Here is a 56959-nt window from a genome sequence, read left to right on the forward strand (position 1 = left end):
TTTTCCCGGTGACGCATAATCGAGTCACTGGTCGGAATTTCGGCATGCCGAAATTCGTCCCGTTCGGGAGTCGTGCAGTAGTGGTGGTGCCGCCGTCCGGCGTGAGGGGCTGCCGTAGGGGCCTGTCGGCTCCGTGGCAACTCGGAGAACACTACACGAGGGGTTGGGGCGCTTCAAACCCGTGCCAGGAGGCCGATCCGGGCGTACCGTGGTCCCCATGACGACGCGTGCACTCGTACAGCAGTGGTGGCCCGCCTGACGGCGGCCGCCCCCCCAGTGCATGCAGACAACGGCCGCCGGACCCGGCGGCCGTTTCGCGTATCTCCTCGCAGCCGGCCGGTGGGCTCGGCGGTCCCGGGACAGTAACCAGTGGTTCGGGAGACGAGAGAGATGACGCGGACACGGATCTTCAGTGGTGTGAAGCCGACGGGGCACCTGACCCTGGGGAATTACCTCGGCGCGCTGCGCGGCTGGGCGGACGAGGACCAGCACCGTGCGGACGCGCTGTTCTGCGTCGTGGACCTGCACGCGCTGACCGTGGAACACGACCCGGCGCGGGTGCGAAGGCTCAGTCGGCAGGCCGCCACGCTGCTGTTGGCGGTGGGGCTCGACCCGCGGCTCTGCACGGTGTTCGTGCAGAGCCATGTCGACGAGCACACGCGGCTGGCGTACCTGATGGAGTGCACGGCGTCCGACGGCGAGATGCGGCGCATGATCCAGTACAAGGAGAAGGCCGAGCGGGAGCGGGCCCGGGGCGGCAGCGTACGACTGTCGCTGCTGACGTATCCGGCCCTGATGGCCGCCGACATCCTCGCGTACGGGACCGGTGAGGTGCCGGTGGGTGAGGATCAGGCGCAGCACGTGGAGCTGACGCGGGACCTGGCGGTGCGGTTCAACCAGCGGTACGGGCAGACGTTCGTGGTGCCGAAGGCGACGGTGCCGAAGGTGGCCGCGCGGGTGATGGACCTCCAGGAGCCGACGTCGAAGATGGGGAAGTCGCACGCCCGTACCTCCGGGATCGTCTATCTGCTCGACGAGCCGGACGTGGTGCGCAAGAAAGTGATGCGGGCCGTCACGGACACCGGGACGGACGTCGTGTACGACCGGGCCGAGCGGCCCGGGGTGGCCAACCTGCTGGATGTCCTGGCCGCGTGCGGTGCGGGGGATCCCGCGGAGCTGGCGGACGAGTACGACTCGTACGGCGCGCTCAAGAAGGACACGGCGGAGGCGGTGGTGGAACTGCTGCGGCCGGTGCGGGAACGGCACGCGGAGCTGGTGAAGGACCCGGAGTACGTGGACTCCGTCCTGCGGGACGGGGCCGAGCGGGCCCGGGCGATCGCGCGGCCGCGGGTGGATGCGGCGTATCGGGCGGTGGGGATGATGCCGGCGGTGTGAGAAGGGGGTGGGGTGGCCGCCGTTGCGGGTGTTGTGTGCGGCGGTGGCCACGGCCCCCGGGTTTCCGGACCCGGGGGCGGAGGCGGCGGGGCTGCCGGGGCTGGTGGGTCAGCCGTTGCCCGAGGCGAGTTCGCGGCTGCGGTCGCGGGCCGCTTCGAGGGCGGCGATCAAGGCCGCGCGCACACCGTGGTTCTCCAGCTCGCGGATGGCGTTGATGGTGGTGCCGGCGGGTGAGGTCACGTTCTCGCGGAGGGTGACCGGGTGCTCGCCGCTGTCCCTGAGCATGGTCGCCGCGCCGATCGCCGCCTGCACGATCAGGTCGTGTGCCTTGTCGCGCGGCAGGCCGAGCAGAATGCCGGCGTCGGTCATCGCCTCGACGAGAAAGTAGAAATACGCCGGGCCGGAGCCGGAAAGGGCGGTCGCGGCGTCCTGCTGGGACTCCGGGACACGCAGCGTCTTGCCGACCGTGGCGAAGATTTCCTCGGCGCGGGTGAGGTGGGCGGCGGTGGCGTGGGTGCCGGCCGAGATGACGGACATCGCCTCGTCCACCAGGGCGGGAGTGTTCGTCATGACCCGTACGACGGGGGTGGCGTCGGGCAGCCGCTCTTCGAAGAAGGCGGTGGGCACACCGGCGGCGCCGCTGATCACCAGGCGGTCGGCGGGGGTGTGCGGGGCCAGCTCCGTGAGGAGGGTGCCCATGTCCTGCGGCTTGACGGTGAGGATCAGCGTGTCCGCGGACCGGGCGGCCTCCGCGTTGGAGACGGGGGTGACGCCGTAGCGGGTGCGGAGCTGGTCGGCGCGTTCGGGGCGGCGGGCGGTGACCATGAGGTCGGCGGGGGCCCAGCCGCCTCGGATCATGCCGCTGAGGAGGGCTTCGCCGATTTTTCCGGTGCCGAGTACGGCGACCTTCTGGGTCATGTTGCGGTTCACCTCGCCGGTGGGGCTGATGGGGGTACGGGGGTGGGCTTGGCCTTGGCTTTGGCCTTGGCTTTGGCTTTGGCCCTGGTGGTCGGGCGGTGTGCGGGGGCGGCGCTGCCCGACCCCGCCCTGCCCTGGTCATCCTCGCATCGTGCGGGGTCGGGGGGGGCGGGGGCGTCCACGTTGCGGGCGGAGGTGGTGGGGGTTGGGGTGGGGTGGGTACGGACTGTGCGGTTGTTGGACGCCGTGATCGCCCGACGGGCTCGTCCTCGAACGCCGGACGGGCTGGATCTGGCCGGGGTCGGGTCGGACAGTGCGCCGACGCCACGGCGCGTCGAGGGGGGAGGCGCACTCCGGCGGCCGCCGGAGTGCACGGAATCGACCACTCCTGTTCGATAACTCAGCGTTTACACGACGGTTACACAACGACTCGATCGAAGTGATGCTGATTTGGACACACTGAAGGTGAGTGTCCAACCAGCCGGAGGAGGGGGCCGACGCCATGCGCCGCGTGCTGCTGTTCCTCATGGCGGCACTGCTGGCGTTCCCGGTCGGCGCCGAGGGCGCGTACGGGCGGGCGGCGGGTGCCGGGGCCGGTGGCAGGGCGGGGACACAGACCGTCGGCCTGGCCGCACCGTACGCGTACGAGGACGGCGGCCCGGCGGAATCCGCGGGCGAACGCTGCCCCACCGGCCGCGCCGCGCGGTCCGCGACCGGCGTACCGGCCTTCCACCCCGGCGACCAGGCCAGGGGCGCGAACGACCGCACCGTCCCGCCGGTCACCGGACCGGGCCCGGCAGCCCCCGCCACCGGTCGCAGCGCCGTGCCTCCGAGGCGTTCGGGCCAGCTTCCCATCAGTCATCGCGTGTTCCGCTGCTGATCGAGGTTTGACGTTCGGCGATCGGCGATCCGCGTTCAGTGATCACTGAACACTGACTCCTGATCAGCGTCGACAGCTACCTGGCGTCCATCGCCCGGCGAGGCGTTTCCGGTGATGTCCCGGTACCCGGACATCGCAGCACCCCGACGCATGCCCGCGAGCCCCTGCGCCCGGACATCCGTCCTCTCCGCCCTCTCCGTCCCCTCTCCCCTCTTCCCCCCTTTACCCCGCACGGCGCACATCCGCGCCGTGCGGTCCGTCGCAACGCGCTGGAGGCATCCTCATGCGGAAATCAACGGACATACGCGCGGACTTCACCGCGTCCCTCGTCGTCTTCCTGGTCGCCGTGCCGCTGTGCGTCGGCGTGGCCGTCGCCTCCGGCGTCCCGGCCGAGCTCGGGCTCGTCACCGGCATCGTCGGCGGCCTGCTCACCGGCTTCCTGCCGGGCAGCAGTCTCCAGGTCAGCGGACCGGCCGCCGGGCTGACCGTCCTCGTGTACGAGGCGGTTGAGGAGTTCGGGCTGAGCACGCTCGGTGCGCTGGTGCTGGTGGCCGGTGTGCTGCAAGTGGCCATGGGGGTGCTGCGGCTGGGGCGCTGGTTCCGGGCCATCTCCGTGGCCGTCGTGCAAGGAATGCTGGCGGGTATCGGACTCGTCCTGATCGCCGGGCAGTTGTACGCGCTCACCGACACCCGGCCGCCGGGCACCGGGCTCGCCAACCTCGGCGGTCTGCCGGAGCTGGCGTCCGACACGATCTGGTCGGACCAGGCGCTGACGGCGTCGGCGGTCGGTGTCGGCACCATCGCCGTACTGGTGCTGTGGCCCCGGTGGAAGCGCGCGGCGCGGGTGCTGCCGGCGCCGCTCGCGGCCGTGGCGCTGGCCACCGTCACCGTCGCCGTCCTCGGTCTGCCGGTGGCCCGGGTGGAGGTCACGGGGTTGCTGTCGGCCGTGCAGCCGCCGGGCGGGGCGGACTTCGGACGACTGGCGGGGGTCGGCGCGGTCGGCACCGTGCTCGCGTTCACGCTGATCGCGTCGGCCGAGTCGCTGTTCAGCGCGGCCGCCGTGGACCGGCTGCACGACGGACCGCGTACGGATTACGACAAGGAGCTGATGGCGCAGGGGGCGGGCAACGCGGTGTGCGGGCTGCTCGGCGCGCTGCCGATGACCGCGGTGATCGTGCGCAGCTCCGCGAACGTGCGGGCAGGGGCCCGTACGAAGGCGTCGCGGGTGCTGCACGGCGCGTGGCTGCTGCTGTTCGCGGCGGCGTTCCCGGCGGCGCTGGGCGTCGTGCCGCTGGCGGCGCTGGCGGGGGTGCTGGTGCACGCGGGCTGCAAGCTCATTCCCGTACGGGACATGGTGCCGCTGTGGCGTGAGCATCGGGGGGAGGCCGTGGTGCTCATGGGGACGGCGGTGGCGATCGTGGTGACCAACATGTTCGAGGGGGTGCTCATCGGGTTGCTGATGGCGGTCGCGAAGTCCGCGTGGGAGACCTCGCACGCGCATCTGGAGGTGTCGGGGCTGGAGGACTGCGGGCCCGAGGCCGCGCCCGTTCGCGTACGCGCACTGGGGAACGCCACCTTCCTGCGGCTGCCCAAGCTGCTGGACCAGCTCGAAGCGCTGCCGCACGACCGTGACGTGATCCTGGACCTCTCCGGGCTGCGGCACCTCGACCGCGCCTGCGCGGCGGCGCTGGGCAACTGGGCGGAGCGGCGGCGGCCGGCCGGACCCGATCCGGTTGCCGCCACGGTCACTCCCGCCGCCACCCCGCTCCCCCAACATGGACATAAGGGGCGATAAACGCCATTAAACGGAAGGGAACGGCGTTGCGGGGCCAAAGGGCCGTAGGGTCGGGGAGCTTGATCCACCCGCCCTACGACCCTAGGAGCCCCGTGATCCGCCGGCCTCTCCGCTCCTGCGGTGCGACCGCCGCGCTCTCCGTCGCCCTGCTGCTGTCCTCCTGTACGAGCGCGACGCGGCTGGACGGCACGCAGGGCGCGGGCAGTGTGCACGACCCGCTCTTTCCCGCCCTCGGCAACGGCGGGTACCAGGTCGGGCACTACGGCCTCACCCTCGACTACGACGTACGCGGCGGCACGCTGGACGCCACCGCCGACATCAACGCCACCGCGCAGGCCGACCTCGCCTCCTTCCAGCTGGACCTCCAGGGGATGAAGGTGCACGGCGTGCGGGTGGACGGCAAGACCGCCGAGTTCTCCCGCAAGGGCCACAAGCTGACGGTCCGCCCGCCCGCGACGGTCGAGAAGGGCGCCACGTTCCGTACGACGGTCGAGTACGACGGCGAGCCCGAGGAGATGACGGATGAGGACGGTGCGACCGAGGGCTGGGTCCGTACGGAGGACGGGGCGTTCGTCGCGGGGCAGCCGGCCGGGTCCATGACGTGGTTCCCCGGCAACAACCACCCCGGCGACAAGGCCGCGTACGACTTCAGGATCACCGTGCCGGACGGGTACACCGCCGTCGCCAACGGCGAGCTGCGCGGCAGGAAGAGCGCCAAGGGCCGGACCACCTTCGAGTGGCACAACGCCGAGCCGATGGCCTCCTACCTCGCCACCGCGACGATCGGGAAGTTCACCGTCGAGGAGTCGCGCACGAAGGGCGGGCTGCCCGTCTACACGGCCGTGGACCCGGCGGAGGCCAGGGAGAGCGCCGGGCCGCTGGGCAAGCTGGACGCGATCCTCGACTGGTCGGTGAAACGGTTCGGCCCGTATCCGTTCTCCTCCGCCGGGGCGATCGTCGACCACACGCCCGAGCGGGTCGACTGGGGCGCGCTGGAGACGCAGACCAAGCCGATCTACGCCGGGGCGCCGGACGAGGGCACGGTCGTGCACGAGACCGCGCACCAGTGGTTCGGCAATTCGGTGACGCCGAAGACGTGGCAGGACATCTGGCTCAACGAGGGGTTCGCGCAGTACGCCGAGTGGCTGTGGGAGGAGGACAAGGGCGGCCGTACGGCGCAGCAGCAGTTCGACGAGCTGCACAAGACCGCCGAGGACGACGAGGACGACGGAAACATCTGGAGCTTCCCGCCCGGCGACCCGGGCAGCGCGGAGAACGTGACCGGCGAGCCCGTCTACAAGCGCGGCGGCATGGTCCTCCAACAGCTCCGGAAGGCCGTCGGCGACAAGGACTTCTTCGCAATCCTCAAGGACTGGCCCACCGAACACCGCCACGGCAACGCCGACACCCAGCAGTTCATCGACTTCTGCCAGGACCGTACGGAGGTCGATCTGACGGATCTCTTCGACGACTGGCTGTACGGGGACGGGAAGCCGGATTGGGAGTACTGAGGGGCGGTGTTGCGTGCCGTTCGGAGGGTGGGCGGTGTGGGCGCGTCTGGTGTCGGTGTACGTGGCGGGGGGGCGCGCGGGGGCACCGAGTCGGCGAGGCGTTTCTCGCGCACGTTCAGAGGTGAGGCGTCCGACAGGCCCGGCGGAGTGTGAAGATGTCGGGGGGCCTCCGTCGGCGAGGCGCACTCGGGGGCGGGGGCGGGAGGAGCGTGATGAGCAGAACCATCGGCGTGCGCTACTCACTCCGGCGCCCTGAAAATTCCGATTTGTCGGCTTTCTCGAAAGTGAGTAAAAACCTGCACTCGGCGCGGTGAACGGCCAGGTCAGGGCCTGTGGTCCCCGCGTGTGCGGGGGTGGTCCCCTGGCGACCGGCCTGGTGCCGCGCAGCGTGATGTGGTCCCCGCGTGTGCGGGGGTGGTCCCCATCGTGGCTGGCGCCGCTGGCGGCTGCGCCTGTGGTCCCCGCGTGTGCGGGGGTGGTCCCTCCCCCCGCCGGACGCCCAGTTGGTAGAGGACGTGGTCCCCGCGTGTGCGGGGGTGGTCCCGGCGCCCGGATCGACGTAGCCACCGGACTCCTGTGGTCCCCGCGTGTGCGGGGGTGGTCCCGCCTCGGCGCTGAGCACCGAGCGGCCGGTCGTGTGGTCCCCGCATGTTCGGGGCGGCCCCACCCACGACCCCGCCAGCCGCACGATTCGACTGTGGTCTCGTGGCTGCGGGGATAGCCCTTGCTCCCGGCGTGAGGAAGCCCAGAGCCGGGGAAATCCGCGCCCGCAGGGGTAGTCCCGGTGGCTGCCTGGCTGGTCGCGCGTTGGGCCGGACGGGGTTCTAGCCGCGCTTCTTCTTCGGCTTTGTTGGCTTCTTGGTTGCCGGGTTGCCCGTACGGGCGTTCCGGCGGCGGTCGTAGCGTTCGCGTGCCGCGTCGTACTCGGCGCGCTGTACGCCTTCGCCCGGTGCCTCTACGAGGCTGCGGCAGAAGTAGGCGAGGAGTGAGCCGATGAAGCCGATGAGCAGCAGGCTCTGGGTGGAGCGGTCGGACGGGCGGTCCTGCGCGTCGGCGGGGCGGGTCAGGCGGTCCCAGGTGCGGCGGAAGGCGACCGCGCTGCAGACGGCGAAGCAGGCCACGATCAGGGCGTTGAGGAACGAGCCGACCTCGGCGATCTCCAGGCCCTGGAAGGCGAAGCGCAGCACCACCGCGCCGGCCGCGGCGAGCGCCAGGGAGCCGATCGCGACGCCGGCCCGGCGCAGGCCGTAGCCGCCGTCGTGGTGCACCCAGGTCGTCCCGAAGAAACGGATCTCGGCCGGCTCGGGGCCGGACCGGTCCGGGGCGGGCCGTGTCTCGTCGCTCATGGGGTCGATTATCCCCGGTGGGCCGGGGTGCCCGGTGAGGCGCCCGGGCGGTCCGGCCGGTCCGGGCGGTCAGTTCGCGCAGCGCGGGGCCACGAAGCCGTCGCTGCCGGTGCGGACGTAGGTGTCCGAGACGTACTGGCCGGGGGCGATGCAGTCCCAGATGTCGTTGGTGCCGTACGGGCCGTCGACCCGCTCGCCGTGGCGCTGGCAGCGGATGGCGACCCGCGCGCCGTACGGGAGCTGCCGTACGAGGGAGCTGCGGCTGCTCGGGCCGCTGCGGACGTTGAGGCGGTAGCCCGGTGCGACCGGGTAGGTGGCCGCGGTCGCCGCCATCGCCTGGGCGGCTACGCCCTCGGCCTCGGTGACGGCCTCCGCCTCCGCGACCACCGCGGTCGTCTCGGCCGCCTCCGCGTCGGTGCTTGTCGCTGTGCCGACGGTGTTCTCCGGTGTGCTGGTCATGCCTGCTCCCCCGCGAGTGGTCTGTGTGGGACCGGCCGGTACGTGATGGTTGCGGCCGGTTCACCGCAGACGCTAGCAAGCCTCACCTGTCCCGTACGCACCATCGACTAGGCTCCGTGCGTCGCATCTGCGGCCCATGGACACGGGGGTGGGGAGATGCCGCCGCTGCGCGGTTCCGGAACGGACCCGGAAGCGGAACGTCCGCTGTACGCGGGCCGGTACCGCCTGGACGCACGCCTGGGCGCGGGCGGGATGGGTGTGGTGCACCTCGCGCGGTCGTCGTCGGGGCTGCGCCTGGCGGTGAAGGTCGTGCACGCCGAGTTCGCCCAGGACCCCGAGTTCCGCGGCCGGTTCCGGCAGGAGGTGGCCGCGGCGCGGCGGGTGAGCGGCGCGTTCACCGCGCCGGTCGTGGACGCCGACCCGGACGCCGACCGGCCCTGGATGGCCACCCTCTACATTCCCGGGCCGACACTCGGCGACCATGTGAAGCGCACCGGGCCGCTCGCGCCCGCCGAGGTCCGCAGGCTGGCCGCCGGGCTGGCCGAGGCGCTGCGCGACATCCATCGGGCCGGCGTGGTGCACCGCGACCTCAAGCCCGGCAACGTGCTGCTCGCCGCCGACGGGCCCAAGGTCATCGACTTCGGTATCTCGCGGCCCGCGGACAGCGAGATGCGGACCGAGACCGGCAAGCTGATCGGTACGCCGCCGTTCATGGCGCCCGAACAGTTCCAGCGCCCGCGCGAGGTGGGGCCGGCGGCGGACGTGTTCGCGCTGGGGTCGGTGCTGGTGCACGCGGCGACCGGGCGGGGGCCGTTCGACTCGGAGAGCCCGTACATCGTCGCGTACCAGGTGGTGCACGACGAGGCGGACCTGACGGGTGTCCCGGCGGAACTGGAGCCGCTGATCCGTACGTGCCTGGCGAAGCGGCCGTCCGACCGGCCGACTCCGGACGTGCTGATGCGGATGCTGCACACCGAAGGGCCCGTGGAGGCCCACGACGGCGTACTCGCGGACGGGTCCGCTCCCGAGGAGGCGCGGGTGCCGGCACAACGGCAGCCCGCGCGTGTCGTCTCCGCGCCCGCCCGGTCCGCCGCGCCGGCCGGAGCCGGAACGGCAGGCACAGGGGACGGGGCCAGGGCCGGAGGCGGGGCCGCTGAGGCCGCGGCAGCGGACACGCACGTACGGGCCCGTCGGGGAGAAGCTGAACCGGGAGCAGGACCGCAAGCGGAACCGGAATCGGAGGCTGGGCGGGACTCGGAAGGCAAGGCGGCGATCGGAGAGCCCCCGAAGGGGGACGCCGCCGCGCCCCCGGAAACCGCTCCCGTCCCGCGCCGCCGTCGCTGGGCCGCCTGGTCCGCCGTGGCCGCCGTGCTCGCCGGGGCGGGCGTCTTCGCGGGCGTACGGGTCCTGGGTGCCGAGGACGCGCCGGCCCTGCAGACGCACACCGCCGGCAGCGCCACCGGCAGCACCGCCGCGCCCTTCCGCCCGTGGCACACCCAGCTCGTGCGGCGGCCCGCCGGCCACCCGGCCGAGATGCCGTTCTGTGCGTACGGCGCTTCCGCCCTGTTCTGCGTCGAGCGGGGGCTGAAGGCCGCGCGGGTGGACGGGGAGCACGGCGCGGTGACATGGCGGCGGCCGAGCGGGCCGGTCCGCAAGAGTGACATTCCGCCCGGTGCGCCAGTGTTCTCCGGCGGGCTGCTCCACGTACGGTCGCCGGACGGCAAGCGGCTGGAGGCACTGGACCCGTCGGCCGCCGGGAAGGGCGCGGTGCGCTGGAGCAAGGACCTGAGCGGGTACGACGCCGAGGTCCGGTTCGTGGGCGGGACGATTCTGCTGACCGCGCCGGACGGCATGATCACCGCTCTGGACAGCGCCACCCACCAGGAACGCTGGCACCAGCGGTTCCCGGCCCAGCCGCTGGGCCAGTTCACCGCGTACGGGGACGGCCGTACGGCGTACGCGGCCACCGTCTCGGCCGACGGCACCTCCACCGTCGTCACCGCGATCGACCCGGTGCACGGCTCCCTGCGCTGGGAACGGCGGCTGCCCGGCTCGCTCACCCCGGCCGGAACGGGCGCGTCCGGCTCGCTCTATCTGACCGCCGCCGACCCGCTGCTCGTCACCCGTACGTCGGCCGTCGTCCGGTACGACCCGGCGACTCACCGGGTGCGGCGCCTCCCGCTGGACGCGCCGGTCGACGACGCGGCGGGCGTGGTGCGCGGCGAGACGGTCTACGTGCTCGCCACCACCGGCGGCACGCTCCAGGCCGTCGGTGAGCGGCGGTGGAGCGTGGAGACCTCGGTGAGCCGGGGGTCGGTGCCGGTGCTCGACCCGAAGGGCGAGCGGCTGTACTTCACCGGTGCCGACGGCCGGCTGCTGGCCGTGGACACCCGGCGCGGCGCGCTGCTCGGCCAGACGCCGCCCCGGCTGGCCACCGGCCGCAGCGGCTATCTGGAGAAGCTGCCCGCGCCGCTGCCGGACCCGCGGGGCGGCCGGATCTACGCGGCGGGGCCGGACGGTTCGGTGTTCGCCGCGGACACGCGGAGCCCCGCCCGCTGGTGACGTGCAGCACCCCGCCCGCCGGTGAGGCGGACGGGGTTCCCGGCAAGCCGTCGCTCCGTTACGTGGCTCAGCCGAGCTTGCTCACGTCCCGCACCGCGCCCTTGTCGGCGCTGGTGGCCATCGCCGCGTACGCGCGCAGGGCCTGCGAGACCTTGCGCTCGCGCTTCTTCGGCGCGTACACGCCGCCCAGCGCCTCCCGGCGGGCCGTCAGCTCCGCCTCGGGCACCAGGAGTTCGATCGAGCGGTTCGGGATGTCGATACGGATGCGGTCGCCGTCCTCGACCAGGGCGATGGTGCCGCCGGACGCCGCCTCGGGCGAGGCGTGGCCGATGGACAGGGCGGAGGTGCCGCCGGAGAAGCGGCCGTCGGTGACCAGCGCGCACGCCTTGCCCAGGCCGCGGCCCTTGAGGAAGGACGTCGGGTAGAGCATCTCCTGCATGCCGGGGCCGCCCTTGGGGCCCTCGTAGCGGATGACGACGACGTCGCCCTCCTCGACCTGCTTGCCGAGGATCTTCTCGACGGCCTCCTCCTGCGACTCGCAGACCACGGCCGGGCCCTCGAACGTCCAGATCGACTCGTCGACGCCCGCGGTCTTCACCACGCAGCCGTCTTCGGCGATGTTGCCCTTGAGGACGGCCAGGCCGCCGTCGGCGGAGTAGGCGTGGGCGAGGTCGCGGATGCAGCCGTTCGCGGCGTCCGTGTCGAGGCTGTCCCAGCGCTCGGACTGGGAGAAGGCGGTGGCGGAGCGCTTGCAGCCGGGGGCCGCGTGCCACAGCTCGACGGCCTCCGGGGACGGGGACCCGCCCCGCACGTCCCAGGTCTTGAGCCAGTCCGCCATCGAGGAGCTGTGCACGGTGTGCACGTCCTCGTTGAGCATTCCGGCCCGGTACAGCTCGCCCAGGATGGCGGGGATGCCGCCGGCCCGGTGCACGTCCTCCATGTAGTACGTGCCGCCGGGGGCGACGTTCGGCGCCACCTTGGCCAGGCAGGGCACCCGGCGCGAGACGGCGTTGATGTCGTCCAGGTCGAAACCGAGACCGGCTTCCTGGGCGGCGGCCAGCAGGTGCAGGATCGTGTTCGTGGAGCCGCCCATGGCGATGTCCAGGGCCATGGCGTTCTCGAAGGAGGCGCGGGAGCCGATGCTGCGCGGCAGGACGGTCGCGTCGTCCTGGTCGTAGTACCGCTGGGTGATCTCCACGACCGTACGGCCGGCGTTCTCGTACAGCGCCTTGCGGGCGGTGTGGGTGGCCAGCACCGAGCCATTGCCGGGCAGCGACAGGCCGATGGCCTCGGTCAGGCAGTTCATCGAGTTGGCGGTGAACATGCCGGAACAGGAGCCGCAGGTCGGGCAGGCGTTCTCCTCGATACGGAGGATGTCCTCGTCCGAGACGTTCTCGTCGACCGCGTCGGTGATCGCGTTGACCAGGTCGAGTTTGCGGACCGTGCCGTCGACGAGGGTGGCGCGGCCGGCCTCCATGGGGCCGCCGGAGACGAAGACGGTGGGGATGTTCAGCCGCATCGCGGCCATCAGCATGCCCGGGGTGATCTTGTCGCAGTTGGAGATGCAGATCAGCGCGTCCGCGCAGTGCGCCTCGACCATGTACTCGACGGAGTCGGCGATCAGGTCGCGGGACGGCAGGGAGTACAGCATCCCGCCGTGGCCCATGGCGATGCCGTCGTCGACCGCGATGGTGTTGAACTCGCGGGCGATGCCGCCGGCCTCCTTGATCGCCTCGCTGACGATCCGGCCGACCGGCTGGAGGTGGGTGTGGCCCGGCACGAACTCGGTGAAGCTGTTGGCCACCGCGATGACGGGCTTGCCGAAGTCCTCGCGCGCTACGCCCGACGCCTGCATGAGCGCGCGGGCGCCGGCCATGTTGCGGCCATGGGTGACGGTGCGGGACCTCAGCTCGGGCACGTGGATCCACTCCCTCGGGTGCGTGTGCGTCTCCCGTACGCCCAGTGCGCGTACGTAAGCGAATCAGTCGAGACTACGCCCCGGCTCCAAGATCTGGACAGCGAATCCGCGATGTGAGACGGGTGACCGCTGGGCGGACGTGCGCCACAGGCAGGGCCGGGTCCACGGCCGCGGCCTCGGCGATGCCGCGGACCGGGGTCTTCTCGTGCCCGCGGGCGGGGAACCCGGCGCGGGCCGCGGTGAGGATGCGCTCGCGGGCGCCGGGCCCGTCCCCGGCGTCCGTACGGGACGGGCGGCCGCGCCTGCGGGCCGGGACCGTACCCCCGGCGCCGACGCTCGTACCGCCGGCGCCGGTACCGCCGCTCGTCACGACCCCGGCACCCACGTCGGCGACGCCAGGTGCAGCCGGGTGAAGGCCAGCGCCTCCGCGAGATCCGCCTCCCGCTCGGCCGCGGACATCGCGCGCCGCGTGTTGACCTCCACGACGACGTGCCCGTCGAAGCCGGTGGCGGCGAGCCGCTCCAGCAGCTCGGCGCAGGGCTGCGAGCCGCGGCCCGGCACCAGGTGCTCGTCCTTGTTGGAGCCGTTGCCGTCGGCGAGGTGGATGTGCGCGAGGCGCTCGCCCATCCGGTCGACCATGCGCAGGGCGTCACTGCGCGAGGTGGCGGTGTGCGAGAGATCGACGGTGAAGTGCCGGTAGTCGTCCTTGGTCGGGTCCCAGTCCGGCGCGTACGCCAGCATCTCGCGGTCCCGGTAGCGCCACGGGTACATGTTCTCGACGGCGAACCGTACGTCCGTCTCGCTCTCCATCCGCCACACTCCGCGTACGAACTCGCGGGCGTAGTTGCGCTGCCACCGGAAGGGCGGATGGACGACCACCGTCGAGGCCCCGAGCTTCTCCGCGGCGTTCCGAGCGCGCTGCAGCTTCACCCAGGGGTCCGTGGACCACACCCGCTGCGTGATCAGCAGGCACGGCGCGTGCACGGCCAGGATCGGCACCCCGTGGTAGTCGGAGAGCCGCCGCAGCGCCTCGATGTCCTGGCTGACCGGGTCGGTCCACACCATGACCTCGACGCCGTCGTAGCCCAGGCGCGCGGCGATCTCGAAGGCCGTCGCCGTCGACTCCGGATACACCGAGGCCGTGGACAGGGCGACCTTCGCATCCGGGATGCGCACCACTGGCTCCGTCACGAGGGACAGGGTACGGGCCGCCGCCGACGGGTGTCGGCCGCGCCCCTACCCCGCGGGCAGGTGGTCGAGGTGGCGCAGGATCACGCCCTCGCGCAGTGCCCACGGGCAGATCTCCAGTGTGCGCACGCCGAACAGGTCCATCCCGGCCTCCGCCACCAGCGCCCCGGCGAGCAACTGGCGCGAGCGGCCCTCGGAGACGCCGGGCAGCCTGGCGCGCTCCGGGACGGTCATCCCGGCCAGCTTCGGCACCCACTCCTCCAGCGCCTTCCGGTCCAGCTCACGCTGGGTGCCGAGCCCATAGGCGGACCGGGCGGCACCGGCGATACGGGCGAGCTGTTTGAAGGTCTTGGAGGTGCCGACCACGTGATCGGGCGTGCCGAAGCGCGTGAAATCGCTCACCACCCGGGCTATTTCGGCCCGTACGCGCTTGCGCAGCGCCCGTATGTCCTCCGCCTCCGGCGGATCGCCCGGCAGATCGGCCGCGGTGAGCCGGCCCGCGCCCAGCGGCAGCGACACCGCCGCGTCCGGCTCCTCGTCCAGCCCGTACGCGATCTCCAGCGAGCCGCCGCCGATGTCCAGCACCAGCAGCCGGCCCGCCGACCAGCCGAACCAGCGGCGGGCCGCGAGGAACGTCAGCCGGGCCTCGTCCTCGCCGGACAGCACCCGCAGCTCCACGCCGGTCTCCCGGGCGACCCGGCGCAGCACCTCCTCGCCGTTGGACGCCTCGCGGATCGCGGAGGTGGCGAACGGCAGGACGTCCTCGACGCCCTTGTCCTCCGCGACCTCGACCGCCGCCCGTACCGTCGCCACGAGCCGGTCCACGCCCGCGTCGCCGATCGCGCCGTCCTCGTCGAGGAGTTCGGCCAGCCGCAGCTCCGCCTTGTGCGAGTAGGCGGGCAGCGGGCGCGCTCCCGGGTGCGCGTCCATCACCAGCAGATGGACCGTGTTCGACCCCACATCGAGGACTCCGAGTCTCATACCGTCGAACCTACTGCGGGCGGCCGGGAACCGACGGCGAGCCCCCGTCCGCGGAGAGACTTCGGCGGCAGCCGGTCGCCTTAGGCTGGAGTAGTGGCTAAGACGAACAAGGCGAAGCAGGAAAAAGCCCTGAAGAAGGCGGAAAAGCAGCGCGCCGCGCGGGCGGCGGCGCAGGCGCAAGGGGCTCGGGCCGACGAGGTCGGCGGTCTGGACTTCGCCCGCGCCTGGGTCACCTTCCCCGACCCCGCCGACGACGAGCAGGTCTTCCGCTGCGACCTGACCTGGCTCACCTCCCGATGGACGTGTGTCTTCGGCAGCGGCTGCAAGGGCATCGAGGCGGGCCGCGCGGACGACGGCTGCTGCACGCTCGGCGCGCACTTCTCCGACGAGGAGGACGAGCAGCGGGTCGCGGAGCACGTGGCGCGCCTCACACCCGAGCTGTGGCAGTTCCACGACGTCGGCACGTCCACCGGCTGGACCCAGGAGGACGAGGACGGCGACCGCCAGACCCGGCGCTGGAAGGGCTCGTGCATCTTCCAGAACCGCCCCGGCTTCCCGGCCGGGGCCGGCTGCTCGCTGCACATCCTCGCGCTGCGCGAGGGCCGCGAGCCCCTGGAGACCAAGCCGGACGTCTGCTGGCAGCTACCGGTCCGCCGTACGTACGAGTGGATCGACCGCCCTGACGACACCCGCATCCTGGAGGTCTCCATCGGCGAGTACGACCGCCGCGGCTGGGGCCCCGGCGGTCACGACCTGCACTGGTGGTGCACGTCGGCGACGTCCGCACACGGCGCGGGCGAGCCGGTGTACGTGTCCTACGGGCCCGAGCTGACCGAGCTGATGGGCAAGGAGGGGTACGACCGCCTCGTCGAGCTCTGCGAGGAGCGCCTGGCGGCGACGCTCCCGATGGCGCCGCATCCGGCGGACCCCAAGTAGGGGGCGCGTACCGCGTGCGGCTGCCCGGGAAGGGCCCGTACCGCGTGCGGCTGTGTCCCGTCACCCTGCCGGCGCGGACGGGGTGGGGGACGGGCTCGGGCCCGGCGTCGGTTCCTGTGTGGTGGGCGTCGGTGTGGGTGTGGGTGTGGGGGACGTCGGCGGCTCGCCGGTCGGCTCCCGCGTCGGTGTTGCCGGTGCCGTCGGTTCCGGCTCGGGCCGGGGGCCGGGCCCCGTCGGCCTCGGGTGCCCGGGCCAGGGGCCGCCGCTCCCCTGGCCCCACCCCTCCAACGTCACCGTCGTGCCGCCGGGCGCCAGGGTGACCCGCGCGTTCCAGTAGCCGTCCGGTTCCCGGCCGTGGTCCACGGACACCAGGAGCGTGGTGGACTCCCCCGGCCGCAGCACGCCTGCCGAGGCGCTCAGCCGGAGCCACGGCGCGCTCGTCCGTGCCGACCAGTGGACCGGCTCCCCGCCGGACGCGGCGAGGGTGACGGCCGTACCGCCGTCCCGGGGTGCGGCGGTGACGGTCAGCCGTCCTGGGCCGGTGCCGGAACGGTCCGGTTCGCCGGGCCGCAGCAGCGTGCCGTCCGCGCCCACGACCTGCACCGAGACGTCGGGGACGTCCGGCCAGTTGCTCGCCGACAACAGGTGCGGTGCGGGTGTGCGGGCGCTGCCCGCGTTCTCGTACGGATGGCCGTCGAACGGGCCGTTGCCCGGGTCGCCGGCCGACACCGACGGGCCGTCGCTCTCGCCGGTCAGGGGCGCGCCCCGGTAGGCGGCCCACAGGGCGAGCACCGGCGCCGCGAGGACGGTGGCGATGACGGTCGTGGTCACGGCCCGGGTGCGCAGCCGGCGTCTGCGGGCCGCCGGGTCCTTGGGCCGGACGGGGAATCCGCGCCGGTCGTAGCGTGGAGAACCGTTTGCGCCACCCGCGCGCCCCGCACGCCCGGAGCGAACGGAGACGCCCGCGCCCGCCACCCCTTCGGCACGCCCCGAACGGGAACTCCGCGCCGCCGCCATCGCGGTGTGCACGGCCGTACGCGGAGCGGTGACCAACGGCAGCGCGCCGTGGTCGACGGGCGCGGTGCCGGGCCAGGGCCCGTGGGCGGTGGCCCGCTCGGCCGTACGGCGGCACTCCGCGCAGTCGTCCACGTGCCGGACCAGCTCCCGGCGCAGGGCGACGCCGAGCAGCATCTGGGTGTCGGCGGCCAGTTGCGCGACGTCCGGGCAGCGGCCGAACTCGACGACGGCGAGCGCGGCTCGGGTGCGCTCGACCTCGCAGGTGGCGGTGGCCAGGAGGGTACGGGTGGCGTCGGTGTCGCCGCCGAGGACCGCCGCGACCTCCTCGGCGGACAGGCGGTGGCGTACGGACAGCTCCAGCGCCTCGCGCTGTTCGGGGGTCGTCCCGGCGGCTTCGGGCCAGGCCAGGCGGGCCAGTTCGCGCCGCTGCCGGGCGGTGTCGACGGACTCGCCGGACGGGCCGGACGGGCCGGACGACCCGCTGGCGCCGGGCGTGGCGCCCAGGCCGGACGACGCTCCGGTGCCGTACGTCGTGCCCGTGCCGGAGGGGGTGTACGTGGCGGGGGTGCCGGGTGCCGGGCCCGCGCCGGCCGTCGTGCCGCTCTCGTGGGCCGGGCCGCCGCCCTGCACCCGGTCGGCCAGCCGCCGCAGGCAGGCCCACCGGGCCAGCGCGTACAGCCAGGACCGGTACAGACCGGGGTCGGGCGGCCGCCGGCCGTGGTGCCGGTCGGCGACGGCGAGCACCTCGCCCAGGACGGCGGTCGCCGCGTCGTGCTCGCACAGGACGGACAGACAGTAGGTGAACAGCCCGTCGAGGTGGGGCTCGAACCGCTCGGGAAGCGGCGGCCGGTCAGGGCGCTGAGCGCCGTCGTGCGCCCGGTGTGCGCCGGTGGCGTGCGTGGGGTGATCGGACCTGCTGCTCATCACCCGGCGACGGTAGGCGGATGATGCAGGCACTATCGCGCCGCACGGACACTTTTAATCCATACGGGTGACGTTCTCCCTCAAAGGGGGACACCAGAGCCGGGTTTCACATGCGTTGCGGGGTTACCTACCCCGGCCGCGGGCCCCACCCGCGCCACGGCACGCCCGCGCCCGCCGCCGCCCGCCCCCTGCCTTGTCACACCCCGCGGCTACGGTGAACCCCATGGCGACTCGTAAATCCTCGGCCAAGGAGCGGCCCTCGTACCGCTGCACCGAATGCGGCTGGACCACCGCGAAGTGGCTCGGCCGCTGCCCGGAGTGCCAGGCGTGGGGCACGGTCGAGGAGTTCGGCGGCGCCCCCGCCGTCCGTACGACCGCGCCCGGCCGCGTCACGACGGCGGCCCTGCCCATCGGCCAGGTCGACGGCCGCCAGGCCACCGCCCGCCCGACCGGCATCGACGAACTGGACCGCGTACTGGGCGGCGGCCTGGTGCCGGGCGCCGTGGTGCTGCTGGCCGGCGAGCCCGGCGTCGGCAAGTCCACGCTGCTGCTGGACGTGGCCGCCAAGGCGGCCGACGCCGACCACCGCACCCTGTACGTGACGGGTGAGGAGTCCGCGAGCCAGGTGCGGCTGCGCGCCGACCGCATCGGCGCCATCGACGACCACCTGTACCTCGCCGCCGAGACCGACCTGTCCGCCGTCCTGGGCCATCTGGACTCGGTCAAGCCGTCGCTGCTGATCGTGGACTCCGTCCAGACCGTGGCCTCGCCCGAGATCGACGGCGCGCCCGGCGGCATGGCGCAGGTCCGCGAGGTCGCCGGCGCCCTGATCCGGGCGTCCAAGGAGCGCGGCATGGCGACCCTGCTGGTGGGCCATGTGACCAAGGACGGCGCCATCGCGGGCCCCCGTCTGCTGGAGCACCTCGTCGATGTCGTACTGAACTTCGAAGGGGACCGGCACGCCCGGCTGCGCCTGGTGCGCGGTGTGAAGAACCGCTACGGCACCACCGACGAGGTCGGCTGCTTCGAGCTGCACGACGAAGGCATCACCGGACTCGCCGACCCGTCCGGCCTCTTCCTGACCCGCCGCGACGAGCCGGTGCCCGGCACGTGCCTGACGGTCACCCTGGAGGGCCGCCGCCCGCTGGTCGCCGAGGTGCAGGCGCTGACCGTCGACACGCAGATCCCCTCCCCCCGCCGCACCACCTCCGGCCTGGAGACCTCCCGCGTCTCGATGATGCTGGCCGTCCTGGAGCAGCGCGGGCGCATCGCGGCCCTCGGCAAGCGCGACATCTACAGCGCCACGGTCGGCGGTGTGAAGCTGACCGAACCGGCCGCCGACCTCGCCGTGGCGCTCGCGCTGGCCAGCGCCGCCAGCGACAGCCCGCTGCCGAAGAACCTGGTCGCGATCGGCGAGGTGGGCCTGGCGGGCGAGGTCAGGCGGGTGACGGGGGTGCAGCGCCGGCTGGCCGAGGCGGCCCGGCTCGGCTTCACCCACGCCCTGGTCCCGGCCGACCCGGGCAAGATCCCGGCGGGGATGCGGGTGCTGGAGGTGGCCGATGTCGGCGAGGCGCTGCGGGTCCTGCCCAAGCGGCCGCGCCGGGAGCCGCCGCGCGAGAAGGCCGCGGCCGAATAGCCGCCGGACCGCCACCGGATGCGGACGCTCCTCACGGAGCGGCGAACGCGCCGTTCGCCCCGCTGAGCAGGCGTTCGCGTGCGGGGGACGCGCGGGGACACGGCCGCCGCGCGGGCGGACGGCGTGACTTTGCAGACAGCCTCTAGCCTGGGCGCCGGTAGACTTTGCCCCGGTCTCGCCTGTCAAGGAAGTCATGCCGTCGGCCCGCGCAGCCCGTGAGCTGCGTGACCAAGGCATCTGCCGGGCGGCCTGCGGCACCGACAGACCTTGCGACGGAGGAGTGCAGTGGCAGCCAACGACCGGGCATCGTCGTCTGGTGGCAGGTCCGGTTGGGGGCCGCCCGCCCGCAGGTCGGGCGACAGCGGCGGCACGGAGGGCCTGATGCGCGCCTCGCTGAGCGCCGTGGCGCCCGGCACCGCGCTGCGGGACGGCCTGGAGCGCATCCTGCGCGGCAACACGGGCGGTCTGATCGTCCTCGGTTTCGACAAGACCGTCGAGTCGATGTGCACCGGCGGCTTCGTGCTGGACGTGGAGTTCTCGGCGACCCGGCTGCGCGAGCTGTGCAAGCTGGACGGCGCGCTGGTCCTGGACAAGGACATCACCAAGATCCTGCGGGCCGGGGTGCAGCTCGTCCCGGACGCCTCCATCCCCACCGAGGAGACCGGCACCCGGCACCGCACCGCGCAGCGCGTCTCGATACAGGCCGGTTTCCCGGTCGTCTCGGTGAGCCAGTCGATGCGGCTGATCGCGCTGTACGTGGACGGTGAGCGCCGCGTCCTGGAGGAGTCGGCGGCGATCCTGTCCCGCGCCAACCAGGCCCTGGCGACGCTGGAGCGCTACAAGCTCCGGCTGGACGAGGTCGCCGGCACGCTGTCGGCGCTGGAGATCGAGGACCTGGTCACGGTCCGGGACGTCACCGCGGTCGCCCAGCGGCTGGAGATGGTGCGGCGGATCGCGACCGAGATCGCCGAGTACGTGGTCGAGCTGGGCACGGACGGCCGGCTGCTCTCCCTCCAGCTGGACGAGCTGATCGCGGGCGTCGAGCCGGAGCGCGAGCTGGTCGCCCGCGACTATGTGCCCGAGCCGACGGCCAAGCGCTCCCGCACGGTGCCGGAGGCGCTGTCCGAGCTGGACGCGCTCAGCCACGCCGAGCTGCTGGAACTGCCCATCGTGGCCCGCGCGCTGGGGTACAGCGGCTCGCCCGAGACGCTGGACTCGGCGGTCTCGCCGCGCGGCTTCCGGCTGCTGGCGAAGGTGCCACGGCTGCCGGGCGCCGTCATCGACCGGTTGGTCGACCACTTCGGCGGGTTGCAGAAGCTGCTCGCGGCGAGCGTGGACGACCTCCAGGCGGTGGACGGGGTCGGCGAGGCCCGCGCCCGGTCCGTACGCGAGGGACTGTCCCGGCTGGCGGAGTCGTCGATCCTCGAACGGTACGTGTAGGGCGCGCGGCGCCGTACGGCGTGCGGGCGTCCGGACGCCCGCACGCCGCCGGGCCTCGGCTCACCCCCGCAGGAAGGCTTCCTCCTTCTCCGGCGCCAGTCCGACCGGCTGCCGGGGCCGCAGCGGGGGCGGGCCGTCCAGCTTCCGGAGCCACGTCCAGGTGTCGGCGACCGTTTCCGCGGCCGGCCGGCAGCGCAGCCCCGCCGCGTGCGCCTTGGTCGCGTCGCCGCGGTGGATGGCGTCGTACAGCTCGCCCGGCGGCAGCCAGAGGGGCAGCTCGGTCCAGGGCGCCAGGCCGGCCGCGAGAAGCTCCTCCGGCCCGGTCCAGCGCAGTTCGGCGTCGGAGCCGGTGACCTCCACGCAGGCCGCGAGCAGTTCGCCCATCGTGGTGTGGCCCGGCTCGCTGATGAGGTTGTACGGGCCGGACAGCCCGGTCTCCGCGGCGTGCAGGACCCACTCGGCCAGGTCGCGGACGTCGATGTACTGCAGGCCGAGGTCGCGCGGACCGGGCGCGAGCACCGGTCCGCCGCGGGCGATGCGCGTCAGCCACCAGGGAAGCCGGCCGATGTTCTCCCAGGGGCCGAGGATCAGTCCGGCGCGGGCCAGCACCGTACGGTCGTCGCCGAAGGCCGCCAGTGCGGCCAGTTCACCGCCGCGCTTGTCCTCCGCGTACGCCACCGCGTCCGCGTCCGGGGAGCCGTCCACCAGCGGGCTCGCCTCGGTGTGCCCGGGCCCGGCCGGGTGCCGGTACACCGAGCCGGTGGACACGTACACGTACCGTCCGGCCCGGCCGGCCAGCAGCCGGGCGGCGTCGCGCACCGCGGTCGGTGCCCAGGCCCAGGTGTCCACCACGGCGTCCCAGGTGCCGTCGGCGAGCGCGGTGAGGGTGGCCGGGTCGGTGCGGTCACCCCGTACGACGGACGCTCCCGGTGGCGCTTCGTGCTGTCCACGGTGGAAGACCGTCACCTGCCAGCCGCGGGCCAGCGCCGCTTCGGTGACCGCGCGCCCCACGAACTCCGTCCCGCCCAGTATCAGTAGCTTCATGGAGCCGACTGTCCCCGATCAAGGGCGGCAGTGGAACGGCTCACGCTCACAGCGCAATCGGTACCGCCCGGGCCGGGCCGCCGGGCCGGGCACGCTTCTTGGCGAGGGGTCAGTCCTTGGCCAGGGTGAATTCCGCGCGTACCGCGTCCAGTCCGCCCACCTTGGCCTCGACCTGGTACGTACCGGGCCCGACGGCCTTGGCGGCGGCCGTCGCGCACTCGGAGTTGCTGGGCTTGCGGTCCCATTCCACGGTCCGCTTGACCGAGCCGCCCGCCGGCACCTGTACGGGCGCGGTGCCGCCGCCGCCCGGCGGGCAGTCGCCGGAGGACCACACCCGTTCGTCGTCGGTGGGCCCGCTGATGGTGAGGGCGGCGTATCCGCGCCCCAGGTCCACCTTGCAGGCGCTGTCGGCCGAGTTCTCGATCGTGACCTCGAACGTGGGCGTCTCGCCGGGCGCGTAGGTCTCCTTCAGGCTGCGCAGCGTCAACTCGGTGCTGGCGGGCGCGCAGTTCGCGAGCGCCGTCCCGGCCGCCACGGCGCCGTCGCCCTTCCCTATGGGGCCGCCGGCGCCCGAGGCACCGCCGCCTCCGCCCGTACCGCCGCCGGAGCCGCCCGCGCCGCCGCTGCCGACCGCGCCGCCGGAGCCGGTGGCGGCGCCGCCGCTGCCCGACTCGTCGCGGCCGCCCGGTTTTTGATCGGTCCCGGAATCCGTCGCGTTCGGGCCCGGTGTGATGGACGTCGCGGGCCCCGGCCCGCCCGGCCCCTTGCCCTCGTCGCCGGTCTTCCCGTCGTTGCCGGTCCAGTTGACGGCCCACACCACCAACAGGACGAGCACGACGAGGACGGCCAGCGCAACGGCCCTCCGCCGCCAGTAGATGGAGGAGGGGAGCGGCCCGATCGGATTGCGCAGAGATCCCACGCGGAAACTCTACGAGAGATCAGGTGTCACACCGGCCAGTACCCGCCGCAGGAAGCAGCAACTTTTCACATCATCTTTCCGGAGCGGGCCGCCCCGGCTCCGGCACGACGGTCCCGGCATGTTCCGTACGGCGGTCCCAACATGTTCCGTACGGCGGTCCCGAGATGATCCGCACGGAGGTCCCGAAGTGATCCACGGCGGGCCGCCGCCCGGCCCGCGCCCGCACCGGCCGCCCGCTTTCGTCAGTGGTTTCCCCCGACGACGGTCAGGTGCGGCTTTCCCGTAACAGTCCGTACCGTATGCGTTCATGTACAGCACCGATCTCTATCGCGACGTCACCGACTTCGCGCACGACACTCCCGGCTGGGTCCACTCACTGGCCGCGGGAGGCACCGAAGGCGGCATCCTGCTGCTCATGGCCCTGGCCGTACTGGGCTGGTGGCGGTCCCGGAAGGGGGAGGAGCGGCTGGTCGCGCTCGCGGTCCTGGTGCCGGTCGCCACGGCGGTCGCGTATCTGGTGAGTGAGGTCGTCAAGAGCTTCGTGCACGAGGAGCGGCCCTGCCGGGCCGTGGCGGGCGCCGCCGCCTCCATAGTCCCGTGCCCGCCACAGGGCGACTGGTCCTTCCCGAGCAACCACTCCACGATCGCGGCGGCGCTGGCCGTCGGCATCGTGTTCGCCTGGCGCGCGCTGACCTGGCTGGTCCTGCCGATCGCGCTGCTGACCGGCTTCTCGCGGGTGTTCGTCGGCGCGCACTACCCGCACGACGTGGTGGCCGGCCTGGCGCTGGGCACCCTGACCGCCACGCTGTGCGTGACGCTGCTCGCCGGGCCGCTGACCTCCCTGGTCGTGCGCCTGGGGACGGGACGCTGGAAGATCCTGGTACGGGCCTGACCGGCCCCGGGACGGGGGCGCCCCTCGGGGTGCCCCTCGGCGGGCGCCGCGCCCGTACGCCGGCGGGCATCGCGCCCGTACCGTGCCGTCGCGCCCCGCCGGTACCGTGCCGTCCTCGCCCGCACCGCGCCCCCCGGCCCGTACCGTGCCCGTGGCGTCACGGCGCGTGCCACTCCTCCTTGTGCCCGAAGCCGCGGCCGTTGTCGATCAACCGCAGCCAGTCCGGGCGGACTTCCCAGAGTGCGGTCCGTTCCAGTGCCGCACCGAGCCGTTCGTCGCCCGCGACGAACGGGAAACGCTCCCTGTACGTACGCCACCCGGCCGCGCGGTCCGCGCCCGCCAGCCGGTGGCAGCAGCCCCGGCCCTGCACCCCGGTCAGCGCGGTCCACTCCTGGCCGTCGCGCTGGGCCGTGAAGGCGACGCGGGCCCCGGCACCGGCGTCGGCGGCCCGCGCGAAGGCCCGGCCGTGCCGCGTCGACTCGGCGGTGACGAGGACGAGGGAGGGCACCGGCCCGTCCGTGGTGGCGTAGAGCACGGCGCACGCCTGCGGCCCCTCGTCGTCGGTGTACGCGAGGGTCAGCGTCGTATGGGCGGCCAGGGCCCGGCGGAGCGTGTCCGGGCAGTCGCCCGTGGTGGTCGTGCTGGTGGTCATCGCCGTTCTCCCGCCGGTCCCGTCGTTGTCCACATCATGGGGACATCCTCGTCCCCTCCGTACCGCGAGCCTCTGCCGGCCCCGGTGGGACCGGCCCGGCGTTCCCGCGAGCGGGTGGGCGCAACGTGGCGCGCGCCCGGTGCGTTTCACGGCGGAGCGCCGCCGTGCCAGGATCGGCAGTGCCATGACTTCCACTCCTGCCGCCACCGGCGCCGCCGCTGTCACCGCCGCCAACGAAGCCGCCGAAGGGGCCCGGCTGCACGGCCCCGTCACCGACTGGTTCGACGAGCACGCCCGCGATCTGCCCTGGCGCCGCCCCGAGGCGGGCGCCTGGGGCGTGATGGTGAGCGAGTTCATGCTGCAACAGACGCCGGTCAGCAGAGTGCTGCCGGTGTACGAGCAGTGGCTGGCGCGCTGGCCGCGCCCCGCCGACCTGGCCGCCGAGCCGCCCGGTGAGGCGGTGCGCGCCTGGGGCCGCCTCGGCTATCCGCGGCGCGCGCTGCGCCTGCACGCCGCCGCCTCCGCCATACAGGAGCGTCACGGTGGCGACGTACCGCGCGATCACGCGCAGCTCCTCGCGCTACCGGGCGTCGGCGAGTACACGGCCGCGGCCGTGGCGTCCTTCGCGTACGGACAGCGGCACGCCGTACTGGACACCAACGTCCGCCGGGTGTTCGCGCGCGCCGTCACCGGGCAGCAGTACCCGCCGAACGCCACCACGGCCGCCGAGCGGAAGCTGGCCCGCGCGCTGCTGCCGCAGGACGAGGAGACCGCCGCCAAGTGGGCTGCCGCGACGATGGAGCTGGGCGCGCTGGTGTGCACCGCCCGCGGCCCGGAGTGTGTGCGCTGCCCGATCTCCGCGCAGTGCGCCTGGCGGCTGGCGGGTTCGCCCGCGCACGACGGCCCGCCGCGGCGCGGCCAGACGTACGCCGGTACGGACCGCCAGGTGCGCGGCAAGCTCCTCGCCGTACTGCGGGAAGCCGTCGGGTCCGTTCCGCAGGCGGTGCTGGACACGGTGTGGGACGAACCGGTGCAGCGCGCGCGGGCGCTGGACGGTCTCGTCTCGGACGGCCTGGTGGAGCCGCTGCCGGGCGGCATGTACCGCCTGCCGCTCGGCCGGAGCACGTCGTGACGTGCGGGCCGTGCTGACCGCTCTGTGACAGTTGAGTGATGGCGCGGTCCGCGTCACCGCTTACCGGGCCTGCTCCTAGCTCTTCCGGCCGCCCCCGCAGTCCCCCAGGAGGATGACCCGGTCCGGGCCCCCGTCAGTCGGAGGTATGACCCCCAGGGGGCTGTTACACAACCGACGGTTTTCCGTGCACTCCCTGTGGGGCCCTCGCACATTACGCCGCAACACCCCCTCCGTAGCGTCTTCCTCGTGCTGGAGATGACCACCAGCGCGGTCAACGTGGGGAATCGCAAGCGGATCGGAGGCGTCGGGATGGCGACCAGCGGCGGCAAGGTACTGGACTTCGAAGAGTACGTGCGGACGCGGCAGGAGGCCCTGCTGCGCAGCGCCCGGCGCCTGGTACCCGACCCGGTCGACGCCCAGGACCTGCTCCAGACGGCCCTGGTCCGTACGTACGGGCGCTGGGACGGCATCGCCGACAAGTCGCTGGCCGACGCCTACCTCCGCCGCGTCATGATCAACACGCGGACGGAGTGGTGGCGCGCCCGCAAGCTGGAGGAGGTGCCCACCGAGCAGCTCCCGGACGCCAGCGTCGACGACGGCACCGAGCAGCGCGCCGACCGGGCGCTGCTGATGGACATCCTCGGGGTGCTCGCGCCCAAGCAGCGCAGCGTCGTCGTGCTGCGACACTGGGAGCAGATGAGCACGGAGGAGACCGCGGCGGCGCTGGGCATGTCCACCGGTACGGTCAAGAGCACGCTGCACCGGGCCCTGGCCCGGCTGCGCCAGGAGCTGGAGAATCGCGACATCGACGCGCGGATGCTGGAGCGCGGCGAGCAGGAGCGGGAGCGGTGCGCGGCCTGACCGGCTGCGGTACCGGTGGCTTAGCCAGAGGGACTGTGAGCGGGAGCGGTTTGACCAGGAACAGGCCGGCCGGAGGACGGAGCGCCGTCCGGCGGACCAGCGGTGGAGCGGCCCTCGCGGGAGTGGCCGCCCTTTCGCTGTTGCTGGCCGGGTGCAATCCCGGCGGCGAGGGGGTGCGGACCGAAGGCACGGCCAGCAGCCCGCCGGCGAGCACGGGCCGGTCGGCCCACGTGCCGTCCCCGTCCCCCTCGGTGCCGTCCCCGTACGAGAAGGTCGACGCCGTGGAGCTGGTGAAGAACGACCCGAAGGTCGGCGAGGACGTCAAGAAGTCGCTCGGGAAGCCGTGCGCCGCCGAGGAGTACCCGGTCGAGGTCACCTACGCCGCGCTCACCCACGGCAAGGACCCCGATGTCGTGGTGAACGTGCTGACCTGTGCGGACTCGGTCGGCATCGGCTCGTACGTCTACCGTAAGAAGGGCGGGACGTACGAGAATGTCTTCGCCGACGAGCAGCCTTCGGTGTACGCGGGCGTCAACAAGGGTGAACTGGAGGTCTCCAAGCAGACCTACGACACCGGCGACAAGGTCTGCTGCGCTTCCGGCGAGGATGTGATGACCTACCGCTGGACGGGCAGCCGCTTCGTCGAGTACGCCCGGTACCACACCGACTACAGCAACAACGGGGGCACGAAGACCGCGACCCCGGAACCGGCACCGGAGGATTGAGAACACCGCATGGCCGATACCCATGTGCTCTTCGTCGAGGACGACGACGTCATCCGCGAGGCGACCCAGCTCGCGCTGGAGCGGGACGGCTTCGTGGTCACCGCCATGCCCGACGGCCTGGCGGGGCTGGAGGCGTTCCGCGCCGACCGGCCGGACATCGCCCTGCTGGACGTGATGGTGCCGGGCCTGGACGGCGTCAGCCTGTGCCGGCGCATCCGGGACGAGTCCACCGTGCCGGTGATCATGCTGTCCGCGCGGGCCGACTCCATCGACGTGGTGCTGGGCCTGGAAGCCGGCGCCGACGACTATGTGACCAAGCCGTTCGACGGCGCCGTGCTGGTCGCCCGGATCCGCGCGGTGCTGCGCCGCTTCGGGCACGCTTCTGGGCCGGACGGCTCGGGCGCCGCCGGCTCGGACACGGCCGCGCCCGCCGAGGCCGTCCTACGCTTCGGTGACCTGGAGGTCGACACGGAGGGCATGGAGGTGCGCAAAGGCGGTCAGCCGGTCGCGCTGACGCCCACCGAGATGCGCCTGCTGCTGGAGTTCTCCGACTCGCCCGGCACGGTCCTCTCCCGCGACCGGCTGCTGGAGCGGGTCTGGGACTACGGCTGGGGCGGTGACACCCGGGTCGTGGACGTCCACGTGCAGCGACTGCGCGGCAAGATCGGCCAGGACCGCATCGAGACGGTCCGCGGCTTCGGTTACAAGCTGAGAGGCTGACTCCTGCGGTGGTCAGGCTCGCCCTGCGTACCGGACTGAGGTGGAAGCTCAGCGCCGCGATCGCGCTCGTCGGAGCGCTGGTCGCGATCGCGCTGAGCCTGGTCGTGCACAACGCGGCCCGCGGCTCGATGCTGGACAACAGCCGCGACGTGCAGACCGAACGCCTCAACTTCACGCAGAAGATCTACGAATCCACGCACCAGCTCCGCTTCGGCGCCAAGCTGGACGACCCGGCGCTGCCGAAGGAGCTGCGGGACGAGGTCACCAAGGGCAAGCGGGCGACCTACCTGGAGGACACCGGCCAGACCACGCCCAAGGTGTGGGCCGCGGCGCCGGCCGCGGGCGGCCGGGTGCTGTCCGTCCAAGGCTACTTCCCCGACCGGTTCGCCGTCCTCGACGACCTCGACCAGGCGCTGCTGATCGGCTCGACCGCGGTCGTGGTCGGCGGCTGCGCGCTCGGCGTGCTGATCGGCGGACGGCTGTCCCAGCGGCTGCGCAAGGCCGCGGCGGCGGCCGGCAAGCTGGCCGACGGCGACACCTCCGTCCGCATCCGCGACGAGGTCGGCGGCCGCATCCGGGACGAGACGGACGATCTGGCCTGGGCGGTGGACGCGATGTCCGACGCGCTCCAGAAGCGGATCGAGGCGGAGCGCCGGGTGACCGCCGACATCGCCCACGAGTTGCGCACCCCGGTCACCGGGCTGCTCACCGCGGCCGAGCTGCTGCCGCCCGGCCGCCCCTCGGAGCTGGTACGGGACCGGGCGCAGGCGATGCGCACCCTCGTCGAGGACGTGCTGGAGGTGGCCCGGCTGGACGGCTACGCGGAGCGGGCCGAACTCCAGGACGTGGCGCTCGGCGAGTTCGTCACCCGGCGGGTGCGGGCCCTGAACGGCGACATCAAGATCGAGATCCTGCGGGACGCCGAGGTCTCCACCGACCCGCGGCGCCTGGAGCGCATCCTGGGCAACCTCATCGCGAACGCGGCCCGGCACGGCAAGCCGCCGATCGAGGTGACCGTCGAGGGCCGGGTCGTGCGCGTACGCGACCACGGCACGGGGTTCCCCGAGGCCCTGCTGCGCGAGGGCCCGAGCCGCTTCCGTACCGGCAGCAGCGACCGGGCCGGGCGCGGCCACGGCCTCGGCCTGACCATCGCGGCGGGCCAGGCCCGCGTCCTGGGCGCCCGGCTGACCTTCCGCAACGCGGACGCGCTGACGGACGGCTCCACCGGCGCGGTCTCCGTCCTGTGGCTGCCGGAGAACGCCCCGACGAACACGGGCAGCTTCCCGGTCATCCAGCTACCGGACCGGTAGGGGCAACCGCCGGAGCGGTGCGGGCAACTGCCGGACCGGTCGGGACGACCGCCGGACCGGTGCGGGCGACCGCCGGACCGGTAGGGACGACCGCCGGACCGGTGAGGTGCGGCGCCCGCCCTTCCGGCCGAGTCCGCCGCGCGCGGTCCGCCGCGCGCGCTGCCCGGCCCGCCCGTCCGCAGCCTGATGGCTACTCCACGCACTCCCCCCAGTCCTTGCCCAGGTCGAGCTGTTCGCTGCGCTGGGTCAGCGAGAACCAGTTGCCGGAGTCGTCGCGGAATATCGCCTCGATGCCGTACGGGCGCTCCTGCGGCTCCTGGAGGAACTCCACGCCTCTGGCCTTCAGCGCCGCGTAGTCGGCCTTCACGTCGTCCGTGGCCAGCACCCCGGCGCCCATAAGCCCCTTGCTCACCAGTTGCCTGAGCTGCTCGCCGGACTCCGGGTCCATACCGGGCGGGCCGGGGACCATCAGCGTCAGCTCCACCTCGGGCTGGTCCTTGGCGCCGACGGTCAGCCACCGCATACCGTCCTCGCCGCCCATCCGCAGGTCCGTGCGGACCTCCAGTCCGAGCTTTCGCGTGTAGAACTCCTTCGCCCGGTCCTGGTCGAGGACCCAGACGGTGGTGATGGCGAGTCCCTTGATCATGATGTGCCTTCCGTTGCCTTGCGCGGTCCTCTTCACCGTAGGCAGCGCGTCCGCTACCCGCCTTCTCGGAAATTGCGGTCCGCCGGGGCCGTCCCGTCCCGGCTCTCGAACGACTTGAAGCCACCGGACCACAGCAGGGCGTAGCAGCCCGGTATCAGCCCGGCGCCCTGTCCCACATGCCGCCGGCGGTACGCGCTCGGCGTCAGCCCCGTCTGCTCCTTGAAACGGGCGGAGAAGGTGCCCAGGCTGCCGAAGCCGACCAGCCAGCAGATCTCCGTGACGGAGAGATCGGCCGTACGCAGCAGTTCCTCGGCCCGCTCGATCCGGCGCCGGCTCAGGTACTGGCCGGGGGTCAGGCCGTACACCTGCTTGAAGGCCCGGATGAAGTGGAAGCGTGAATACCCGGCGTGGGCCGCCACCGCGCCCAGGTCCAGCGGCGAGGCCCAGTCCCGGTCCATGGCGTCCTTGGCCAGCCGAAGCTGCCGCAGCCGCGCGGACGGCACCGGGGCCACCGGCGGCGCCGGCGCCGCGCCATCGCCGCCCGCGCGCCCGTCCGCCCGCTCGTCCCGCACCCCGTCGCCGTTCATGTTCCGATGCTGACACGCACCACTGACAACGGCCCTTCGCCGACCGGCGCGCGGATACGCCGACGGCCCCCGGCATGTTCGCCGGGGGCCGTCGGCCAGGAGTTCTCAGTGCCGGATCAGACGGCGTCCACCAGGGGAGCCTTGGCCGCCGGAGCGTCGCCGCCGTCCTGCGGGCCCTCGGCCGGCTTGGCGGGGCCGCCGCGCAGCGGCACCTCCTTGAGGAACCAGGCCGCGGCGAAGCCGATGACGCTGATCAGCGCGCCCCACACGAAGACCTGGTGGGTGCCGCCGGAGACCGCGTGCATGTACGCGTCCTTGACCGCCGCCGGCAGCTTGGCCAGGGCCTTCGGGTCCATCTGCGCGCCGCCCGCGGACGCGCCCGCCCCCGCGGCGCCGAGCCGCTCGGTCATCACGTCCGTCACCCGGTTGTTGAAGATCGCTCCGAAGATCGCGACACCGAAGGAGCCGCCGATCGTACGGAACAGGGTGGCGGACGAGGAGCCGACGCCCATGTCCTTCATCTCGACGCTGTTCTGCGCGATCAGCATCGTGGTCTGCATCAGGAAGCCCATACCGGCGCCGAGCACCGCCATGTACACACCCGAGGTGAAGCGGGTGGTCCCGGTGTCCATCAGGGACAGCAGCGCCAGCCCCGCGGTGATCAGCGCGCCGCCGCCCACCACGAAGATCTTGTACTTGCCGGTGTTGGTGGTGACCCGGCCCGCGACCAGCGAGACCGCCATCATCGCGAGCAGCATCGGCAGGAGCAGCAGCCCGGAGTTGGTGGCCGAGGCGCCCTGCACGGTCTGCTGGAACAGCGGCAGGAAGGTCATCGACCCGAACATCACGAAGCCGACCAGGAAGCCGATGAGCGTGACCAGGCTGAAGTTGCTGTTGCGGAAGATGTGCAGCGGCAGCACCGGCTCGCGGACCTTGGTCTCGGTGAAGACGAAGGCGAGCAGGGCCGCCACGCCGACCGCGCCGAGCCCGATGATCTGGGCCGACAGCCAGGCGTACTCCGTACCGCCCCAGGTGGTGATCAGGACCAGCGAGGTGATGCCGACGGTGAGCAGTACGGCGCCCACGTAGTCGATGCGCGCCTGCGACCGCTTCTTCGGCAGGTGCAGCACCGCGGTCACCATGACCAGGGCGATCGCACCCAGCGGCAAGTTGATGTAGAAGCTCCAGCGCCAGCCGAGGTGGTCGGTGATGGTGCCGCCGACCAGCGGTCCGCCGATCATCGCGACGGCCATGACGCCGGCCATCATGCCCTGGTACTTGCCGCGCTCGCGCGGCGGGATCAGGTCGCCGATGATCGCCATGACGCCGACCATCAGACCGCCCGCGCCCAGGCCCTGCACGGCCCGGAAGCCGATCAGCTGACCCATGTCCTGGGCCATGCCGGAGAGCGCGGAGCCGATCAGGAAGATCACGATGGACGTCAGGAAGACGCCCTTACGGCCGTACAGGTCACCCAGCTTGCCCCAGATCGGGGTGGAGGCGGCGGTCGCGAGTGTGTACGCGGTCACCACCCAGGACAGGTGGCTCAGCCCGCCCAGTTCGCCGACGATCGTGGGCATCGCGGTGCCCACGATCATGTTGTCCAGCATCGCGAGCAGCATCGCGATCATCAGCGCGAACAGCACCACGCGGACGCTGGCCGGCTGCTTCCCCCCGGATTCCGCCGGTTTCGGTATCTCCCCCGTCGGGGTCGCTTTCGTCTGCGACATCCCCATTTTCGCTTCTCCCACTTACTTGCCGCCCGGCTAGTTCAGTACAGTGCAGTAAGGTAGCTACCAACTAGCCGGGCGTCAAGTAAGTTTGTGCGTGGGCCCCCGTGGCCCCGGCCCGGACGACCGACGCAGGAGAACAGCAGCATGGGCACACCGCACGCGCGCAGGGGCAACACCCGCCAGCGCATCCAGGACGTCGCCTTGGAGCTGTTCGCCGAGCAGGGGTACGAGAAGACCTCGCTGCGCGAGATCGCCGAGCGGCTCGACGTCACGAAGGCGGCGCTGTACTACCACTTCAAGACCAAGGAAGACATCGTCATCAGCCTCTTCCAGGACCTGACGCGGCCGATCGACGACCTGATCGAGTGGGCCGGCGCGCAGCCGCGCACCCTGGAGACCAAGCAGGAGATCCTGCGCCGCTACAGCGAGGCGCTGCGCTCCGCCGAGCCGCTGTTCCGCTTCATGCAGGAGAATCAGGCGGCCGTACGGGACCTGAGCATCGGCGAGACCTTCAAGCAGCGGATGCTCCGGCTCACCGGACTGCTCAGGGAACCCGAGGCGCAGCTGACGGACCAGGTGCGGTGCATCACCGCGATCTTCTCGATGCACGCGGGCCTGTTCGCCATGCAGAACTTCGAAGGCGACCCCGAGGACAAGCGCAAGGCCGTCCTGGAGGTCGCCACCGAACTGGTCACCGCCGCCCAGCCGCCGAGTCTCGGCTGACGGCACCGCGGCACCGGGGGGTGCCGCGGGCGGGATCACACGCCGTCGCCGCGCGCCTTCAGGAAGGCGGTCGGCTCGACGCCGGAGCCGTAGTTCGGGCCGGTACGGACCTCGAAGTGCAGGTGCGGGCCGGTCGAGTTGCCGGTGCTGCCGGACTTGGCGATCTCCTGGCCGGTCTCCACCTTCTGGCCCGGCTTGACCTCGGTGCTGGTCAGGTGCGCGTACTGGGTGTACGTGCCGCTGTCGTGCTTGATCACGATCGCGTTGCCGTACGCGGGACCGTCGCCGCCGCCGTTCGGGCCGGCCTTGACGACGGTGCCGCCGTGCACGGCGTGCACGGCCGTGCCGCTGGGCACCACGAAGTCCTGACCGCTGTGGTTGTGGGACCAGTGCTTGCCCGCCAGCCCGAAGGTCATGCCCAGCTTGTAGTCGTCCACCGGCTTCACCCAGGAGCGGGCCTTCTCCTCGGCGGCCTTCTTGGCCTTCTCGGCCTCCTGCTTCTCCGCCTCGGCCGCCTTCTTCTGGGCGTCGGCCTGCGCGGCCACCGAGGAGCGGACGTCGGACGCCAGGCCGTCCAGCGCGATCGCGTGCGCGTCGCTCCCGGCCGCCACGGCCACCCCGGCGCCCATGGCCGCGGAGACGCCCAGGCCCGCCGCGAGCACGGAGGCGCGGGTACGGAGAGTGGACTTCTTCGTCAGGCGGTGCAGGGGGTGGTGCTTCGACATGCGGGGACTACCTCCGGGAAAGGGAAAAGGCCGCGCCCCGGCCGTCGACCGGGAACGCCCCACCTTGGTAACCCGAATCCGACATGCTGCCAATACCCCTTTCTACTATCCCATCCCGTAGCAAAAGCCGGGGGAATGAACCCCCGCCACTACCCGCACCACCCGACATCAAACCCTGCGGCCACCGCCCTCTCACGGACACCGGCCACACCCGGCGCCAAGCCTCTGAGCTGCGGCTTCACCCCGGCGTACGACGTTGCCGAACACCCCGTGAACCCCCTCGCCGCGCCGTGGCGGCCCCCGCGCCCGTACCCGCCCGCCGCACCTCGGAAAGCGCCCGCTATTCCGCGTAGTAGGCGCCCGAGGGCCTGTGCGTCATGTCACCGGGCCCCGGCTTTCCCCCGCCTTCCGCCGGGTCTTTTGCCTGTCCGTATCGGGACCAAAGCCCCCGTACGAGGAAAGCTCGCCCCCCGTACGGCGTCACCCGGCTGAGCAACCTCCCGGAGACCCCGTCTCCTCTAGGCTTGAAGTCCACGGCGCCCGGCCCGGCCGGCGTCGACCAGGTGATGGGGGATCACCGCATGGACCCGATGATCATCATGGCCCGGCTCCTTCCGAAAGTCGTCGCCCCGCTCGTCAGAAAGCTCCTCGTCCGCCCCGGCCCCGGCGCCTTCCTGGTGGACCGCCCGTTACGGATCAGCGGCCTGGTCTCCTTCCGCGGCGAGAAGCGCACCCTCGGGGAGCGCGATGTACGGCGCATCGCCGCCAAGCTCGTCGACCGGGCCGTGACCCCGCTGCCCGGCGCCACCGGCGCGGCACTGGAGCGGCCCGTCGCCCCCGACGAGGACCGGGCCGTGGCGGACGCCCTCGCCCGTACGCTCTGCGCCCTCGGCGACATCGACCTGGAGATCGTGCAGGACGCCCGGCTGGAAGCCGACACGCTCACCCGGCAACTGCACCGCGCCGCCCCCGACGCCACCCGCCACCTGACCGGCGACGGCGCCCAGCTGCACGGCATCGTGCTGCACACCGCGGCCCTGCACATGCTGGAGTTCTTCACCCGGCTGTCCGGCTTCGGTGCCCGCACCCTCGTCGAGAACCGGCGCGCCCTCGGCAGGCTCGACGACGCCGTCGGCGCGCTGGCCGCCCGGCTGCCGTCCCGCTCCGCCGAGGACGCCGACTTCGAGACGCGGTACGCCCACGACACCGCCGTCCTCCACAACCACCTGACCATCTTCGGCATCGACCTCGCGCACTCCCCGGACAGCTGGCCGCTGGACGCCGCCTACCTGGGCCTGCGCTGCGAGGCCGAACCGGCCGCCGTGGACAGCGACGGCCCTCCGGAGCCCGCCGTCCCCGCCGAGCACGCCCTGTCCGGCCGGTGCCGGATTCTCGTACGGGGCGTGGCCGGATCCGGCAAGACCACCCTGCTCCAGTGGCTGGCCGTCGCCACCGCCCGCGGCGAGCTGCCCACCCCGCTGCACCGCGCCCTGTACGGCCGGGTGCCCTTCCTCCTTCCGGTGCGCCGCTTCGCCCGGCACGGCCTGCCGTCCCCCGGCGGCTTCCTCGCGGCGGTCGGCTATCCGGGCGCCGAGGCCCAGCCGCCGGGCTGGGCCGACCGCGTGCTGCGGGCCGGCCGGGGACTGCTGCTGATCGACGGCGTGGACGAGGCCCCCGAGGACGAGCGCGAGCGGCTGCGGCGCAAACTCCGGGACTGGACCGCCCTGTACCCGGGCAACATCTGGATCGTCACCTCCCGCCCCTCCGCGGTGCGCGCCGACTGGCTGACGGCCGACGGCTTCGCCGAACTGTCGCTGGCCCCGATGAGCCGCGAGGACATCGCCGCGTTCATCCAGCGCTGGCACCGCGCCGCCGCCCAGCAGGAGCCGGACGACCTGGACCGCCTCGACCACTACGAACGCACCCTGCTCAACGCCGTACGCATCACCCGCGACCTCGGGCGGCTCGCCACCAACCCGCTGATGTGCGGAATGCTCTGCGCCCTGCACCGCGACCGCCGCGGCTACCTCCCCAACGGCCGCAAGGAGCTGTACGAGGCCGCCCTGTCGATGCTGCTGGAACGGCGGGACCGGGAACGGGCGATGGGCACCACGGACGGCATCGACCTGCCCCGCCAGCCCAAGATCCAGCTACTGCAGAAGCTGGCGCACTGGATGCTGGTCAACGGGCGCTCGGAGATGGACCGCGAGATCGCCGTCGACACGCTCGCGCAGCACCTGGCGGCCATCCCCGACGCCGCACGCCAGGGCGGCGCCGAGGAGATCTACCGCCACCTGCTCAACCGCACCGGGCTGCTGCGCGAACCGGCCCCGGGCACGGTCGACTTCGTGCACCGCACCTTCCAGGACTTCCTGGCCGCCCGCGCCACCGTCCAGCGCCACGACTTCGGGCTGCTGCTCAACCACGCCCACCTCTCCGAGTGGGAGGACGTCATCAGGATGGCCGTGGCCCTGGCCCGCCCCGACGAGTGCGCGGCGCTGCTGAACGGCCTGCTGACCCCGCGTCCGGGCATCCGGGCCGCGGAGGCCCGGCACCGCAAGCTGCTCGCCGCGGCCTGCGTGGAGCACGCCGCCGAACTCGACCCGGAGGTCCGCCACCGGGTGCGGCGCTTCACCCGGGACATGGTCCGCCCCAGCACCGTGGCCGGGGCCCGCGCGCTGGGCTGGATCGGCCCGATCGTCCTGGAGATGCTGCCGGAGCCGGCCGAGGTCTCGGACGGCGAGGCATATCTGCTCGCCGTCACGGCCACCTCCATCACCGACGACATGGCGATCGACTACCTGACCGGGCTGCGCAAGCGGAGGTACCACGCGGTACGGGCGCAGCTCGCCGGAGCCTGGCGGCGGTACGACACCGCCCGCTACGCCCGGGAGATCATCGCCCACCTGGACCCGGACCAGTTGTTCTTCCCCGCGGCGGACGTGGAGGAGCTGTCCGCGCTGCGCGGGCTCGGCGGCCGGCCGTACCTCCAGGTCGCCGGGGAGTTCACGGTGGCCGAGCTGATCGACGGCATCGTCCCGGCGGACGGTCTGCGCCGCCTCTGGCTGGCGTACGACCTCGGGGCCTCGATGGAGTGGCTGGCCGCGTTCCCCCGGCTGGAGGAGCTGCGGGTCAGCCGCCGGCTGCCGCGGGTCACCGGTGTTCCGGAGGGAATCCGCGTCGTCGAGCTGTGACATCACGGTCTTGCGGGGCTATGGGCCTGCCTTACCGGGGCCGGGCGCGGCGTTCGGCCTTCGAGTACCCGGTTCTCCGGAATAACCCGGCGCCTATTCGGGCCGGGGCCGCCCGCGCAATGTCGCCGGAGCAATCCGGAATGACGTTTTCCCTTTACGTCCGGGAGGGCCGGGCAATAGCCGGCGCCGCTGCCGTACCGGAGCGGAAGGCACCGCATCCCGGCGGTTACGGATATCCGCCCGTACCCGAGTACGGAAAAACACTTCCGCGCACGGCCCGGACGCCTCGCGCCCGTACTCCGTACTCCGCACGGCAGCGCCCGTACGGCTCCCCCGCTCACGACTCCTACGACAACGCCGCGGCCCGGAACCTGGAACAGGTCCCGGGCCGCGGCGTCACAGGCCGTGCCGGTCAGGCGCTGGGCGCCCGGTCCGTACCGCCGGCCGTCACGCGTCCTTCGACAGGTCCGGGCCACCGGCCGCGGACTCGACGGGCGGAGCGTCCGGCAGGGCCGCCTTCTCCTCGCCGCGGAAGGTGAACTTGGCGTTCTCCCCCTCGCCCTCGATGTCGACGACCACGATGTGACCGGAGCGCAGCTCGCTGAAGAGGATCTTCTCCGAGAGAGCGTCCTCGATCTCGCGCTGGATGGTCCGGCGCAGCGGGCGGGCGCCCAGCACCGGGTCGTAGCCGCGCTTGGCGAGCAGCTTCTTGGCCTCACCGCTGAGCTCGATGCCCATGTCGCGGTCCTTCAGGCGCTCGTCCACCTTGGCGATCATGAGGTCGACGATCTGGATGATGTCTTCCTCGGTGAGCTGGTGGAAGACCACCGTGTCGTCGACACGGTTGAGGAACTCGGGCCGGAAGTGCTGCTTGAGCTCTTCGTTGACCTTGTTCTTCATCCGCTCGTAGCTGCTCTTGGTGTCGCCCTGGGCGGCGAAGCCCAGGTTGAAGCCCTTGGAGATGTCCCGGGTCCCGAGGTTGGTCGTCATGATGATGACCGTGTTCTTGAAGTCCACCACCCGGCCCTGGGAGTCGGTCAGGCGACCGTCCTCCAGGATCTGCAGCAGTGAGTTGAAGATGTCGGGGTGGGCCTTCTCCACCTCGTCGAACAGCACGACCGAGAACGGCTTGCGGCGCACCTTCTCGGTGAGCTGGCCGCCCTCTTCGTAGCCGACGTAGCCGGGAGGCGAGCCGAAGAGCCGGGAGACCGTGTGCTTCTCGCTGAACTCCGACATGTCGAGGGAGATCATCGCGTCCTCGTCGCCGAACAGGAATTCGGCGAGCGTCTTGGACAGCTCGGTCTTACCGACACCGGACGGACCGGCGAAGATGAACGAGCCACCGGGGCGCTTGGGGTCCTTCAGACCGGCCCGGGTACGGCGGATGGCCTGCGAGAGCGCCTTGATGGCGTCCTTCTGGCCGATGACGCGCTTGTGGAGCTCGTCCTCCATCCGCAGCAGCCGCGAGGACTCCTCCTCGGTGAGCTTGAAGACCGGGATGCCGGTGGCCGTGGCCAGGACCTCGGCGATCAGCTCGCCGTCGACCTCGGCGACGACGTCCATGTCGCCGGCCTTCCACTCCTTCTCCCGCTTCGCCTTCGCGGCCAGGAGCTGCTTCTCCTTGTCGCGCAGGCCCGCGGCCATCTCGAAGTCCTGCGAGTCGATCGCGGACTCCTTCTCCCGGCGCACGTCGGCGATCTTCTCGTCGAACTCGCGGAGGTCCGGCGGCGCGGTCATCCGGCGGATGCGCATCCGGGAGCCGGCCTCGTCGATCAGGTCGATCGCCTTGTCCGGCAGGAAGCGGTCGGAGATGTAGCGGTCGGCCAGCTGGGCGGCCTGGACCAGGGCCTCGTCCGTGATCGAGACACGGTGGTGCGCCTCGTAACGGTCGCGCAGGCCCTTGAGGATCTCGATGGTGTGCGGCAGCGACGGCTCCGCGACCTGGATGGGCTGGAAGCGGCGCTCCAGGGCCGCGTCCTTCTCCAGGTACTTGCGGTACTCGTCGAGCGTGGTCGCACCGATGGTCTGCAGCTCGCCTCGCGCCAGCATGGGCTTGAGGATGCTCGCGGCGTCGATCGCGCCCTCGGCGGCGCCCGCACCCACCAGGGTGTGGAGCTCGTCGATGAACAGGATGATGTCGCCGCGGGTGCGGATCTCCTTGAGCACCTTCTTCAGGCGCTCCTCGAAGTCACCGCGGTAGCGGGAGCCGGCGACCAGGGCGCCCAGGTCCAGGGTGTAGAGGTGCTTGTCCTTGAGGGTCTCGGGCACCTCGCCCTTGACGATGGCCTGGGCCAGGCCCTCGACGACCGCCGTCTTGCCGACGCCGGGCTCGCCGATGAGGACCGGGTTGTTCTTGGTACGGCGGGACAGCACCTGCATGACCCGCTCGATCTCCTTCTCGCGCCCGATCACCGGGTCGAGCTTGGTCTCGCGGGCGGCCTGCGTCAGGTTGCGGCCGAACTGGTCCAGGACGAGCGAGGTCGAGGGGGTGCCCTCGGCCGGGCCGCCGGCGGTGGCGGCCTCCTTGCCCTGGTAGCCGGAGAGCAGCTGGATGACCTGCTGCCGCACCCGGTTCAGATCGGCGCCCAGCTTCACCAGGACCTGGGCGGCGACGCCCTCGCCCTCGCGGATCAGGCCGAGCAGGATGTGCTCCGTACCGATGTAATTGTGGCCGAGCTGAAGGGCCTCGCGGAGCGACAGCTCCAGGACCTTCTTCGCACGGGGGGTGAAGGGGATGTGACCGGACGGGGCCTGCTGCCCCTGGCCGATGATCTCCTCCACCTGCTGGCGGACCGCCTCGAGCGAAATCCCGAGGCTCTCCAGGGCCTTAGCGGCGACACCCTCACCCTCGTGGATCAGGCCCAGGAGGATGTGCTCGGTGCCGATGTAGTTGTGGTTGAGCATCCGGGCTTCTTCCTGAGCCAGGACGACAACCCGCCGCGCACGGTCGGTGAACCTCTCGAACATCGTTAATCGCTCCTCAGAGCGGTCAGGCAGTTAGGGGTCGGTCCCCTCCCTGTCCTTCCGCATGCTAGTCCCGTGGGACGGGACAGCTCATTCCAACTGCCGACATCCGTCCGGATCACCCCCGCGACGGCGGGGAAATCTGCTGCCGAACAGCCGACATCTGCTCCAACCCGATGGTGCGAGACGATGTTCCCGCAGGCCAGGCATATACGCCCCGGGCCAGTACGCCCGTGGCGAACGCGCCCCTCACCGACACGTCCGCCCGGAGTCCGCCGCAACTCCGGAAAAAGCGCTGCGCACGCCGCTGCACCGTCTCTCCCCACTGGGGTTGTCTTACCCGCCGCCCCGGACACTCCATGCGGCGCGGGCCTGTTCCATCCGCTATGGGCGAACACCCGAGCGCCGTCCGTTGCGCCGTCACGCCCCCGCGCACCCCCTTCCGCGACGACAGTACGTACCCGCATGTCAACCCAGCGTAACTTCTCGGGGTTTCGCGAGTTGCTCCCGGTATGCCCGTCGCGCTCCCGCGCTCCCGCTCCGCCCTCGCCGCCGTACGGCAGTGGTACGAGGACGAGCTGCGCTGGCCGACCACCGGCACGGAGCCGGTGGAGCTGCTGACCGGGGTGCGCTTCGACGCCCTCGACCTGCCGGCCGACGCGGGCCGGGCCGTACTGGGGCGGGTGGGCCCCACGGGGCCCGTACTGATCGACCGCAGCGGCTCCGCCGGTCCCAGGATGCTCGTCCTCGTGACCGCGGGTGCCGCGGAGGAGTTGCCGGAGCTTCTGGAATGGCTGGAATGGGGCTCGCTGGGGCTGGATCTGACCGCACGCGGCACCGGGGACCGGATGCCCGCGCCGTCCCCGCCGCCGCCGTCACCGCAGGCGTGGTGGCCGTACGGATCGGGCCCACGGGAGGCCGCCGGGTGGGTGCGGCCTCCCGAGCCGGGACGCGAGATCGAGGCGGCTCTGCCCACCACGGGGACAGGGGCAGGGCGCGGGGGCCACGGTGTTCCCCTCGCGGATCGCCAGGGGCGCGCCCCCGACCTCGTACGACTCGTGAGCGCGGCGGCAACGGAATGCCACCGGGCCCGTTTGCTGCGCGGCCGTCAAGCTCGAAGACAAACGGATTGCGGGTACGGCGGTCAGCCGTTCGCCTTCTCGAACGCCTCACGGATCTCCGCGGGCACACGACCGCGGTCATTGACGTTGTAGCCGTTCTCCTTCGCCCACGCGCGGATCTTCGCGGTGTCCGGGCTCCCACCGGAAGACGCGCGGGCCTTGCCGCGGCCACCGGAACGGCCACCGGTCTTGCGGCCCGCCTTCACGAACTCGGCCAGCGACTCGCGCAGCTTGTGCGCGTTGTCGTCGGACAGGTCGATCTCGTAGGACTTGCCGTCGAGGGCGAACGTCACGGTCTCATGGGCCTCGCCGCCGTTGAGGTCGTCGACAAGAAGAACCTGAACCTTCTGTGCCACCGGTTTCCCTTTCATCGAATGCGGATTACGACGGAAAGCAAACCGCTTTTCCGGGAAAAACACAAACCCCTGGGTAGGGTTCAGTTGCACCACGGCCGGGGAACGCTTGCTTCCACAGCTATGAGATAGGGGCGCGATTCGGACATAGAACGCTGATCACAGGTGCAGAAGCATCCGGCTGTTGCCCAGGGTGTTGGGCTTCACTCGTTCGAGACCGAGGAACTCGGCAACGCCCTCGTCATAGGAACGCAGCAGCTCGCTGTAGACATCGCCGTCGACGGGCGTCTCACCGATCTCCACGAAGCCGTGCTTGGCGAAGAAGTCCACTTCGAAGGTGAGGCAGAAAATGCGCCGCACTCCGAGCCAGCCCGCGGTGCGCAGCAGCTTGTCGAGGACTTGGTGGCCGACCCCGGTGCCCTTGTGCCGCGGGTCCACCGCCAATGTGCGCACCTCGGCCAGGTCTTCCCACATGACGTGCAGCGCTCCGCAGCCGACGACCTCGGCGTCCTGGTCCCGCTCGGCGACCCAGAACTCCTGGATGGACTCGTAAAGCGTCACGGTGGCTTTGTCGAGGAGGATGCCGTCCGGGGAGTAGGCGTCGATGAGCCGGCGTACGGCCGGTACATCGCTGGTCCGGGCACGGCGGACGGTGAGTCCATTAGTCAGGGGCGGCATGGCGCGACGCTATCGCCCCGGGTCGCCGGTTCCCGCCGCGGGTACTTCTCCCGCATCCGCTCGCCCCTCTTCGGTCTGTTCGGGGGGTGCGGAAGGTTCCTGCGCACGTTCCGCGGCCGGTTCACCGGCGCGTTCCTCATGGTCCGGCCGTTCCGCCGGCACGGGCGGTTCGCGTTCGGCGCGGCCGGGGCCCGGCGGGGCCGGTGCGGGTTCCGCCGGTTCGTCGCCCTGCACCATGCGTACGGCATCCCTGAGAGCGTGCCGCTGTTCCGGCGACATCATCCCGAAGAAGGCCACCAGGGCCGCCGCGGGGTTGTCACTCGCGGACCACGCTTCGTTCATCAGTGCGGCCGAGTAGGCGGCACGAGTGGAGACCGCCTCATATCGATAGGCGCGTCCTTCGGCTTCGCGGCGCACCCAGCCCTTCTGATGGAGGTTGTCCAATACGGTCATCACCGTTGTGTAGGCGATCGACCGTTCCTTCTGCAGATCTTCCAGGACTTCCCGAACGGTGACCGGGCGGTTCCACTCCCACACCCGCGTCATGACCGCGTCTTCCAGATCACCCAAGCGTCGTGGCACACCAGCACAATAGTGGGAGATGTCGCGAATGCCGGTTCTTACCCGGTTGATTTACCCCGGAAAAAGGCAGTACGGCCCGAGATGCACGATCTCGGGCCGTACGGACGTGTGCGGTGCGCAAGGCCGACCAGGGGCCGAACGGATGGACGAACTCCGTCGGCGCCCGGGGCGGGGTACGGGGTGCGGGTGGCCGGGGGCCCGGCCGGGGGTGGCCCGGCCGGTGCCGGTCAGGCGCCGTGGGCCTTGGGCTCCTGGCGGGTGCCCTCGGCGCGGGCCAGCGCGGCGTCGACCGCCGCGTCCTCCTTGGACTTGTTCTCGCCACCCTGGCTCTTCACGATCGTCACGATGAGCGCGACGAACGCCACGGCCATCACCACGGGCGGTACCAGCGCTGCGACGTAATCCATGACCAGGGGCCTCCTTCGGGAGTGAGGATTCCAGGGTACGCAGCGCTCACGCGGTCCGGGCCGCGGGGGGCCGCACGGGCTTGCGGCGCGGCGGGAAGACCTCGCCCGGTGTGGGGACGGGGCGGCCGGTGCGCGGCGCCTTCGGGCGCGGTTCCGGAGCGGGAACGGGCGCGGGCTCGTCCGCCACCCGACCGCCGGGCAGGGCCCGCAGCCTGGCCCGTACGGAGCGCTCGGCCAGGCGCTCGCAGTGGCGCAGCAGGGCGGTACGGCGCGCGTGTTCCTCCGTCCCCCGCTGTCGCGCGCACAGGAGGCGCAGGGCGGCGAGGTCGGCGGGGACGGGGTCGTAGCCGGCCGCCAGGGCCTCCTGGAGCTGCCCCAGGTAGCCGCGGGCGGAGCCGGGGAGGGCGTCCCGGTAGCGGGCGAGGTCGGCGAGGAGAAAGGCGCGCAGCCGCCCGCCCTCGCGCGCGGCCTCGTCCACCGCCTCGGCGAGCCGCAGGTACTCCTGGACCTCCTGGGCGCCGTCGGCGTCGTAGCCCGGCTCGGCGGCGGTCGTGCGGCGCGTCGGCTGGAGGGCGGCGGCGAGCGCGCGCCGCAGGACGCGCAACTCGTCGGCGCTGAAGGCCATACCGCCGCGGGATCCGTATGGCATAGGCATGGGCCGACCTTACGCCGTCGCCGGACAAAATCCGCTTAACACCATTAGAACGACGCAAGTGTCGCGGAAAGCACGACAGGCAACAAAAGCCTCTTCAGTTAGAAGCAGGTATGTATAGGGCCTAAGTGGGCAATTCGCCGTGGAGGCCGGACGGGCCGGTCGGCCCAGGGCTCCGGACCGCCGGTCGCCCGCCGGGCCCGGCGGCCGGTCCGGCCGTCCCGTACGGCCCTCAGCCCCGGGTCACGTTGCGCTCGTACACCAGCCGCAGACCGATCAGCGTGAGCCACGGCTCGTGCTCGTCGATGACCGAGGACTCGCCCAGCACCATGGGCGCCAGCCCGCCGGTGGCGATCACCGTCACGTCGTCCGGATCGTCCGCCAGTTCCCGCGCCATGCGCTGGACGACGCCGTCGACCTGGCCGGCGAAGCCGTACAGGATGCCGGACTGCATGGCCTCGACGGTGTTCTTGCCGATCACGCTGCGCGGCCGGGCCAGTTCGATCTTGCGGAGCTGGGCACCCTTCACGCCGAGGGCGTCCACCGAGATCTCGATGCCCGGCGCGATCACCCCGCCGACGTACTCGCCGCGCGCGCTGACCGCGTCGAACGTCGTGGCCGTACCGAAGTCGACCACCACGGCAGGCCCGCCGTACAGCTCCACGGCAGCCAGCGCGTTGATGATCCGGTCGGCGCCGACCTCCTTGGGGTTGTCCATCAGGATCGGCACACCGGTCTTGACGCCGGGCTCGACCAGGATGGCCGGAACGTCCCCGTAGTAGCGCCGGGTGACCTCGCGCAGCTCGTGCAGGACCGAGGGGACGGTGGAGCAGATGGCGATGCCCTCGATGCCGTCGCCCAGTTCCTCGCCCAGCAGCGGGTGCATGCCCATCAGCCCCTGGAGGAGGACCGCGAGTTCGTCGGCGGTGCGGCGGGCGTCGGTGGAGATGCGCCAGTGCTCGACGATCTCCTCGCCGTCGAACAGGCCGAGGACGGTGTGGGTGTTGCCTACGTCGATGGTGAGCAGCATCTGCGTCAGCGCTCCTCGCGCAGGTCGAGACCGATGTCGAGGATCGGGGAGGAGTGGGTGAGCGCGCCCACGGCCAGGTAGTCCACACCGGTCTCGGCGTAGCCGCGGGCGTTGTCGAGGGTGAGCCGCCCGGAGGACTCCAGGACCGCCTTGCCGGCCACCAGCGCCACCGCCTCGCGGGTCTGCTCGGGGGTGAAGTTGTCCAAAAGGATCAGGTCGGCGCCTTCGGTGAGGATCGGCGGGATCTGGTCCAGCCGGTCGACCTCCACCTCGATCGGCACACCGGGGAAGCCGTCGCGTACGGCCTTGAACGCCTCGGCCACGCCGCCCGCCGCGACGACGTGGTTGTCCTTGATCAGGGCCGCGTCCGACAGCGACATCCGGTGGTTGACGCCGCCGCCGCAGCGCACCGCGAACTTCTCCAGGGCGCGTAGACCGGGCGTCGTCTTGCGGGTGTCGCGGACCTTGGCGCCGGTGCCCTCCAGGGCGTCGGCCCAGGCGCGGGTGGCGGTGGCGATGCCGGACAGGCGGCAGAGCAGGTTCAGGGCGCTGCGCTCGCCGGTCAGCAGGTCGCGGGTGCGGGTGGTGACGCTGAGCAGCTTCTGTCCGGCCTCGACGCGGTCGCCGTCCTCGACGTGCCGCTCGACCTCGAACTCCGCGGTGCACACGATGGACAGCACCGCCTCGGCGACCCGCAGCCCGGCCACGGTCCCCGCCTGACGGGCCGTGAAGTCGCCGGTGGCGACGGCGTCTTCGGGGACGGTCGCGACGGTGGTGACGTCCACCCCCTGGTCGAGGTCCTCCTCGACGGCCAGGTGGGCGATGTCCTCGACCTGGACGGGGTCCAGCCCGGCTTCGGCCAGGAGGGCCGCGAGGTCGGGGTCCAGCCCGCAGGCGAGCGGGTCGAGTTCGTACGCGCCGTCACCGGCGCCGCAGCCGCAGGAGTCGCCGCAGCCGCCTTGCGGAGCCTCGGCGTCCTGGCCCGGACGGCCGATCTGGTGCAGGGAGAGGTCGTCGGGGGTGCTCACTGGTTCGGCTCCGTTTCGGGCGCGGGTGCGGCGGTCGCCGCGGGGAAGGCGGCGGTGTCGGTCGTACGGCTGTGCAGGGTGTGCGGCGGGCGGTGGGTGACCAGGAAGTGCCGCTGCCAGGCGGTGTCGTCCCGGTCGGCGTGGTCCTCGCGCCAGTGGCAGCCGCGGGTCTCCTCGCGGCGCAGCGCGCTGCTGACCAGCACCCTGGACACCAGGAGCAGGTTGGTGGCCTCCCACGCCTCGACGCCGGGCTCGGCGGGCTTGGGGCCGTCGGACGGGGCCGGGGCGGCTTCGGGCCCGTGGGACGGGGACGGGTCGGCGGCGTCGCGCAGCAGCCGGGCCAGCGCGGTGGCGGCCTCGGAGAGACTGGCGGCGGAGCGCAGCACCCCGGCACCCGCGGTCATGATCCGCTGGATCACGGGCCGCGCCTCGGGGGCGAGCAGCGGTACGGGGGCGGCGGTGGGCTCGACGACAGGTCCGGGCCGCCGGACGGGCGCGGCCGTGATGTCGTCCGCGATGCGCTCGGCGAAGACCAGGCCCTCCAGGAGGGAGTTGGAGGCCAGCCGGTTGGCACCGTGCACACCGGTGCACGCGACCTCGCCGCACGCGTACAGGCCCGGCACGGTCGTCCGGCCGGACAGGTCGGTCCGTACGCCGCCGGAGGCGTAGTGCGCGGCGGGCGCGACCGGGACCGGCTCGGTGACCGGGTCGATGCCGTGCGCGCGGCAGGCGGCGAGGATGGTCGGGAAACGCTGCTCCCACAGGGTGGCGCCGAAGTGCCGGGCGTCCAGGTACATGTGTTCGGCGCCCTGTTCCTGGGCGCGGCGCAGGATGGCCTTGGCGACGATGTCGCGCGGGGCCAGTTCGGCGAGTTCGTGCTGCCCGATCATGAAGCGGACGCCGTCGGCGTCCACCAGGTGGGCGCCCTCGCCCCGTACCGCCTCCGAGATCAGCGGCTGCTGGCCCTCCGCGTCCGGGCCGAGGTAGAGCACCGTCGGGTGGAACTGGACGAATTCGAGGTCGGAGACCTCGGCGCCGGCGCGCAGCGCGAGGGCGACGCCGTCGCCGGTGGAGACCGCGGGGTTGGTGGTCGCGGCGAAGACCTGGCCCATGCCGCCGGTGGCCAGGACCACCGCGGGGGCGTGCACGGCGCCCACGCCGTCGTGCTGGCCCTGCCCCATCACGTGCAGGGTGACACCTGCCGTACGGCCCTCGGCGTCCGTGAGCAGGTCCAGGACGAGGGCGTTCTCGATGGTGCGCAGGCCCTGGGAGCGGACGGCGTCGACCAGGGCGCGGGAGATCTCGGCGCCGGTCGCGTCGCCGCCCGCGTGCGCTATGCGGCGGCGGTGGTGCCCGCCCTCACGGCCGAGGGCTATTTCGTCGGTGCCGGGCGCGGTGTCGAAGCGCGCGCCGGTGGCGATGAGGCGGCGGACGGCGCCCGGGCCTTCGGTGACCAGGGCCCGTACGGCGGCCTCGTCGCACAGCCCGGCGCCCGCGACGAGGGTGTCCTCCAGGTGCTGCTCGGGGGTGTCGCCCTCGCCGAGCGCCGCGGCGACGCCGCCCTGGGCCCAGCGCGTGGAGCCGTCGTCCAGGCGGGCCTTGGTCACCACGACGGTACGGCGGCCCGCGGCGGCGCAGCGCAGCGCGGCGGTCAGGCCCGCGACCCCGGACCCGACCACGACGACGTCGGCCTCGATGGACCAGCCGGGGGCGGGGGCCTGGAGGCGGAGGGTGGGGGCGGGGTCAGTGGTGCGGGTGGTGCCGTTCATCGGGGCGCTCCGAACGTGAGGCGGATGTTGTCGATGAGGCGGGTGGTGCCGACCTTCGCGGCGACCGCGAGCACGGCCTCCCCCTCGTACGCGTCCGGAACCTCGGTGAAGTCGGATGGGTCGACGAGCGCCACGTAGTCGAGCGTCAGCGGCGGGTCCAGGCGGGCCGCGTCCTCCAGGACGATACGGGCCGCCGCGCGCGCCACCGAAGGGCCCCGCGGCGGGGTCGCGGCGGCGTGCGCGAGGGCGTGCGCGTCGGCCGCCGCGCGGTCCTCCCCCAGGGCGGCGAGCGCCGCGGAACGGTCGTGCGCCCGGTGGGCCGTGTGCGCCCCGTACGAGGCGCGGTCCCGCAGGGCCTCCTCGGCGGCGAGCCGGTCACGGGCCGCGAACAGGGCCCGGGACAGCGCCAGGGCGGTCCGGCGGTCCGCCTCGGAGAGATAGCGGTTGCGGCTGGACAGGGCCAGCCCGTCGTCCTCACGGACGGTGGGGACGCCGACGATCCGTACGTCGAAGTTCAGGTCGGCCACCATGCGCTCGATCACGGCCAGTTGCTGCGCGTCCTTCCGGCCGAAGAGGGCCACGTCGGGACGGGTGAGGTGCAGCAGCTTGCCGACGACGGTCAGCACACCGTCGAAGTGGCCGGGCCTGCTGGCCCCCTCCAAGAGGTCCCCCATGGGACCGGCGGCTATGCGTACCTGCGGCGCGCCGCCCGGGTAGACCTCAGCGGCGGCGGGCGCGAAGACGGCGTCCGCTCCGGCCGCGCCGGCGAGCGCGACGTCCGCCTCCAGGGTGCGCGGGTAGCGGTCGAGGTCCTCCCCGGCACCGAACTGGAGCGGGTTGACGAAGACGGTGACGACGACCTGCCCCGCCGGGCCGACCCGGTCGCGGGCGGCGCGGACCAGCGTCGCGTGCCCCTCGTGCAGGGCCCCCATGGTCATGACGACGGCCCGCTGGCCGGAGGAGCGCGGCAGGGCACGCAGCTCGGCCGCGGTGTGCACCAGACGCGTGCGCGAGGCGTTCATCGGTCGCCTTCTTCGGGGCGGTCGCCTTCTCCGGGACGGTCGCCGGGCGGATCTTCGCGGTGCCCGTCGGACGGGTCTCCCTTGCCGCCAGGACGGCTTTCACGGCCGGGCGACGGCGGCGCGCCCCCGGTGCCGTTGCCGACGTTCGCCAGGACGTCCAGCAGGTCCTCGGCCAGCTCCGGCTTCAGCAGACCGTGCGCCAGGGCGCGGTCGGCCGTCGTACGGGCCATGGCGAGGTACCCCGCGACGCTCTGCGGCGCGTGCTTGCGCAGCTCCGAGACGTGCGCGGCGACGGTGCCCGCGTCCCCGCGGGCGACCGGACCGGTCAGGGCGGCGTCACCGGAGCGCAGCGCGTTGTCCAGGGCGGCGCCCAGCAGCGGGCCGAGCATCCGGTCGGGCGCGCCGACACCGGCCTCCCGCAGCAGCTCCATGGCTTGTGCCACCAGGGTGACCAGGTGGTTCGCCCCGATGGCGAGCGCCGCGTGGTAGAGCGGGCGGGCCTCCTCCTCGATCCACTCCGGCTCCCCGCCCATCTCGATGACCAGCGCCTCGGCGGCCATCCGCAGCGGTTCGGGCGCCGTGACCCCGAAGGAGCAGCCGGCCAGCCGCTGCACGTCGACGCGCGTACCGGTGAAGGTCATGGCGGGGTGCAGGGCGAGCGGCAGGGCACCGGCGCGGGTGGCCGGGTCGAGGACGGCCGTACCGAACCGCCCCGACGTGTGGACGAGCAGTTGGCCCGGCCGTACGGAACCGGTCTCGGCGAGGCCCGCGACGAGTCCGGGAAGGGCGTCGTCGGGCACCGTGAGCAGCACCAGTTCGGCGCGTTGCAGCACCTCGGCCGGGGAGACGACCGGCACGTCGGGGAGGAGCGCCGCCGCGCGCCGTACGGAGGCGTCGGAGACACCGGACACGGCGACCGGCCGATGTCCGGCGAGCTGCAACGACGCGGCGAGGGCGGGCCCGACGCGACCTGCGCCGACGACTCCGACAGTCAGTCGGGCGGGGCGGTCCTGGGCCTCGGTGGGTGGGATTGTGTTCACGCGGCGACGGCCTTCCGTTCCAGTCCGCGGGGGGTACCGGACGATTCGTTCGCCATGCTACGCGAGTGTTTACGGCGCTCCTCAGAGCCGTACGCAGGCTGAGACGGGTGTCTCGTACCGCGTCGCCGGGCGCGTTTCCGGCAGGTCTTCCGGACGCGGTCGCGGCCGCGTTCCCGGCTGCCTCGTCCGCCGTGCCCCGGGCTGTTTTCCACAGGGGCGACGGAGGCGTTCGCGCAGGTTATCCACAGGGGTCGCAGAGGCGGGCGTGACCCGTCATGGTGGGGGTGGGGACGGAAGCGGAGGACGGATCGAGAGGGGGGTGCGGCAGCGGCCCGGCCTGGGCGGAGCGCGCGGTCCGACGGAGGTGTACGGGGCGTACCGGCCGCCGGGTGAGGGCGCGGCGTACGGCGCGGCGGAAGCGGGCCAGGGGGCGGTCGGCGGGTGCGGTGACCACGGCCTGGAAGCGCAGCCACCGGCGTATCTCGCGTACGGCCTGGACGTCACCGGCACCGGGGAGGACGGGTGCGCTCTCACCGCGCTGGGCGGCACGGTAGGCGTCGAGCATGTGCTGCTGGGATGCGTTCATGGACACCACACTGGGGCCGCCCCGCGGCGGGTGGCCCGTCGATTGACGGGAGCCGTCAAACGAGCCGGGCGCAGGTCACAGGCTCACGCATGATGGAACGGACGCCGGGCGGCCGGATGCCGGACGGCCGGGCGGCCGGACGCGCACCGGAGCCGGTACGGCTGCGGCGCATGGACGGGGCGCGGGGAACGGCGCACGGGGAACGGGGAGAGGCACATGAGTGTGTGGATCGATGTCACGGGGCTGCCCGCCGAGCGGACGGTGTTCAGCCTGTCGCCGCTCGCCGAGCTGGGTGCCGCCCTGCACGCGCTCGCCGAGCCCGGCCACCACCCCGGTCTGCACGGCTGGACCACCGCGACGGCCGGTGCGCTCGAACCCGACCTGGCCGACCGGCTGTGCGACGCGGACTTCCTCTGGGGGCCGACGTTCTCCGACGTGACGATGCCGTTCGCCGCGCTCGCGGACACCGGCGGGCAGCCCGGCGCCACGCTCACCGAGGACCTGGACCTGCTCGACCGGCTCGACGACGAGCTGTTCGTGAACGCCGCGTTGGAGATCAACTGCACCAGCGCGTACTGCCGCGGCGGCCCGTCACCGCTGGTGGACGCCGAAGCTCGCCGGCTGGCGCTGGAGCGGGCCACCGCGCGCGGCCCCCGGCAGGCCGACTTCGCGCAGCGGCTGCTCGCCGACCCGTCCGCCGTACGGGCCTGGATCCGCCGTCTGCTGGAGGACTGCGAGCAGGCGTTCTTCGCGGACGTCTGGCAGCGGGTGCGCGTCCACCTCGCCGCGGACGCACGGCACAAGGCCGAGGTGCTGCGCCACAAGGGTCTGGCCGAGGCGCTGGCCGAGGTGTCGCCCGCGGTGACCCTGGACGAGCCGCGGTCCCGCATCGTCGTCGACAAGCTGCTCCACGGTCACGGCACGGCCGTGGACCCGGCCGTCGGTGTCGGGATCACCCTCCTCCCGACCTCGTTCGGCTGGCCGCACCTGAGCGTGCTGCACGCGGCGGGCTGGCGCCCGGTGATCCACTACCCGGTCGCCGCACCGGAACCGGCCGGCCCCACGTCGGTCGCCCTGGTCGAGTCCCGGCTCGAAGCGCTCGCCCACCCGATGCGGATACGGATGTGCCGCTACCTCGCCCGTACCGCCTACACCACCGGCGAACTGGCCGCCGCGCTCGGCATATCCGCGCCGGAGGTCTCCCGGCACCTCGCCGTCCTCAAGAAGGCCGGCCTGCTCCAGACCCGCCGCCGCGGCCGGTACGTCCTGAACCAGTTGGACGTCCGGGTGGTGGCGCGCCTGGGCAGCGACTTCCTGGAGGGGGTACTGCGCTGAGCCGGCGGGCGGCGGGGTGGTGCCGCGGGCGCTCAGTTCTCCTGGAGGAACTTCTTGGCGAGGGCGTCGCCGCGGGAGACGGCGTCGCTGTGGCTCTCGATGGGGGACGCCTGGGAGTTCTTGAACAGGATGTAGGTGACGCCGGACTCGGCGCCGCCGGTGGCCGGGTCGGGGTCGATGCCGAGGCCCTTGGCGGCCGCGTACGACGCCTCACCGATGATCTTGTCCGGTCCGGTGTCGCCGACGACCGCGTACTCGACCTTGTTCTTGTAAACGACGGCGACGATGCCGCCGCCCTTGATGCCCGCCGACTCGTAGTTCCAGATGCCGCTGACCGAGGGGACGACGACGTACGGCAGCTTCTCGGCGTTCAGCGGCTTGCCGTTCGACTGGTGGAAGCGGGTGTCCGGCTGGAACCAGGGGTCGGTGTCCTTGTTGCACTTGGCCGTGACCTGGCCGTCGCAGTCGATGTCCATGTCGGCCTTCCAGAACACGGCGTTCTTCTTGCCGCAGACCGGGACGGTCGCCGATGTCTCCTCGTCGGTGCGGTACTTGCCGTGGGAGATCTGCGAACAGTCGGTGACCTTGGCGAGCAGGTCGGCGGCGCTGACCGAGCCCTCGGTCACACCCGGCCGGCTCACGGCGTCCGCGGGGGCGGAGGTCGCGGCCGGCTGGGCGGTGGCGGGCAGCGCGCCGGCGGCGAGCAGCGCGGTTCCGGCGGCGGTGGCCAGGGCGAAGGTTCGTCTGCGCACAGGAGGGCCTCTCTGTTAGGAAAGTTTCCTTACCGAGCGCGCCCAATCTCCTCCGCTCCCCCACCCCCGTCAACCCCGCCCCACCCGCAACTCGCGTCCCCTTCAGCCCTGTTCGGCCCGGATCCCACCCCACTCGACCGCCACAACCGCCACAGACACCGGCACCGGCACCGGCACCGGCACCGGCACCAGCACCAGCACCAGCACCAGCACCAGCACCGACGACTGTTACGCCCCCGGGCGCCGTTACGCCCCCGCGCCGCCCCCGGCCCGTACGAGTCCCGTCTCGTAGGCGAGCACCACCGCCTGCACCCGGTCCCGCAGCTCCAACTTCGTGAGGATGCGGCCCACATGTGTCTTGACCGTGGCCTCCGACAGCACCAGCCGCGCCGCGATCTCACCGTTCGAGAGCCCCTGGGCCACCAGCAGCAGCACCTCCCGCTCGCGCTCGGTGAGCCGTCCGATCTCCGGGCGGACCGGCTCGGCGGCGGACGCCGGCAGCATCGGCGTGAACCGGTCCAGCAGCCGGCGGGTGGTCGAGGGCGCGACCACCGCGTCGCCGCTCCGCACCGCGCGGATCGCGGCCAGCAGTTCGCTCGGCGGCACGTCCTTCAGCATGAAGCCGCTGGCCCCGGCCTTGAGCGCGGAGAAGGCGTACTCGTCCAGGTCGAAGGTGGTCAGGATGAGCACCTTCGGCGCGTCCGCCTGCTGCCCGCCCGCGCAGATCCGGCGGGTGGTCTCCACCCCGTCCAGGTGCGGCATCCGCACGTCCATCAGGATGACGTCGACCTTGGTGGACCGGAGCACCTCCAGGGCCTCCACCCCGTCACCGGCCTCGGCGACGACCTCCATGTCGGGCTGGGCGGCCAGCACCATGCGGAAACCGGTGCGCAGCAGCATCTGGTCGTCGACGAGCATCACGCGGACAGTCATGGCAGGAGGTCCCTTTCAACGGCGGTGCGGGTGGCGGAGCCGGTGGTCCCGGCGCCGGGAGGGCCGGCCGGCGTCGGCGCGGCAACAGGGTACGTACGGGCGGGGGAGCGGGCATCGCCCCCGGCTCACTGCCCCGGCTTGAGCGGCAGGACCGCGCTGATCCGGAAGCCTCCTCCCGGCCGCGGCCCCGCGTCGAGGCTGCCGCCGACCATGCCGACGCGTTCGCGCATGCCGATGAGCCCGTGGCCGAGGCCGTCCGCCCCGCCCCCCGAGTACAGCTCGTGCTGGGCGCCGCGCCCGTCGTCCTCGACCAGCAGGTCCAGCTCGGCGTCCCGGTAGGCGAGACGGACCGTGGCGCCCACGTCCGGACCGCCGTGTTTGCGGGTGTTCGTCAGCGCTTCCTGCACGATGCGGTACGCGGTCAGCTCGACGCTGCTGGGCAGCGGGCGCGGTTCACCCGCCACCTGGAAGTCGACCGGCAGTCCGGCACCCCGCACCTGGTCGATCAGGTCGGCGAGCTGCTCGACGCCTGGCTGCGGTACGTACTCGCCGCTCTCGGGCTGCTCACCGGTGCGCAGCACGCCGAGCAGCCGCCGCATCTCGGCGAGCGCCTGCCGGCCGGTACCGGAGATCGTCTCCAGGGCCTGCTTGGCCTGCTCGGGCGCGGCGTCCAGGACGTAGGCGGCGCCATCGGCCTGGACCACCATCACGGACACGTTGTGCGCGACGACGTCGTGCAGCTCGCGGGCGATACGGGCACGCTCGGCGGCCACCGCGATCCGCGACTGCGTCTCGCGTTCCTTCTCCAGGCGGGCGGCCTTCTCCTCCAGCTGGGCCCAGTACGCGCGGCGGGTACGGACCGAGTCGCCGAGCACCCAGGCCAGCACGAACGGGACGGTGAGCAGGCCCATGACGAACAGCCCTTGCCACAGGCTGCCGGGCGGCCTCTCACCGTTGCCGGAGCGGACGGCGTAGAGCGTCGGGCCGATCAGCGCCCCGCCCAGAGCAGTGCGCGAGGCCCAGCGCGTGGTGCCCGAGGCGACCGTGTAAATGGTCGCCAGCATGGCGAAGTTGGACGGATTGGGATCTACGTCGAACACGATCTGGCAGAGACCGACCAGAATGGACAGCAGCAGCATCTTCTCGGGCGCCTTGCGCCGCAGCGCGACCGTCAGGCACATCGCGGCGACGACGAGAGCTTCCAGAAGCGTCCGGGTGTCGCTCTGCACATCCGCCGACGCCACCAGCATCAGACAGTTGAAACCGAACAGGAGGACGGCCCAGAAGGTGTCCACCCCTGTCGGGTGCCTGCGGAAGAAGTCGTAGAGACGCTGCACGTCACCCAGCGTAGGCAGGCCGTATAGGTGTACGGGTCAACCGGACGGGCGATCCTGGAGGACGGGAGTACTCCGCAAGGTGGAGACGGGCCTGGCACCGGGGTCCGCCGCCGTCCGCGCCCCCGTCCGCGCTCTCCCCCGCCCCCGCGTACCGTGGTGCGGTGACACACGACTGGTGCGGTTGGCGGGACGCCACGGAACGGGCTCTCTACGGCCCCGGCGGCTTCTACACCAGCGGCGACGGGCCGGGTCCCGCCGGCCACTTCCGTACCTCCGTGCACGTCTCGCCCCGGTACGCCGAAGCCCTCGCCACCCTGCTGTGCCGCGTCGACGGGTCCTTGGGCCGTCCGGCGGAACTGGCGCTGATCGATGTGGGCGCCGGGCGTGGCGAGCTGCTGACCGGAGTACTGGCGGCGCTCCCGGACCCGGTGTGCGCCCGTGTGCGCCCCTACGCCGTCGAACGCGCCCCCCGGCCCGTCGGGCTGGACGACCGCGTCACCTGGCTCCCGGAACTGCCCGCACCCGGCTCCCTGACCGGCCTGCTCTTCGCCAACGAGTGGCTCGACAACGTCCCGGTCGACGTCGCCGAGACCGACGGGGACGGCGTGCCCCGGTACGTACTGGTCCGCCCGGACGGCACCGAACGGCTCGGCGGCCCGGTCACCGGCGAGGACGCCGCGTGGCTCGCCCGGTGGTGGCCCCTGCCGACCGCGGACCCCGGGCTGCGTGCCGAGATCGGCCACCCGCGTGACGCGGCCTGGTCCCGCGCGGTCGGCACCCTGCGCGCCGGCCTCGCCGCCACCGCCGACTACGCGCACACCCGCGCCACCCGCCCGCCTTTCGGCACCCTCACCGGCTTCCGCGAGGGCCGCGAGGTGCACCCCGTACCCGACGGCACCTGCGACATCACCGCCCACGTCGCCCTGGACGCCTGTGCGGGCCCCGGCGCCGAGCGCGTCACCCAGCGCCAGGCACTGCACGCCCTCGGTGTCGACGGCAGCCGCCCGCCCCTCTCCCTCGCGCCCAGCGACCCGGCCGCCTACGTGCGGGCCCTGGGCTCGGCGGGCGCGGCGGCGGAGCTGACCGACCCGGCGGGCCTGGGCTCCTTCGGCTGGCTCCTGCAACCGGTCGGCGGCGTCTGTACGGGACTGCTCACCTCCTGAGGAGCCCGCCCGCCGCCCGCCAAGAGCCCGTCCGCCACCCCTGCACCGCCCGTCCGCCGCCCGGCCCCGCCCGATCACCGCCCGGCCCCGCCCGCCGGTCCGCCGACCACCGCCCCGCAGTCCCCCGGCCCCGCCGGACCCCGCCGGACCGAACTGCGAGACTGTCCCCATGACGGAGACCACGGTCGGCATCGGCGGCGCGGCGGAGAGCACCGACATGGTGCTGAACATCGGCCCGCAGCATCCCTCCACGCACGGCGTGCTGCGGCTGCGCCTCGTCCTGGACGGCGAGCGCATCCAGCACGCCGAACCCGTGATCGGCTACATGCACCGCGGCGCCGAGAAGCTCTTCGAGGCGCGCGACTACCGCCAGATCATCATGCTCGCCAACCGGCACGACTGGCTGTCGGCCTTCTCCAACGAGCTGGGTGTGGTCCTGGGCGTGGAGCGGATGCTCGGCATGGAGGTCCCCGAGCGCGCCGTGTGGACCCGTACGCTGCTCGCCGAGCTGAACCGGGTCCTCAACCACCTGATGTTCCTCGGTTCCTACCCCCTGGAGCTGGGCGGCATCACCCCCGTCTTCCACGCCTTCCGCGAGCGCGAAGAGCTGCAGAACGTGATGGAGGAGATCTCCGGCGGGCGGATGCACTACATGTTCAACCGCGTCGGCGGCCTCAAGGAGGACCTGCCGGCCGGCTGGCTCGGCCGCGCCCGGCACGCCGTCTCCGAGGTCCGCTCCCGGATGGACGTCTTCGACCGCCTGGTCCTCGGCAACGAGATCTTCCGCGGCCGGACGCGCGGCATCGGCGTACTGAGCCGCGAGGCCGTGCACGGTTACGGCGTCTCCGGGCCGATCGCCCGCGCCTCCGGCGTCGACTTCGACCTGCGCCGCGACGAGCCGTACCTCGCGTACGCGGAACTCCAGGACACGCTGCGGGTGGTGACCCGCGAGGAGGGGGACTGTCTGGCCCGCTTCGAGTGCCTCCTGGAGCAGACCCACAACTCCCTGGAGCTGGCCGACGCCTGCCTCGACCGGATCGCCGAGCTGCCGCCCGGCCCGATCAACCAGCGCCTCCCGAAGGTCCTGAAAGCCCCCGAGGGCGCGACCTACGCCTGGACCGAGAACCCGCTCGGCATCAACGGGTACTACCTGGTCTCCAAGGGCGAGAAGACCCCGTACCGCCTCAAGCTCCGCTCGGCGTCGTACAACAACATCCAGGCGCTGACCGAGCTGCTGCCGGGGACGCTCGTCGCCGACATGGTCGCCATCCTCGGCTCGCTGTTCTTCGTGGTCGGCGACATCGACAAGTAGCCGGGCCGGGCCGGGAGCCGGGGCCGCACCAGGGTCGTACGCCCGGACTACGTACGCGGCCTGGGGCCCTCCCGGTGCCACGCCGTGATGCCCAGCTTGCCGGTGGACCCGAGGTCGATCAGCTCC

At 72.6% G+C, this 56959-nt stretch carries 50 protein-coding genes, 1 pseudogene and 1 CRISPR repeat array (1 of these 52 cut by a window edge); of the genes and pseudogenes, 20 read left to right on the forward strand and 31 right to left on the reverse strand.

Annotated elements, in window-relative coordinates; genetic code table 11:
• The first annotated feature begins 390 nt into the window (after positions 1-390).
• Positions 391-1395, forward strand: coding sequence for a tryptophan--tRNA ligase (trpS, locus tag AB0A97_RS38370; RefSeq protein ID WP_361159667.1), 1005 nt, complete (start codon positions 391-393; stop codon positions 1393-1395).
• 108 nt (positions 1396-1503) lie between these two features.
• Here trpS and proC read toward each other — a convergent pair whose 3' ends face one another.
• Positions 1504-2313, reverse strand: a complete 810-nt coding sequence (proC, locus tag AB0A97_RS38375; protein ID WP_361159670.1) for a pyrroline-5-carboxylate reductase — start codon at positions 2311-2313, stop codon at positions 1504-1506.
• Between the two features lie 469 nt (positions 2314-2782).
• On the opposite strand from proC, the gene AB0A97_RS38380 reads away from it, so the two are divergent.
• From AB0A97_RS38380 to AB0A97_RS38390, 3 genes are all read left to right on the forward strand, one after another.
• Positions 2783-3193: a hypothetical protein gene (locus AB0A97_RS38380; RefSeq protein ID WP_361159673.1), complete on the forward strand. Its 411-nt coding sequence runs from the start codon at positions 2783-2785 to the stop codon at positions 3191-3193.
• A gap of 283 nt (positions 3194-3476) precedes the next feature.
• Positions 3477-4988 (forward strand): SulP family inorganic anion transporter, encoded by a 1512-nt coding sequence (locus AB0A97_RS38385; protein WP_361159676.1) that lies wholly within the window; start codon positions 3477-3479, stop codon positions 4986-4988.
• 92 nt (positions 4989-5080) lie between these two features.
• A complete protein-coding gene (locus tag AB0A97_RS38390) occupies positions 5081-6499 on the forward strand; it encodes a M1 family metallopeptidase (protein ID WP_361159679.1) in 1419 nt (472 codons plus the stop codon).
• Positions 6500-6830: 331 nt separating this feature from the next.
• Positions 6831-7165: direct repeats of the CRISPR family, unit length 30 nt; unit sequence TGTGGTCCCCGCGTGTGCGGGGGTGGTCCC.
• Between the two features lie 158 nt (positions 7166-7323).
• On the opposite strand, the gene AB0A97_RS38395 is transcribed toward AB0A97_RS38390, so the two are convergent.
• Both AB0A97_RS38395 and AB0A97_RS38400 read right to left on the reverse strand, forming a co-directional pair.
• On the reverse strand, positions 7324-7845 hold the full coding sequence (locus tag AB0A97_RS38395; protein ID WP_361159682.1) for a hypothetical protein: 522 nt from the start codon (positions 7843-7845) through the stop codon (positions 7324-7326).
• A gap of 69 nt (positions 7846-7914) precedes the next feature.
• Positions 7915-8178 carry an SH3 domain-containing protein gene (locus tag AB0A97_RS38400; protein ID WP_361159839.1) on the reverse strand — a complete coding sequence of 88 codons (264 nt, stop codon included), beginning with the start codon at positions 8176-8178 and terminating at the stop codon, positions 7915-7917.
• A 282-nt stretch (positions 8179-8460) separates the two neighbouring features.
• On the opposite strand from AB0A97_RS38400, the gene AB0A97_RS38405 reads away from it, so the two are divergent.
• Positions 8461-10866: a serine/threonine-protein kinase gene (locus tag AB0A97_RS38405; RefSeq protein ID WP_361159685.1), complete on the forward strand. Its 2406-nt coding sequence runs from the start codon at positions 8461-8463 to the stop codon at positions 10864-10866.
• A 67-nt stretch (positions 10867-10933) separates the two neighbouring features.
• Here AB0A97_RS38405 and ilvD read toward each other — a convergent pair whose 3' ends face one another.
• The 4 genes and pseudogenes from ilvD to AB0A97_RS38425 form a co-directional block, all read right to left on the reverse strand.
• A complete protein-coding gene (gene ilvD / locus AB0A97_RS38410) occupies positions 10934-12784 on the reverse strand; it encodes a dihydroxy-acid dehydratase (protein ID WP_361159687.1) in 1851 nt (616 codons plus the stop codon).
• 151 nt (positions 12785-12935) lie between these two features.
• Positions 12936-13154: pseudogene (locus tag AB0A97_RS38415) on the reverse strand (TetR family transcriptional regulator); the annotation flags it as partial.
• Positions 13151-13963: a sugar phosphate isomerase/epimerase gene (locus tag AB0A97_RS38420; protein WP_361159842.1), complete on the reverse strand. Its 813-nt coding sequence runs from the start codon at positions 13961-13963 to the stop codon at positions 13151-13153. The gene AB0A97_RS38420 and the pseudogene AB0A97_RS38415, both read right to left, overlap by 4 nt.
• Before the next feature lie 57 nt (positions 13964-14020).
• Positions 14021-14953, reverse strand: a complete 933-nt coding sequence (locus AB0A97_RS38425) for a Ppx/GppA phosphatase family protein (RefSeq protein ID WP_361159690.1) — start codon at positions 14951-14953, stop codon at positions 14021-14023.
• A 93-nt stretch (positions 14954-15046) separates the two neighbouring features.
• On the opposite strand from AB0A97_RS38425, the gene AB0A97_RS38430 reads away from it, so the two are divergent.
• Entirely contained in the window at positions 15047-15889 is an 843-nt protein-coding gene (locus AB0A97_RS38430) for a hypothetical protein (RefSeq protein ID WP_361159693.1), read from the forward strand.
• Positions 15890-15949: 60 nt separating this feature from the next.
• Here the strand turns inward: AB0A97_RS38430 and AB0A97_RS38435 are convergent, their stop codons facing one another.
• A complete protein-coding gene (locus tag AB0A97_RS38435) occupies positions 15950-17830 on the reverse strand; it encodes a sigma-70 family RNA polymerase sigma factor (protein WP_361159696.1) in 1881 nt (626 codons plus the stop codon).
• A gap of 223 nt (positions 17831-18053) precedes the next feature.
• Here AB0A97_RS38435 and radA point away from each other — a divergent pair, with 223 nt between their 5' ends.
• Together radA and disA are read left to right on the forward strand one after the other, a co-directional pair.
• Positions 18054-19466, forward strand: coding sequence for a DNA repair protein RadA (radA, locus tag AB0A97_RS38440; RefSeq protein ID WP_361159699.1), 1413 nt, complete (start codon positions 18054-18056; stop codon positions 19464-19466).
• Positions 19467-19847: 381 nt separating this feature from the next.
• Positions 19848-20906 (forward strand): DNA integrity scanning diadenylate cyclase DisA, encoded by a 1059-nt coding sequence (disA, locus tag AB0A97_RS38445; protein WP_003982995.1) that lies wholly within the window; start codon positions 19848-19850, stop codon positions 20904-20906.
• A gap of 60 nt (positions 20907-20966) precedes the next feature.
• On the opposite strand, the gene AB0A97_RS38450 is transcribed toward disA, so the two are convergent.
• Both AB0A97_RS38450 and AB0A97_RS38455 read right to left on the reverse strand, forming a co-directional pair.
• Positions 20967-21950 (reverse strand): NAD-dependent epimerase/dehydratase family protein, encoded by a 984-nt coding sequence (locus AB0A97_RS38450; RefSeq protein ID WP_361159703.1) that lies wholly within the window; start codon positions 21948-21950, stop codon positions 20967-20969.
• 109 nt (positions 21951-22059) lie between these two features.
• A complete protein-coding gene (locus AB0A97_RS38455) occupies positions 22060-22869 on the reverse strand; it encodes a hypothetical protein (RefSeq protein ID WP_361159706.1) in 810 nt (269 codons plus the stop codon).
• A 307-nt stretch (positions 22870-23176) separates the two neighbouring features.
• On the opposite strand from AB0A97_RS38455, the gene AB0A97_RS38460 reads away from it, so the two are divergent.
• Positions 23177-23761, forward strand: a complete 585-nt coding sequence (locus AB0A97_RS38460) for a phosphatase PAP2 family protein (RefSeq protein WP_361159709.1) — start codon at positions 23177-23179, stop codon at positions 23759-23761.
• A 157-nt stretch (positions 23762-23918) separates the two neighbouring features.
• On the opposite strand, the gene AB0A97_RS38465 is transcribed toward AB0A97_RS38460, so the two are convergent.
• Complete coding sequence (locus AB0A97_RS38465; protein WP_361159712.1) at positions 23919-24413, reverse strand: pyridoxamine 5'-phosphate oxidase; 495 nt, start codon at positions 24411-24413, stop codon at positions 23919-23921.
• Positions 24414-24597: 184 nt separating this feature from the next.
• On the opposite strand from AB0A97_RS38465, the gene AB0A97_RS38470 reads away from it, so the two are divergent.
• The 5 genes from AB0A97_RS38470 to cseC all read left to right on the forward strand — a co-directional run bounded on the left by AB0A97_RS38470 (position 24598) and on the right by cseC (position 29161).
• The gene (locus AB0A97_RS38470) at positions 24598-25545 is read left to right on the forward strand and encodes an A/G-specific adenine glycosylase (protein ID WP_361159715.1); all 948 of its coding nucleotides are present in this window, start codon (positions 24598-24600) and stop codon (positions 25543-25545) included.
• Between the two features lie 309 nt (positions 25546-25854).
• Positions 25855-26406 (forward strand): SigE family RNA polymerase sigma factor, encoded by a 552-nt coding sequence (locus tag AB0A97_RS38475; RefSeq protein ID WP_030023568.1) that lies wholly within the window; start codon positions 25855-25857, stop codon positions 26404-26406.
• A 122-nt stretch (positions 26407-26528) separates the two neighbouring features.
• Entirely contained in the window at positions 26529-27131 is a 603-nt protein-coding gene (locus AB0A97_RS38480) for a hypothetical protein (protein ID WP_361159718.1), read from the forward strand.
• Between the two features lie 9 nt (positions 27132-27140).
• The gene (cseB, locus tag AB0A97_RS38485; protein ID WP_361159721.1) at positions 27141-27851 is read left to right on the forward strand and encodes a two-component system response regulator CseB; all 711 of its coding nucleotides are present in this window, start codon (positions 27141-27143) and stop codon (positions 27849-27851) included.
• An 8-nt stretch (positions 27852-27859) separates the two neighbouring features.
• The gene (gene cseC, locus AB0A97_RS38490) at positions 27860-29161 is read left to right on the forward strand and encodes a two-component system sensor histidine kinase CseC (protein ID WP_361159724.1); all 1302 of its coding nucleotides are present in this window, start codon (positions 27860-27862) and stop codon (positions 29159-29161) included.
• Between the two features lie 190 nt (positions 29162-29351).
• Here cseC and AB0A97_RS38495 read toward each other — a convergent pair whose 3' ends face one another.
• The 3 genes from AB0A97_RS38495 to AB0A97_RS38505 form a co-directional block, all read right to left on the reverse strand.
• Entirely contained in the window at positions 29352-29807 is a 456-nt protein-coding gene (locus AB0A97_RS38495) for a VOC family protein (RefSeq protein ID WP_361159727.1), read from the reverse strand.
• A 53-nt stretch (positions 29808-29860) separates the two neighbouring features.
• Positions 29861-30265: a helix-turn-helix transcriptional regulator gene (locus tag AB0A97_RS38500; protein WP_361159845.1), complete on the reverse strand. Its 405-nt coding sequence runs from the start codon at positions 30263-30265 to the stop codon at positions 29861-29863.
• A gap of 245 nt (positions 30266-30510) precedes the next feature.
• On the reverse strand, positions 30511-32130 hold the full coding sequence (locus AB0A97_RS38505) for an MDR family MFS transporter (RefSeq protein WP_361159730.1): 1620 nt from the start codon (positions 32128-32130) through the stop codon (positions 30511-30513).
• A 141-nt stretch (positions 32131-32271) separates the two neighbouring features.
• On the opposite strand from AB0A97_RS38505, the gene AB0A97_RS38510 reads away from it, so the two are divergent.
• Complete coding sequence (locus AB0A97_RS38510; RefSeq protein ID WP_361159733.1) at positions 32272-32850, forward strand: helix-turn-helix domain-containing protein; 579 nt, start codon at positions 32272-32274, stop codon at positions 32848-32850.
• 35 nt (positions 32851-32885) lie between these two features.
• Here the strand turns inward: AB0A97_RS38510 and AB0A97_RS38515 are convergent, their stop codons facing one another.
• Positions 32886-33575 (reverse strand): M23 family metallopeptidase, encoded by a 690-nt coding sequence (locus AB0A97_RS38515; protein WP_361159736.1) that lies wholly within the window; start codon positions 33573-33575, stop codon positions 32886-32888.
• Positions 33576-34099: 524 nt separating this feature from the next.
• On the opposite strand from AB0A97_RS38515, the gene AB0A97_RS38520 reads away from it, so the two are divergent.
• A complete protein-coding gene (locus AB0A97_RS38520; RefSeq protein ID WP_361159739.1) occupies positions 34100-36769 on the forward strand; it encodes an NACHT domain-containing protein in 2670 nt (889 codons plus the stop codon).
• A 447-nt stretch (positions 36770-37216) separates the two neighbouring features.
• Here the strand turns inward: AB0A97_RS38520 and AB0A97_RS38525 are convergent, their stop codons facing one another.
• On the reverse strand, positions 37217-39736 hold the full coding sequence (locus AB0A97_RS38525; protein WP_031005653.1) for an ATP-dependent Clp protease ATP-binding subunit: 2520 nt from the start codon (positions 39734-39736) through the stop codon (positions 37217-37219).
• A gap of 509 nt (positions 39737-40245) precedes the next feature.
• Here AB0A97_RS38525 and AB0A97_RS38530 point away from each other — a divergent pair.
• The gene (locus AB0A97_RS38530) at positions 40246-40947 is read left to right on the forward strand and encodes an SCO3374 family protein (protein WP_361159743.1); all 702 of its coding nucleotides are present in this window, start codon (positions 40246-40248) and stop codon (positions 40945-40947) included.
• Here AB0A97_RS38530 and AB0A97_RS38535 read toward each other — a convergent pair.
• The 11 genes from AB0A97_RS38535 to AB0A97_RS38585 form a co-directional block, all read right to left on the reverse strand.
• Entirely contained in the window at positions 40878-41210 is a 333-nt protein-coding gene (locus AB0A97_RS38535) for an Lsr2 family protein (protein WP_030025331.1), read from the reverse strand. The two genes, AB0A97_RS38530 and AB0A97_RS38535, sit on opposite strands and share 70 nt — an antisense overlap.
• A 156-nt stretch (positions 41211-41366) precedes the next feature.
• Positions 41367-41885, reverse strand: a complete 519-nt coding sequence (locus tag AB0A97_RS38540; protein WP_125054919.1) for an amino-acid N-acetyltransferase — start codon at positions 41883-41885, stop codon at positions 41367-41369.
• A gap of 9 nt (positions 41886-41894) precedes the next feature.
• A complete protein-coding gene (locus tag AB0A97_RS38545; protein ID WP_361159747.1) occupies positions 41895-42467 on the reverse strand; it encodes a BlaI/MecI/CopY family transcriptional regulator in 573 nt (190 codons plus the stop codon).
• Between the two features lie 227 nt (positions 42468-42694).
• Positions 42695-42874 (reverse strand): hypothetical protein, encoded by a 180-nt coding sequence (locus AB0A97_RS38550; protein WP_361159750.1) that lies wholly within the window; start codon positions 42872-42874, stop codon positions 42695-42697.
• A 46-nt stretch (positions 42875-42920) separates the two neighbouring features.
• Positions 42921-43529 (reverse strand): hypothetical protein, encoded by a 609-nt coding sequence (locus AB0A97_RS38555; RefSeq protein WP_361159753.1) that lies wholly within the window; start codon positions 43527-43529, stop codon positions 42921-42923.
• A gap of 229 nt (positions 43530-43758) precedes the next feature.
• A complete protein-coding gene (locus AB0A97_RS38560; RefSeq protein ID WP_125045714.1) occupies positions 43759-44556 on the reverse strand; it encodes a type III pantothenate kinase in 798 nt (265 codons plus the stop codon).
• 5 nt (positions 44557-44561) lie between these two features.
• Positions 44562-45584, reverse strand: a complete 1023-nt coding sequence (gene nadC, locus AB0A97_RS38565) for a carboxylating nicotinate-nucleotide diphosphorylase (RefSeq protein WP_361159756.1) — start codon at positions 45582-45584, stop codon at positions 44562-44564.
• Positions 45581-47353: an L-aspartate oxidase gene (locus AB0A97_RS38570; RefSeq protein ID WP_361159759.1), complete on the reverse strand. Its 1773-nt coding sequence runs from the start codon at positions 47351-47353 to the stop codon at positions 45581-45583. The genes nadC and AB0A97_RS38570 overlap by 4 nt, the downstream gene beginning before the upstream one ends.
• The gene (gene panC / locus AB0A97_RS38575) at positions 47350-48375 is read right to left on the reverse strand and encodes a pantoate--beta-alanine ligase (protein WP_361159762.1); all 1026 of its coding nucleotides are present in this window, start codon (positions 48373-48375) and stop codon (positions 47350-47352) included. The genes AB0A97_RS38570 and panC overlap by 4 nt, the downstream gene beginning before the upstream one ends.
• Positions 48372-49415, reverse strand: coding sequence for a DUF2520 domain-containing protein (locus AB0A97_RS38580; protein ID WP_361159765.1), 1044 nt, complete (start codon positions 49413-49415; stop codon positions 48372-48374). The genes panC and AB0A97_RS38580 overlap by 4 nt, the downstream gene beginning before the upstream one ends.
• A 238-nt stretch (positions 49416-49653) precedes the next feature.
• Positions 49654-50001, reverse strand: a complete 348-nt coding sequence (locus tag AB0A97_RS38585) for a hypothetical protein (protein WP_361159768.1) — start codon at positions 49999-50001, stop codon at positions 49654-49656.
• Positions 50002-50223: 222 nt separating this feature from the next.
• Between AB0A97_RS38585 and AB0A97_RS38590 the strand changes: the two genes are divergently transcribed.
• Positions 50224-51336, forward strand: coding sequence for a DUF5937 family protein (locus tag AB0A97_RS38590; protein WP_361159850.1), 1113 nt, complete (start codon positions 50224-50226; stop codon positions 51334-51336).
• Positions 51337-51368: 32 nt separating this feature from the next.
• On the opposite strand, the gene AB0A97_RS38595 is transcribed toward AB0A97_RS38590, so the two are convergent.
• From AB0A97_RS38595 to AB0A97_RS38605, 3 genes are all read right to left on the reverse strand, one after another.
• Positions 51369-52088: a glycoside hydrolase family 75 protein gene (locus AB0A97_RS38595; protein ID WP_361159771.1), complete on the reverse strand. Its 720-nt coding sequence runs from the start codon at positions 52086-52088 to the stop codon at positions 51369-51371.
• Positions 52089-52334: 246 nt separating this feature from the next.
• Positions 52335-53021 (reverse strand): response regulator transcription factor, encoded by a 687-nt coding sequence (locus AB0A97_RS38600; RefSeq protein ID WP_361159774.1) that lies wholly within the window; start codon positions 53019-53021, stop codon positions 52335-52337.
• A 125-nt stretch (positions 53022-53146) separates the two neighbouring features.
• A complete protein-coding gene (locus AB0A97_RS38605; protein ID WP_361159777.1) occupies positions 53147-54358 on the reverse strand; it encodes a sensor histidine kinase in 1212 nt (403 codons plus the stop codon).
• A gap of 161 nt (positions 54359-54519) precedes the next feature.
• On the opposite strand from AB0A97_RS38605, the gene AB0A97_RS38610 reads away from it, so the two are divergent.
• On the forward strand, positions 54520-55521 hold the full coding sequence (locus tag AB0A97_RS38610) for an SAM-dependent methyltransferase (RefSeq protein WP_361159780.1): 1002 nt from the start codon (positions 54520-54522) through the stop codon (positions 55519-55521).
• Positions 55522-55690: 169 nt separating this feature from the next.
• On the forward strand, positions 55691-56833 hold the full coding sequence (locus AB0A97_RS38615) for an NADH-quinone oxidoreductase subunit D (protein WP_361159783.1): 1143 nt from the start codon (positions 55691-55693) through the stop codon (positions 56831-56833).
• A 47-nt stretch (positions 56834-56880) separates the two neighbouring features.
• On the opposite strand, the gene AB0A97_RS38620 is transcribed toward AB0A97_RS38615, so the two are convergent.
• On the reverse strand, positions 56881-56959 hold the end of the coding sequence (locus AB0A97_RS38620) for a DUF4232 domain-containing protein (protein WP_361159786.1). 542 nt of this gene lie beyond the right edge of the window; only the last 79 of its 621 coding nucleotides appear in the window; the start codon falls outside the window, past its right edge; its stop codon occupies positions 56881-56883.

The organism is Streptomyces sp. NPDC045470, from assembly GCF_040646595.1.
Classification (GTDB): Bacteria; Actinomycetota; Actinomycetes; order Streptomycetales; family Streptomycetaceae; genus Streptomyces.

Bases quoted from the DNA above. Each gene is read 5' to 3' on its own strand.
- trpS (WP_361159667.1), top strand. From the start codon at position 391: ATGACGCGGACACGGATCTTCAGTGGTGTGAAGCCGACGGGGCACCTG.
- proC (WP_361159670.1), bottom strand. From the start codon at position 2,313: ATGACCCAGAAGGTCGCCGTACTCGGCACCGGAAAAATCGGCGAAGCC.
- AB0A97_RS38385 (WP_361159676.1), top strand. From the start codon at position 3,477: ATGCGGAAATCAACGGACATACGCGCGGACTTCACCGCGTCCCTCGTC.
- AB0A97_RS38395 (WP_361159682.1), bottom strand. From the start codon at position 7,845: ATGAGCGACGAGACACGGCCCGCCCCGGACCGGTCCGGCCCCGAGCCG.
- AB0A97_RS38400 (WP_361159839.1), bottom strand. From the start codon at position 8,178: ATGGCGGCGACCGCGGCCACCTACCCGGTCGCACCGGGCTACCGCCTC.
- AB0A97_RS38405 (WP_361159685.1), top strand. From the start codon at position 8,461: ATGCCGCCGCTGCGCGGTTCCGGAACGGACCCGGAAGCGGAACGTCCG.
- AB0A97_RS38425 (WP_361159690.1), bottom strand. From the start codon at position 14,953: ATGAGACTCGGAGTCCTCGATGTGGGGTCGAACACGGTCCATCTGCTG.
- AB0A97_RS38435 (WP_361159696.1), bottom strand. From the start codon at position 17,830: ATGAGCAGCAGGTCCGATCACCCCACGCACGCCACCGGCGCACACCGG.
- radA (WP_361159699.1), top strand. From the start codon at position 18,054: ATGGCGACTCGTAAATCCTCGGCCAAGGAGCGGCCCTCGTACCGCTGC.
- disA (WP_003982995.1), top strand. From the start codon at position 19,848: ATGCGCGCCTCGCTGAGCGCCGTGGCGCCCGGCACCGCGCTGCGGGAC.
- AB0A97_RS38450 (WP_361159703.1), bottom strand. From the start codon at position 21,950: ATGAAGCTACTGATACTGGGCGGGACGGAGTTCGTGGGGCGCGCGGTC.
- AB0A97_RS38460 (WP_361159709.1), top strand. From the start codon at position 23,177: ATGTACAGCACCGATCTCTATCGCGACGTCACCGACTTCGCGCACGAC.
- AB0A97_RS38465 (WP_361159712.1), bottom strand. From the start codon at position 24,413: ATGACCACCAGCACGACCACCACGGGCGACTGCCCGGACACGCTCCGC.
- AB0A97_RS38470 (WP_361159715.1), top strand. From the start codon at position 24,598: ATGACTTCCACTCCTGCCGCCACCGGCGCCGCCGCTGTCACCGCCGCC.
- AB0A97_RS38475 (WP_030023568.1), top strand. From the start codon at position 25,855: ATGGCGACCAGCGGCGGCAAGGTACTGGACTTCGAAGAGTACGTGCGG.
- cseB (WP_361159721.1), top strand. From the start codon at position 27,141: ATGGCCGATACCCATGTGCTCTTCGTCGAGGACGACGACGTCATCCGC.
- AB0A97_RS38495 (WP_361159727.1), bottom strand. From the start codon at position 29,807: ATGATCAAGGGACTCGCCATCACCACCGTCTGGGTCCTCGACCAGGAC.
- AB0A97_RS38500 (WP_361159845.1), bottom strand. From the start codon at position 30,265: ATGGACCGGGACTGGGCCTCGCCGCTGGACCTGGGCGCGGTGGCGGCC.
- AB0A97_RS38505 (WP_361159730.1), bottom strand. From the start codon at position 32,130: ATGGGGATGTCGCAGACGAAAGCGACCCCGACGGGGGAGATACCGAAA.
- AB0A97_RS38510 (WP_361159733.1), top strand. From the start codon at position 32,272: ATGGGCACACCGCACGCGCGCAGGGGCAACACCCGCCAGCGCATCCAG.
- AB0A97_RS38515 (WP_361159736.1), bottom strand. From the start codon at position 33,575: ATGTCGAAGCACCACCCCCTGCACCGCCTGACGAAGAAGTCCACTCTC.
- AB0A97_RS38525 (WP_031005653.1), bottom strand. From the start codon at position 39,736: ATGTTCGAGAGGTTCACCGACCGTGCGCGGCGGGTTGTCGTCCTGGCT.
- AB0A97_RS38530 (WP_361159743.1), top strand. From the start codon at position 40,246: ATGCCCGTCGCGCTCCCGCGCTCCCGCTCCGCCCTCGCCGCCGTACGG.
- AB0A97_RS38540 (WP_125054919.1), bottom strand. From the start codon at position 41,885: ATGCCGCCCCTGACTAATGGACTCACCGTCCGCCGTGCCCGGACCAGC.
- AB0A97_RS38550 (WP_361159750.1), bottom strand. From the start codon at position 42,874: ATGGATTACGTCGCAGCGCTGGTACCGCCCGTGGTGATGGCCGTGGCG.
- AB0A97_RS38555 (WP_361159753.1), bottom strand. From the start codon at position 43,529: ATGCCTATGCCATACGGATCCCGCGGCGGTATGGCCTTCAGCGCCGAC.
- AB0A97_RS38560 (WP_125045714.1), bottom strand. From the start codon at position 44,556: ATGCTGCTCACCATCGACGTAGGCAACACCCACACCGTCCTCGGCCTG.
- AB0A97_RS38570 (WP_361159759.1), bottom strand. From the start codon at position 47,353: ATGAACGGCACCACCCGCACCACTGACCCCGCCCCCACCCTCCGCCTC.
- panC (WP_361159762.1), bottom strand. From the start codon at position 48,375: ATGAACGCCTCGCGCACGCGTCTGGTGCACACCGCGGCCGAGCTGCGT.
- AB0A97_RS38585 (WP_361159768.1), bottom strand. From the start codon at position 50,001: ATGAACGCATCCCAGCAGCACATGCTCGACGCCTACCGTGCCGCCCAG.
- AB0A97_RS38600 (WP_361159774.1), bottom strand. From the start codon at position 53,021: ATGACTGTCCGCGTGATGCTCGTCGACGACCAGATGCTGCTGCGCACC.
- AB0A97_RS38615 (WP_361159783.1), top strand. From the start codon at position 55,691: ATGACGGAGACCACGGTCGGCATCGGCGGCGCGGCGGAGAGCACCGAC.